This window comes from Psychrobacter sp. JCM 18902 (assembly GCF_904846615.1).
Lineage (GTDB): Bacteria > Pseudomonadota > Gammaproteobacteria > Pseudomonadales > Moraxellaceae > Psychrobacter.
Genome location: NZ_CAJHBK010000001.1, coordinates 2,249,186 through 2,306,856 on the forward strand (window position 1 = coordinate 2,249,186; position 57,671 = coordinate 2,306,856).

Sequence of the window (57,671 nt, forward strand, 5' to 3'; positions counted from 1 at the left end):
GTCAGGTTTTTGCCAAAAATGCTCAATACCCGAGCGATAATCATTTTGAAATAATCTTGGGCAATAACCACGCTGCCAAGTACCAGCTCGCCCTCAGTATTGGCAACAAGTTTTGGCACATAAAAGCGCTCACTTGAGACCATAATATGGCTTAATTCTTGCTCTGCAATGCTTAACTGCGCGAGATGTTGGCGCTCATGACGCGACCCAAAGAACCAACCAGCAGCGAATAATAAAATAAACGGTGCGTAATTGATAAGCATTTGGGTAAGGGAGTTATTCATGGCACGTCTCTTGTCATAAACTTATCAGAAAAAAGCATCGATGCTTTAAGATTTGGTTAGCTAACCAAAAGGGTTGAAACGTGGCAAGTCATCGGTCGCTGTCGGTGCAGAATTTTGTAGATTTGGCTGTTGACCAGACTGATGATAAGAGTCGCTCGGTGGGGTTTGATAGACTTTCTGCGGCATCGGTATGGCTTTGACAGCGGTGCCATAGACAAACAATTCAGAAGCTCCCTGCGCGATGCTAGAGGTCGAAAAACGCAACCCCACCACCGCATCTGCACCCAAAGCTTCTGCTTTGACAATCATCCGATCGATCGCCTCTTGGCGTGACTCTTCTAACAGCTCAGTATAAGCCGTTAACTCACCACCGACGATATTCTTAAGTCCAGCAAACAAGTCTTTGCCGACATGTTTTGAGCGTACGGTACTGCCGTACACCACATCTAAACGCTCGGTGATCTGATAGTTGGGCAAATGCTCAAGATTGGAGAGTTGCACAGTCATAATACGACCTTATCGGTGACGTTATATAGACAGCGTCAACTTGGATATAGACCAAACCACGCTGCCCGTATATTGATAAAAAAGGCTAATCGTTGGTATGGAACAATAAAAATAACTCGGTCAAATTGCCTTCGATGCTATTGGCCATTTGTGCCAGCTTGTCTTCATCTTTACGCATCTCTGCAAGCTCTGGATCTTCATCATCGATACCGCTTAGCAAAATCATTGGTAAAGTCAAGACAGCCACATCTTCAGCCGTTTCTTCATCTTCAAACCAATCGCTGGCTTCGTCGCCATACATCGCATCGACAAAGCCAATGGACCAAGCAACGATATCTGATTCATCTGAAAAATCAACGGCCACTTCTTCATCACCCGCATCTTCACCAAACGGTAGCTCAATAGGCGTCTCGTTTTTTAGCTCAGCGATAATAGAATCGCGCCAGCGCTGAATACCGTCGATGACGTTTTCTGGGATTTCACTAACATGGCCTTCAAACAGTGCATCCAGCCAATTCGGTAATGGACGCCCAATAACTGTCGCTGTCAAAAAACCATGCGCGGCGACACTATCAAGCACAAATGGGCTCTCTTGATTGTCCAAATAGTCTAATAATTCATCGAAGCTTAGTTGGTTACTCATGATGTAATTGTCCTTGAAAGATAGAGTGCAGCTGTCGCCATAAACGATCGGTTAAGTGCAGAATAGTGGATAATTTGAAGGTAAAAATGGTTTCGGTAAAGCACCCAAACCATCTTTATAAAATAAGAATCATTGCATAGAGCGGGTTGCTAGCAACCATCGAAAAATAACGATCGCGATATCATTAGCATTACACTATCAGCTAATATGCCGTTATTAAAAGGCTTTAGTCGGCTTAAATGACTGAGCACTTTCACATTAGGCTATGACTTAAGTTTAAACACTAAAGATCGTCATCATCCCAATCATCACCATCTTCATCGAAATTGTCTATATCGTCTAGATCATCCTTTAGCTCTTTGGCCAAACGCTTCTCTTCTAGCAGATTATCGATCAGTCGACGCTTCTCAAGACTACTTAAGCGCGTACGCACGCTCGTCTCGGCCTCTTCCACCATCTTTGCATCATCATCGTCGACAAAATCATCATCAAAATCGTCGTCAATATCAGCGTCACTCATGACAAACTCCTATCATTTTTAGCAAGGGTATTAAGAATACATTAATATATATATGCCTTATAAAGTCTCTACTTCACGTTGTCAATGCTTTTTATTATTAATGCCCTATTTTTAGGCTATATAAAGATAACGACAGAGACAATATCTCAGACAATTGTATAGTAATAAGCGAATATAAGCAGCATTAAATAGCCGACTCATCTGCGCTTTCAATCATCAATACCGCATTGCGCACATCTGCTAAGCGTTGAATCATCGAATCGTTGCCACCATCGAACACCGCACATTCACGCTCATAAACCGTGGTTGGGCGCATGATACTCTGCACCTGTACATGGTGGCTGATTTGCTTGAGACCTGCATTAGGTAACAAAATCAGCATTTGCTCTTTTTTGCCGACGCTGTGTAATAATTGCGTCATTGCTTGCGCCTGTGCATCATCGCTGACACCTGCTTTAGCAGGTAGCGCAAAGCGGCTTAGCTCAATGTGCTTGTCATGGATGATTTTGTTGAGCATCAAATACAGCTTGCCCAGCATCACACCTGCTAACGCCACTTTGGCATGGCTATTGTCCGCCTTTAACAACACGCTAGCACCCGTGTCATCGAAACGTGGCTCATTCATCGCGCTGACACCCAACAACAATGGCTGCTTAAGTAACTCGGTCACCGCTTGGTTCAATAGCTGCGTACATAATGCCAAGTAAGGTAAACGCTGAGCCGGTGCCAGACGCTCAAGCATATTGAACTCGTCATGGAATACAATCTGCACTCTCACACTGTCAAATGAGCGGGTGGCAGACAACCGAGAGGCGCTACCAGATTTAGAAGCGCGGCTTATATCATCTTGGGCAGCACCATTTGCTGCACCATGCTCTGCTCGCTCTTCAGTCGTACTATCGATAGGCTGACTATCAGAGCCAGTGGTATCAGTCGCAGCTTGATTCTGTTGCGTTCTTAAATACTGGTTTACTTCACTATGTACATCCAATTTGTGTGCATTGGTTGGCTGACTGTCCGTTGCACCCTCTACAGAATGCTCCGATGCTTCTCTATCCGTATCCGTGGTACGGCGTTCAAGCTCCCGATCATAATTGCGCTGATCGATTTGCATATACTGCTCACGATGCAAATCTTGAATATCGCGGCTAAGCGCGTTAATTTGCTCTTTAGTTGGACGAGCAAGATAACCATAAACCAGCCAAAGCAACAAATGCAGCAGCATAGTACCGATGACGAACGGCCATTGCATAGCGATAATCTCGCCTTTGCTAATATCTTTTAATGTCAACGACACACTGCCAATCACCGAATCGCCATTGGTGGCAATCTGACGAATGGTATCACCTTGCTGCATGGGCGCATTGCCAACAGGCACCAAGATGTCGTCGTTATTGTCTTTAATCAATATGCGCGTCACGTCTTGCTCGCTGGTATAGCGATTGGCAATGACACTTAAGCTGACACGGTCTTTATTTTCTAAAGACAACCTTGCTTCATCAATCAGCTGGGCGACCATCTGCTCGCCTTTTAACGCACGACTTTTGCTCAGCTGTTGATCGGTGCTGATGACCAATAACAACGTCTGCAAACAAAAACTAACCAGAAGAATAATGGCAAATAACCCTTGCCGCGGCGCTAAATACGTCATGATATGGTAAACTTTTTTGGATAAGAGAAATTAAAAAAACAAGGCTATCCCTCATTTTTTGGCGAATTTAAAAAAACTATAATAGTACGCATCTTAATAAGTATGTATTGAATTTAAGTACCATAACCCGACACGTCTGTTGTTGCCTAAAATAGCATTTACAACAAGATTTGGTTACTTAAAAACTGCTGTCTCAAATACTAATACTCAGGATAATCTACGGCACATTTGGTAAGCGGCGACTGAGAGCATTATTGTGAATATCATCATGAATACAGACCGCTTATCTTATCTACTATATCACCATAATAAGTCTTATAGCGTTAGTAGATTTATAAATTTATCATAATAATCACATTCAATTTCAAATGATTTTTCAACGATTGCTGCCATCTTTAATCGACGGTGATACTTTGCGCGTCATCTATAGGCGCTGCCGAGTAAAGCTGCTATTATTCCCAATCTTATATGAGCATACAAGGGACCATTGAGCCATGCCACACAATACATCTTACTCGTTACCAAAAGACAGCAAAGCATGGCAACAAGCCGTTGACTCTATTGCGTCACTGTTACCAGATAACACGAACTTACAAGATTTTGATGCGCTACAGTCCCTGCCAGTTTTTGCTCTTATTGTTGTGCTACCGACCAAAGTATCGACGCTTGATATTCACCAGTATGTGCAATCATGGGTCGATGAACAGCCAAGCTGGCATTTGGTCACCGTCGCTGAAGATACTGATGCCAGTTTTGTCAATATTACCGTTTCTGATACAGAGCCAACGGCAGCAAACGCACAGCGCTTGCCTTTTACTCAAGCACAAGTATTCCGCTATTTGTTGGTTCCAGTCACTGATACGCTCATGCATCCTGGCAAAAAGACCGCAGCAGCTCACATCATTGATGATCAGCTGACCACGCGCTTGCGTCATGACTTGACCGAAGCTTATAACGATAGTCATCAAGCGAGCAGTGCTGAACGCTTGGATATTGTCGATTGCCACATTTTATCAGTCGGTCATATGCTACGTACCCACAAGCTTGCCTGCTTTGATATGGATTCCACCTTAATCGAGCAAGAAGTCATCGTTGAGTTGGCAAAAACAGCGGGTATCGGCGAAGAAGTCGAAGCCATTACGGAAGCGGCAATGCGCGGTGAGATGGATTTTAATGAATCTTTTGCCCAGCGTGTAGCCTTATTGAAAGGTATCTCGACCGATGTGCTGGATGATATCTGCAGCCGCTTAACGCTATCAATGGGCGCTCGCACTACCATCAGTGCACTAAAGGCTTTGGGCTACCATACCGTACTGGTATCAGGCGGCTTTACCTACTTTGCGCGCTATATCGCTGAGCAATTAGGCATTGACGAGGTTCACGCCAACGCGCTAGATATCGACGAAGGGGAAGTCACTGGTCACGTACAGCTGCCCATCGTCAATGGTGCCAAAAAAGCAGCGATCGTTGAGCATACTGCGGAGCGCTTAGGCATCGAGATGTCACAAGTGGTCTGTATCGGTGACGGTGCCAATGATTTACCGATGATGGCCATTGCAGACCTAGGCGTCGCCTATCATGCTAAGCCCATTGTCCAAGCACGTGCTGATGCCGCCATCAATGTCACAGGGCTTGAAGGCATACTTTATGCCCTTGGTTATCCAGCACTTGCGCCTGCTGAGTAACGACTACACTCGCAACACCATACCATGGAGCTAGGTTAGTGTTTTTAACATTAATCTGGCTTTTATGTCTTATTACATTGCGACATTGCTACATTGCGACAGTCAATTTTCACATCACTGTCCTAGCATACTTAGCGGCATCGCATTAACTTTCACTGTGTTTTTAAATAAAAAAGGATTGTCCATGACGGCATCACCATCACCGCGGCAAAATGAGCCGTCAGCGCCACAACCACTGGATAAGAGCAGCACTGCTGCATCCTCCGATAGTCCAAAGCAACTATTTGGGGTTTATATCAGAGGAATGGCCATGGGGGCAGCGGATATCGTACCGGGTGTCTCTGGCGGTACCATTGCGCTGATTGCCGGTATTTATGAGCGCTTGATTAACGCCCTGAGTAGCATCGGCCCCAATCTCTGGCAGATATTTCGACAGGAAGGCGGAATCAAAGGTTTGGTTTCGGTGTGGCGACAAGTTGATGCAACTTTTTTGTTATTTTTGTTATTGGGAATCGCCACCAGTTTTACTACTTTAGCAGGTATTATCAAGCATCTATTGGATAATCAACCGTTATTTATTTGGTCGTTCTTTTTTGGACTGGTTGTCGCAACGGTATTTATATTATTGAGTGAGATTCAGCGTTGGAATATAGGGCGAGCAGCACTCTTCGTGACTGGTCTTGTTGCCGCTGTGGTCATTAGCAGCTTACCATTACTCACGACCACACCAAGCTTGCCTTATTTGTTTTTTGCAGGAGCAGTCGCTATTTGTGCCATGATCCTGCCCGGTATATCGGGGTCTTTTATTTTATTACTATTAGGTGCTTATGACGCAGTATTAGAAGCCGTACATAGCCTTAACTTCACGATAATTTTCACGGTCATTGCGGGTATGGCGACGGGATTGTTATTATTTACTCGCGCACTTAAATGGCTATTGTCTCGCTACTATCAAGCAACTTTGGCCTTGCTCACAGGTTTTATCGCAGGCTCGCTTGTGAAAGTATGGCCATGGAAAGTAGATGCGTTAGGCGCGCTTAATAGTGACGCGATCAACAACGTGATGCCATGGCAATATCCTACCGGTCCACATTGGCTAATCACTGTAGGACTGATGCTGCTAGGCGCGATTTTAGTCTCACTATTGTCTTGGTGGGGCACTCGTAGCAATCGCGCTTAACCCTACCTTAAACCTGCATCAGTCTCTTTTTAAAACCCGAAAACCCTCCTATACACTCTTAATAATAAGCGCCCATCCTTGCGGCGCTTGTGCTTAAACCTTGCCATACAAAACCATCAAAATGTGCTAAAAAACCAAACGTCAACGGTTGTCGCAAAGTCGCCTGTCCCCTCTTTAGCTTTGTTCCCCAAACTTTCATAATGACCCTATTGGAATTCACCTTATGAATAGCGAGATGAATGATGTTACTGACTATATTTTCGGTTATTGGTATAGAAACGTGGAGCACGGCGGCACTGTTTGGTTATAGCTTGCTGGCAGGCTTGATTTTAGCGCTTGCCTTATCCTCACAGCGCTGGCTGCTCTGGTATCTATTTGGTGGTATGGCATATTGGCTAGCGGTTGAGACGATTCAAAGCATTGTGGCGGGTCGTCCCATGCTATCAGAGCTGTCAGAATGGCACAGCTATATCATCGCCATGGGCATCAGTTGGTTGCCTTTAGCGTGCTGGGTGCTGTATCGGGCACTACGTTACGAGGATGTCAGTCAATCCGTTCAGCAGCAGCGTCAATTGGAAGCGGCACGTTATATCGAGCACACGCCTGTTTATGATGACGACTACCAACCGCGCTTCCACTGATAGAGTCGCGCTTATATCAACGAGCGACGCTGTTAGGTTGACTCATTTTCTGTTTGCAGTACTTTTACTTACCTCTTATATAGCCTGTATTACATTATCTTTATCCGACTGTATCTCGTACAAAAATTACGATTAACCTGCCGTCAAATTCGCTCAATCCAGCATAGGTAGTGCGAGCATTCATTTTCGTTGCTATTCTCTTTTCTACTGTCATTTTTATAAATATTAACAACTTATTTTAATCAAGATGACGTCATTGAATGTTACAAGATACTTAACGCTCTCTACGTAACTCCTAAAGAATAGCAACCTCTCTATCGTTTATAATCTAGTTATATATTTGTCGCAAAAATTGTTATAAAGTACGCATTATTTTGCGTCTCATTCTTTAGGAGTTCGATTATGTTTACTGTTCCTGTATTAGATATTAAATCTGATCCGTTAGATGTGCTATTGGCTGTGATTGGCTATCGTTTGTCCATGCTTGCTGATAGTGATAACGAAGATGTGAAAGCACTATTTGCTGATCGCAATGTGACGATTGAGCTTGCCAGCACTGAAGCGGATATCGCCCGTTATTTTGTCTTTGATAATGGTAGCTTCAGCCAATACAGTGGTCATGCTAAAAAAGCAGACCTCACCATCAATTTCAAGGATTCGATGACAGGTGTTAAGCTTTTGACCAAAGGCAATCTTCCTGCCTTTATGACTGCTGTACAAGAAGGCAACCTCAGCATCGAAGGCGATTACAGCCTAATGATGTGGTTCAATAAACTTGCTAAGCATATCGTGCCAGCTATTCCAGAAGAATGTAAACCTTATATCCAAAAAGCCAAGCCTTATGCTTATAAAGCACAAAAACTTGCCAACCATTGGATTGGGGTTGCTAAGCACAAACTTGGCAAATAATGACGTAAATAGAGCGACGTAAATAAAGAAAACAGATCACAATTATTTAGCGCTCAGTTACTTTACTCTTTCGCAGTGCTCTGATTTTCTAAAAAGGTTGCGGTATACTATATCGCAGCCTTTTTTATTACCTAAAATTTTATGGCTTTACACACAACTCTTTTAACCCCTATTCTCTTCAAAATGATTGTTTCAAAAACTATTATAAAAGGAATTATATGATGGCAGGATTACTTAACATCTCAGAGCCTAATGCCAGTAGCCCCACTGACACGTTCAATAATAAAAATAACAGCCACAGCGGCTTGAACAATGACTTTTTAAACAACTTAACAATGGATGCCACCACAGCCAACCAAAAAACCACTCATAAACATAACCGCGAAGAAATCGCCGAACTGTTTGATTTGCCATTGATGGATTTGTTGTTGCAAGCGCAAACGATACATCGGGCGCACTTCACTGCCAATGAAGTACAAATCAGTACTTTGTTGTCGATCAAAACAGGTAACTGCCCCGAAGATTGTGGCTACTGCTCGCAATCAGGTCACCACCGCGACACGACTAAATTACAAGCAGAGAAACGCATAGAAGTCGATAAAGTCATTGCTGCGGCCAAACGTGCCAAAGCCAGTGGCTCGTCACGCTTTTGTATGGGTGCAGCATGGAAACATCCAAGCGCCAAAGACATGCCCTATGTGGTTGAGCTGATCAAAGAAGTCAAGGCCTTGGGACTTGAAACCTGTATGACCCTTGGTATGCTAGATACCAATCAAGCGACGCAACTGGCGGATGCTGGATTGGATTATTACAATCATAATCTAGATACCTCACGTCGTTATTATGAGCAAGTCGTCAGCACGCGTAGCTATGACGAGCGCTTAGATACGATAGACAACGTGCGTAACTCAGGCATCAATGTCTGTAGTGGCAATATCGTCGGTATGGGTGAAAGCCGTGACGACCGTATCGATTGGGTACATGAGCTGCTAAAAATGCCCAAAGCGCCAGAGTCAATCCCCGTCAACTTGCTTGTCCCCATTAAAGGCACACCAATTGGTGATAAAGTATTGGCAGAAGGTCAACTGTCAGTGATTGAATGGATTCGTACCATTGCCGTAGCACGTATTTGCTGCCCGACCAGCTATGTGCGTTTGTCTGCTGGTCGCGAAAGCCTATCCGACTCTGAGCAAGCCTTGGCCTTTATGGCAGGTGCCAACTCATTCTTTTATGGCGATAAACTGCTGACTACTGGCAATGCAAGCCAATCAGGCGATGACAGACTCATGCGTGAGCTTGGTCTAACAAAGCAATTTGCTGCGCCAAGAGCGCCCAAAGTATTGCCTGTGATGGATGCGATGAGCGGTCATCAATCGCAAGTGGTGATGGCAGAGTAGCGTTTTTTATCGCTACCATTATTGGATAATCTGCGCTAAGCTTGCCGACATTATTGATGATAAAATATTAAATCGTAAGAGAGAATGTGATGGCAGATTATTTCAATTGGATTAAAGCGGCGCATATTATATCGATGGTCTGCTGGTTTGCTGCGATATTTTATTTGCCACGCTTGTTTGTCTATCATGCGATGAGTAACGACAGCATCAGTCACGAACGCTTTGCTATTATGGAGCGCAAGCTCTATCGCGGTATTATGACACCATCGATGATAGCCACATGGGTCTTTGGTCTATGGATGTTGGGGCTAGGCTGGGAGGTGTATAAAACCCAAGGCTGGTTACACGTCAAGCTCTTATTAGTGGTGCTACTCTCTGGCTATCACGGTGCTTGTGGATTTTATCGTAAAAAGCTAATGGATAATCCGCATTATAAGACGCATAAATTTTGGCGCTGGTTTAACGAAGTACCAGTGTTTGCATTGGTCATTATCGTCATCTTAGTAGTAGTAAAGCCCTTCTAAAATCCAGTAAATATGCCCATCACTAATTTTTAAATCTGAATACCTCTAAACTAAAAGCGTCCGTTACTTTAATAAGTAACGGACGCTTTTTTAGGAAATCATAAATATGAAAGCTTAAACACTAGGGCGCATGATTTGATAGACATTACTCAAATCATAAACACGGTAACGCGCAGGTTCGCGGCGGTTTTCGCCCGCATAGCTGAGGATCAGTGCTTGCTTTGCGCGCTCATCAACCCAGCCGACGAACAGTCCACTATGCTCGACGCCATTATAGCCATGATTGATATAATAGAGCCAATCCCCAACTTCAATCTCGCCACTATTGGCATAAGGACCTTGACCATAAGTACCTTTATGAATGGTATCGCGTGTCACTCCGGCGCGTTTAAACACGGCATTGAGATAGTCCCAGCAGCCACCTTGAATGATCGCGCGCTCGTTCAGCGCCATCTTGCGTGCGGTGCTAACCACTTCACGGGCGGCCAGACTGCTCTGCATCTCCGCACTGCTTAGTAACGGTAAATACTCGCTATCGACATTATCATAATTACCCGATAAAAATGCAGGGAGTACCGCAGGCGCTTGACGTGCTACTTCAGGATAACGATAGGATGTCTGAGTCGCTGGTGGAGTACTGGCAGAATTTGAGCGATAAGTTCCTGCACGTTGAATGGTAGAACGCGTGCTGACTTTCGCAGAGGGCACCGCTGAGTATGATGGTGTATAGCGAGCACTAAAATCAGATTGCATAGATTTTTGGGCGATCAGCGCACTCATACTATCAGCATGGGCCTGACCCACTAGGCCAACGGTAAACAATAAAAGACTGCACGACGCGGTAACCGACGACGACATAGACAATGACACAGGCAAACGCGACATGACCAACTCCTTGTCAATAAAATATAAATGACAACATAAACCATAATAATAGGATGTTCTAATCTTACTTATAAACCATTTAGACATGGCGCTGCAAGCATTATTCGGCTCAAATAGTCGATAAAAGGTATAGAAACACAGACTAATGGTTAGATAAGAGGAGCACGTAGAAAAACGATAGAGAGCTGGCGCTAAATAAAAAGGAAATAGAATAAGCAGTGTTTAGATTAAATACTGCGTAGATAGAGTGCTGAGCAGATAAAATATTATCTGAGATAGAAGATTGCTGAAATAAAATACTGCTCAGAGAAAGTCACTTAGGTTTTTATAACCCAATCCAGTAGATAGTTGGCTAAGAAATAAGCTAATCGTTACTCATTTTGATATTCACATGGCGCTTGCCCAATGCTTGACCTTGCAAAATAGCTTTGGCAGCGGTTGCCTCTTGGATACTATCAAAGCCGCTAATATGGTATTTGCGTATATCATCACAATCAACAATCTGTAATTGCTCACCAATAAGCATGATTTTATCACCGTCGGTCAACTGAATATGCTGACGCTTACCTTGATTGTCATGCACCAGCTCACCCGCACGCAGCCACAAGATGCCGCTACTGATAACGCCAGCCATGGCTTTTTTCTGTTGTTGGCATTTTCGATTAAATATAAAGCTACCAATAATCAGTAGCGCCAATGCTCCTATAGCTAAGCGCTCAGGCAGCAGACTCATTGCCAAAGCAACCGCCACTGCCCCAACCAATAATGTTGAGCCAAACCAAAACATGCCATCATCAGTCGTTTTTGGCTGATCTTGTAGCGTGATTTTGGCACCATCGTCGGTCAGCTTGAGCATGCATGACTACCTGTTACAGAGTAATAAGAAAGTAAAATTTTAATGAAAATACGATGAGCAAGTAGTCATCAATAGGACTACCAACCCAAGGCTGTTTTTTGCATGGCAATCAGCTCAGCGATGCCTTTTTCGGCAAGAATCAGCATATCATCGGCTTGAGCGCGGGTAAATGGCTTTTCTTCCGCCGTTCCTTGTAGCTCAATAAATTCGCCTTTTTGAGTCATAACCACATTCAAATCGGTATCACAGCTGGCATCTTCTTCGTAGTTTAGATCTAGATACGCTTTGCCGTCTTTCATACCAACAGAAACCGCAGCGACCAAACCAATCAATGGATCTGCCTTGAGTTTTTTGCTTTTTTGGATACTCTCTAGTGCATCGATAAGCGCAATAGCAGCCCCTGTCACACTAGCAGTACGAGTACCGCCATCGGCTTGCAAAACATCACAATCAAGATAAATGGTGTTCTCACCCAGCTTACTCAGGTCAATCATCGCTCGTAAGCTACGACCAATCAAACGCTGGATTTCTTGGGTACGGCCTGATTGTTTACCACGTGCCGCTTCACGTTGGTTACGAGTATTGGTCGCGCGTGGCAACATACCATATTCAGCAGTGATCCAGCCTTTGCCTTTACCTTTGAGCCAACGCGGAACGCCAGATTCAACACTAGCGGTACACAATACTTTGGTATCACCAAAGCTGACTAACACTGACCCTTCGGCATGCTTAGTATAATGGCGCTCAAAGCTGATCGAGCGAAGTTGGTCAAGCTCACGATTGTCAATACGCATAAAAATCCCTAGTACAATGTTTTAAAGGCGGTGTCATAAAATGAGGTGTCTGTCATTATGTGGCTAACCATCATTTATCAAGCAAACTATTAACAAGCTAAAATAAATAATGATTGGATGCCATAGCAGACGTAAATATGGAGATATCCTAACGTGGCAGCGGCGCAATAGCAAGATTCGTTCGAGCTATTGCGCCGCTACTTTAGCCAGTCATTGGCTTAACAAAGAAATAGCACCAACTTTATTCTAACCCTTCCATCTTACGCAATTCTTTACGCAGGATTTTACCCACGTTTGATTTTGGTAATTCATCGACGAACTGTATGTGACGCGGACGCTTGTAGCCAGTCAGTTGCTTTTTGCCAAAATCAAGCAACTCTTGCTCAGTCACATCGCCTTTTTTGACCACAAACAACTTTGGTTCTTCACCGCGGTCATCGTTTGGAATACCGATAGCGCCGCATTCTACCACAGCTGGATGCTCGCTCATGGCTTCTTCAATTTCGTTCGGATAAACGTTAAAACCAGAGACCAAAATCATGTCTTTTTTGCGGTCAACGATTTTGATAAAGCCTTTTTCGTCCATGATACCGATATCGCCAGTTTTCAGAAAGCCATTGGCAGTAAACGTTTCAGCTGTTTCTTCTGGACGATTTTGATAACCTATCATTACCTGCGGACCTTTGACACAAATCTCGCCGCGATCACCCAATGCGACTTCATTTTCATCATCATCGATCAGTATTATATCGGTGCTAGAGGCAGGGATACCAATTTTACCCGTGAACTCAGCAATGGTCATCGGGTTAAAAGCAGCCACTGGTGAGGTTTCTGACAAACCATAACCTTCAACGATAGGCAGACCAGTGATTTTATGCCACTCTTTTGCCACGCTTGGCAAGACAGACATACCGCCACCGATAGACGCTTTTAGGTTAGAGAAATCTAAGTCTGCAAAGCCGTCTTTGTGTACTAGACCGTTGAACAAAGTATTCACTGCAGGGATAAAGGCGGGTTTGTATTTGGCCATCTCTTTAATCAAACCATCCAAATCACGAGGGTTTGGGATAAGCAAGCCTGCATAACCTCGGTACATGCCATACATGCCGCAGACCATAAATGAGAATACATGATATAGCGGTAGTGCCGTCAGGATGACATCATTGGCATCAACATCATCATCAAATGCACTGTCCATCAATGCACTAATCTGTAGCATATTGGCAACTAAGTTACCGTGGGACAGCATTGCACCTTTGGCAACCCCTGTCGTACCGCCCGTATATTGCAATAATGCCACGTCACTTAAATTCAAATCAGGGCGCTTATATTTGCTGGCTGATACTGCACTTAAAGCGTGCTTAAAACTCACGCTGTTTGGCAGGCTATAAGCCGGAATCATTTTTTTGACATGGCGCGCAACGAGATTAACGACGGCTCCTTTCACTGTTCCTAGCATATCACCAATCTTACAAACGATGACATGCTCAACCTGACCTTTGTCTTCTGCCTCTTGATAGGTGTTCGCAAAGTTCTCTACGATAAACAGGGCTTTGGTGCCACTATCATGCAGCTGATGCGATAACTCTCGGCTGGTATATAAAGGGTTGACGTTGACCAACACCATACCTGCACGGATGATCCCCAAAGCAACCACTGGATATTGCAGGAGGTTGGGCATCATCACCCCAACTTTATCACCTGTTACCAAGCCTAATGATTGTAAGTAACTGGCAATTTGGCGACTGTATAAATCCAATTCCTTAAAGCTAATCGATGCACCCATACAAATATAGGCCGTTTTTTTCCCATAACGGCTAAAGTTACGCTCAAACACATCAAGTAAAGAGGTATTGTCATCAGGCATATCGATAGTCGCATCAATGCCATAACGCTCATAAGTTTTCAACCATGGGCTGTCACTATCTATCGTCGGCATAGTAGGAAATACGCTGTCTTTATTCATTGCAGCGTTATCGTTTGTGGTCTCTTTATTGATACTGTCGGTCATAATTTTCCCTAAATGTTACCGTTAAAAACGTAGAATAATCTAATGAAAACACCATTATTTTTTGTGATTGATCAATGACAGCAGAAGCTTGTGAATAAAAAACGTGGTAACAAAAAAGGTTTGTCATTCACAAGCTTTGTCAATCAAAGCGCAACGTTAAGTCCTTAATAAATAGCACAATAACTCGGCATTGACGAATTAAAAACCCCTTTATCCCTGATAGTTTTATCAGAGATATAGCGCAAAACTAACGTCATGTCGTCGATAAATAGACAAATATGTCGGTAAGCACTATAGCAGTTTTGCTAAAAATTCTCTATCTCTACCTGACTGGGTCATAGCGACAAAAAAAGCAATAAATACAAAAAATGATAAGGCTGCATACCAGCAACCTTACCATTTTTGGATCACGACACCCAGTATCACAACCACCACTATCACGACGACTTAGCATCCTGATAGTTTCTTTCAGATTTAGTTCGTAGCGTTAGTTTGTAGCGTTAATTTTTATCATTAGTATCGTGGTGACTTATCATGATGACTTTACGAGTGCCTAACAAACAGTAGCAGACACTCATAAAAATACTCTGCCGCTGAAAGCTAGCTGATTAACCGTGGTTCTTTTCTTCCAGCACGCGCAAATCTTTGTGCAAAATCTTACCGACATTTGACTTTGGCAACTCATCGATGAACTCAACATAACGAGGACGCTTATAACCAGTTAAATTCTCTTTGCTATAAGCAAGCACTTCTTCTTTAGTCAAACTGTCATCACTACGCACGACATAAATCTTTGGCACTTCGCCGCTCTTTTCATCTTCGATACCGATGACACCGCACTCCAAAATCTTTGGATGACCTGACATCACATCTTCGACTTCGTTTGGATAGACGTTAAAGCCAGATACCAAAATCATATTCTTTTTACGATCAACGATTTTAAAGTAGCCTTCTTCATCCATCACGCCGATATCACCGGTACGGAAATAACCGTCAGACGTCATGACTTCAGCGGTAGCATCATCACGTTTCCAGTAGCCTTTCATCACTTGTGGGCCACGAACACAAATCTCGCCGCGCTCACCCAGTGCGACCTCATTGCCTTCTTCATCCAAGATAGCCATGTCTGTTGCTGGCATCGGTAGGCCAATATTGCCTGAGAATTCGCCCGTACCTTCTGGGTTTGCTGACGCCACAGGTGAAGTCTCTGACAGACCATAGCCTTGTACGATCACATTACCAGTAATTTTTTGCCATTTGTCAGCGGTGTCTTTTAATACTGCCATGCCACCGCCCATCGACATCTCAAGTTTGCTATGATCTAAGGCTTTAAATGGATCGCTATTTGCTAAAGCATTAAACAGCGTATTGACCGCTGGGAAAAACGCTGGTGGATAATCTTTATAAGCTTTGATTAAGCTTGCGCCGTCACGTGGGTTTGGTACCAGTAACCCAATACAACCACGATATAAACCAAACATGCCGCAAACGGTAAACGAGAAGATATGATATAGCGGCAAGGCGGTCATGATAACTGGCTGCTCATCCATACCTTCAAACTTATCAAAAGCATCGCCAAGATAGGTATCACATTGAATCAGGTTGGCGACTAAATTACCATGCGTGAGCATTGCGCCTTTAGCGACACCGGTCGTACCACCGGTATATTGCAAAACGGCAATATCATCAAGGCAGATGTTATCTGGACGTTTGTAATTTTTGGCTGAGAAGCGATTCAGTGCTGTTTTGAAGCTGGTGCTGGTTTTAAGATTATAGTCAGGTACAAGCTTCTTCACGTGACGCACGACCATATTGACGATAAAGCCTTTTAATGGACTCATCAAATCACCCATCGACGTCACGACGACATGGTCAACCAAGTCTTTACCAATGTCTTCATAGGTTTTGGCGAAGTTTTCTAAAATAAATAATGCTTTGGTATCAGAGTCTGTTAGTTGATGCTCAAGCTCTTTTGAGGTGTAAAGCGGGTTAACGTTAACCAAGGTCATGCCAGCACGCAGCACACCCAATACGGCAACTGGTAGCTGCAAAATATTTGGCATCATGACGCCGACTTTATCGCCTTTTTTTAACCCAAGTGATTGCAAGTAGGCAGCAATTTGTTTGCTATAACGATCTAAATCTTCGTAGGAGAGTTTTGCATCCATACATACAAACGCTGTCTTGCCAGCGTGCTTCGTAAAATTCTGCTCAAATATATCGATTAAAGAAGTATTAGCGGCTGGCATCTCAATGTCGTATTGAATACCAAGCTTTTCGTAAGTTTTGACCCATACTTTATCGTTACGACGAATTAGGTTACTGTGATTTTCCATAATCTTTTCTCTCCTAGTAATAGTACGCTACCGTCAACCCATGCGAATCACAGTGTGATAAAAATATAAAAACTCAGAGCGCAGGCTTGTCATCGTAATGGCAGGCTTGACTGTGAGGCAATCATATGGTGATGAGCAAACAATATAGCGGTAAATAGCCCTCTGTTCATTAACATACACACTTTATACAGACTACTCAATATAAAAGATTGCTACTTGAGTTCGCAAACTGTCTTGACGGTCAATAATATCTTAGTTATCAAAACCTTAATAGCGATAAGCGATAATTTTTCAGCGATTTATTAGCGAACATTTATTCATTAATACTCTTTATAGTGTTTTATCGTTAACTATTTTTTACCTTTACTATCAAGGGCAGTAGCAAGCTCTGTTAAGGTCACAAAGTTACGTCGTGTACCCTTTTTATCATTATCCAGCACGTCACGACCTGTCGTCTATTCTGACTTATGCCTTTTTAATTTTGCCAATATCCTTTACGATAGCGCTATCCTATTTGTACGCTTGCACCGATTATTTATACCTATTAAAACTGATAAGTGAACCCTATTTTATGTCCGATGTTATTGATCATACGATTGACCCTATTATTCCCACTGAACCGATGGATACTCGCTCAGTCGCAGAGTTCACTGAGCAGGCCTATCTCAACTATGCGATGTACGTCATCATGGATCGGGCGCTGCCAAATATCGCTGACGGTTTAAAGCCTGTCCAGCGCCGCATTGTTTACGCCATGAGTGAGCTGGGGCTAAAATCGACTGCTAAGGCCAAAAAGTCTGCACGTACCGTCGGTGACGTCTTGGGTAAATACCATCCGCATGGCGATAGTGCTTGTTATGAGGCGATGGTGCTGATGGCGCAGCCGTTCAGCTATCGCTATCCGCTCATTACAGGTCAAGGTAACTGGGGTAGTCCTGATGATCCAAAATCCTTTGCCGCCATGCGTTATACCGAAGCCAAAATGTCTGCTTATGCCAATACCTTGCTTGCAGAACTCGGACAAGGCACGGTTGATTGGCAAGATAACTTCGATGGCACCATGCAAGAGCCAACCACCCTCCCTGCCCGCCTGCCCAATATTTTATTGAATGGTACGACAGGTATCGCGGTTGGCATGGCAACCGACATTCCACCGCATAATCTTAATGAGGTGGTGCGTGCAGCGATTCGCTTGCTTAAAAATCCTGAGCTGTCGGTGAAGCAATTAACGCAATCAATACCAGCACCTGATCTGCCAACGCCTGCTGAAATCATCACCAGCAAAAAAGATTTGCAAGCGATGTATGAGACTGGACGCGGTAGCTATAAAATGCGCGCGACTTTCCATATTGACCCTAAAGAAAAGAATCTTGTCATCATCGATGCGCTGCCTTACCAAGTCTCAGGTAATAAAATCCAAGAGCAGATCGCCAAGCTAATGACGGACAAAAAACTGCCTTGGATTACCGATATCCATGATGAGTCAGACCATGAAAATGCCTGCCGTATCGTACTTGAGCTAAAATCAACACGGGTCGATGTCGCTCGCGTCATGAGCCATCTGTTTGCCAGTACGGATCTAGAAAGCAATTATCGCGTCAATATGAATATGATTGGCCTAAATGGTAAACCACAGGTCAAAAACCTAAAAGAAATCCTTGATGAATGGCTCATCTGTCGCCGTTCAGTGGTCACCCGTCGCTTGCAATATCGCCTCGATAAAATCGACAAGCGCTTACATATCCTCGCAGGTTTGCTGATTGCTTATCTTAATATTGATGAAGTCATTCGCATCATTCGCGAAGAGGACGATCCAAAATTATCGTTAATGCAAGATTATGACCTCACTGAAATTCAAGCCAATGCTATTTTGGATATTCGTTTGCGTCAGCTAGCAAAGTTAGAGGAAATTGAGCTACGCCGCGAGCAAGATGAACTGGCTGCCGAACGCGCCATCATTCAAGAGTATCTGGACAATCCAGACAGTCTGACCAATCTAATGATTGAAGAACTCACAGCTGATATGAAAGAACATGGCAATGAGCGCGTGTCACCCTTGGCAGAGCGCGAAGAAGCACAAGCATTAAAAGAATCTGACCTCGTACCGAGCGAACCGATCACTGCCATCCTATCAAAGGCAGGTTGGATTCGTGCTGCCAAAGGTCATGATGTTGACGCTGCTGGCATGAGCTATCGCTCAGGTGACAGCTATCAAGCGCACGTCCGTGGTAAATCCAATGAGAAAATCTACGTGCTCGATAGCACTGGACGCAGCTATAGTATTGATGCGCATAGCCTTGCTTCGGCTCGTGGTCAAGGCGATCCTCTGACCAGTGTGTTAAAGCCACCAGCAGGTGCTAGCTTTGAGCAGCTATTAACCGGTGCTGACAATCAACGCATTATTCTCGCTAGCTCCGCAGGTTATGGCTTTATCAACACCATCGGCAATCTTGATAGCAATCAAAAAGCGGGTAAAAATATCATTAACCTAGCGGCTGATATTCGATTGCTCCCTGTTGCGCGTATCGATGCGCCAGTAGAAACGACTGCCAATGCTGACGGTGAAAATACCCATGCAAATGTAGCGCCTGACCATATTGCTGTCGTGACCAATGCTGGATATTTGCTGATATTTGCCCTCGATGATTTACCTGAACAGGCACGCGGTAAAGGTAATAAGCTGATTAAATTGAAAGAAAATGAGGAAGTGCTTGTCATCACGCCACTCAGTCAGCAAGACAGCCTAATTATTACCGCTGGCAAACGCCACGTGACACTCAAGCCAAATGATTTGGCTAACTATACGGGTGTGCGCGGCAATCGTGGTGGTCAGTTGCCAAGAGGCTTTCAGAATGTGACGAGTGTTGAGGTTGGGTGATTGGTTTGGCTATTTGAGCTTGATTAAGCTCAAATAGCCTAGTTGACGTATGGTGCGCCCCGTGCACCATTTTTAGAGATTATTATTATGTTAGTGTGTTGGGCGCACCATATAGCTAACCTATCGATGCTTATATTTTCTAAAATATATTATTGTAGATTAGTTAAGTTTTGCCATAATCAGTATATTTAAAATCGAATTGGAATTAATTAAGTTCCAAGTAACTAAAATAAATTTATTTAACTTTTTGGGAGTATATTGTGAGTGAGCAACATGTTTATATTTATGTTAAAGAACGAGACCATGTAATAAGCGACGAACAAAAAGAAAAAGCGTTTTCGCTTTTTGACGGAAATATTATTGAGTGTGAACATGAACCCTATTTTGATGCAGTTGAAAATTTAGAACTAACCCATTCAGACATTATTATTACTAGCCCATTTATGATGACCGCTGGAGATTTTGTAGCAACTAATAGATTTTGGCAATTAGATGACAATGACAACGAAGAATTTGAAAGCGATATTAATGAAACCATATCTATTCGCCCAGAAATATTACAAGAATTAGAAAACATACTAGGTACTAAGATTGCTGTTGTTTGGGAGCATCGAGATTAGCAACTCTAGGCTGGGCTTTTACCATGTAGGGCTGATTAGATAATACCGACCAAGTTGTTCTTATCAGTTAAATGTTACGAGCATCAACCAAGACTTTACCTCATTACTAAGTTAGCACATCTTATCTATATATGAAACATAACCTACTCTCATCAAAAAGCCGCCTATACAAAATGTATAGACGGCTTTTTTACGCTAGTTATAATAGAGAACTTATCTAAGGCTTATTGGATTCAGCATCTTTAAAAACTGCTGTCAAAAAACTTTTAATCTGAGCACTTGTCATTAGATAGGGATTATAGTCAGAACCTGCTGAGAAGCTTTTGAGAGCATACTCTTCATCTTCAGCGCTTGATGTTAGATGTTTCACTAAAAACCCATTCCATTGACGCGACTCTATTTCCTCTATATTAACAATATTGGGAAAAATAGTTGAATGCTCGTCAAGTATTTTTTCTAAGGCAATATTGATAGCGGGCCTTGTCCCTTGAAAACTTTGAACGAAATAACCTTCACTAATGACTAAAGCTGAAGCTATATTGTTTTCTTCAAAATACCTTCGCCAATACTCAAGTGCACGAGTCAGCTCGATTCCCGAATCTAGGTCGACATTTTTGGCGATATATATCATGTTGATAAGAATATGCTCGCCATTTATTTTTTTGCTTTCTGGAGTATGGCTTGTCGCTATAGTCATGAGAAACCTTATTTATAAAAACCTGATCTAATTTAAGATAAAGTATAATCAATAAAATTTTTTTTCTTAGTGGTTTTTTGTCATCTAGCATCATTGTATTTCTAGAAATAACCATTGGAATTTTAATGGGATAAGACGCCTATACTTCTCGGAGTACAATTGTACTATAAAACTTGGCACAATGACTGCGATATCATTAGTCTAATAATTAACAAGTCTAATCTATATCTTCCTATAGCACGGTCTCAACCCTAACATACGACTGACCCACGCTTACTGATGGCTCAGACGTTGCAAACATCACTTACTCTTACTAAAAATCCGTCTATACACGCGGTATAGACGGATTTTTTACGCTCATTAAAACGACCAAAGCATCAATACCGACCCATCTCAACCGTTGTCTCAGCAAGCACACTATCGCCTTGCCAAGCCTGCACATCTACCGTATACAGATGGTTTTTACCACCTGAACAAGGTGGTTTATATGCCCCTCCCGCTTCCCCTGCACGGCTACGATATTCCGCGACCATCTCAATCCCAACTGGCACTTCATAAGTATGCCCAAACACACGTGGAATCTCAGCACTCGTAGCACCTTCTGGTAGGTTAAACTCTATAATGCCATGTCCACCATGTTGCATACGTTTATTGCTCACATCGTTATAAACGAAAACCAAGCTCTCCGCGCCCATCGGAATGTTTGAGACCGTCATGCTCGGCGTGGCTGGATTTTTGCCATCATAGTTTAGACACTGCTGCCCTTCAGGTATTTTTTTGCCATTCCAAGCAGCATCGTTAAACTTAACATCCATTGCAAAGGCATTGGCAGATACTGCCAATGTTGCCAATGCCGTCAAAGCGGTGACTGATTTTAAGGTAAAAATTTTCATACTAGCTCCTTTAGATAGCGGATACACTGATAAAAACCGTTCATCATTTTGTTAACTGATGTTGATCGTTAATCTTAACCTTATAATAAATAGCCACTCTTAAGTTAATTATATCGTTTAGGGTTTTTGTTAACCCTTCGAATAAGCGCAAATCAATCGCACCGCCAGTAAAGCGAATATCGCAGCAGTAGCCAAATTTGCATCATCGCAGGTTACTTTATAGGTATTTATCTCTTTGGGTGTGTTGTAGTAGTATCTAAATCATTGGTATTGAAACGACTAAAAAACAATAGGATCATCATGTTTATCGAAGATAAAATCGCCAAAGAAAGTATGACTATCAAGACTCCGACACCCAAGATCATCTTTTTTGACATCGATGATACCTTGAGCCGTAATGGCATCATTGCCCAACACAACAAAGCAACACTTGAGCAGCTTGCAGATACTGATATTAAGCTGGTGATTTCAACGGGACGCTCCAAAGCCATATTGCCAGCAGATATTTTGGCCTTGCTCGAAGCTGATGTCTTAGATGCGATTATTTGTATGAATGGACAGTATAGTTTTGATAAAAAGGGTCGGATTAGCCACTATCCGTTGTCCGCTGAGCAAACGGATACAATCGTGCGTCTGTGCCAACAGAGCGAGTTGATTCATAAGTTTGACTCTGCCACCCATATCGCTTGGTCAGGTGAAAATGAGCGCTTGCGCGAGTTTAATGCCATCACGCCAAACTCTATCGTTGACCCTGAATATCATAAAGGGAATACCGTCTATCAATGCTCAGTATTTTTTAACAATCAACAAGAGAAAATGCAGGACGTCGATTTTGCCCAGTACGAGTTAAAGCTCGTCCATTGGCATCATATCGGCGCAGATATCTTACCGATAGAGGCATCCAAGGCGCGAGGCATTAAAGACGTCTGTCAATATTATGGGGTAGATGCCAATGAGTGTATGGCGTTCGGTGATGGAATGAATGATTTAGAGATGTTTGACTTGGTCGGCTATGCGGTGGCGATGGGTGATGCCAAGCAAGAATTGATTGCGCGTGCAGACTTTGTTACGGGTACGATTGAGGAGCGCGGTATTCAGTCGGTGCTTGAGCAATTTCAGATTGCGTCTTAATAATCAGACTTTGCAAATTGCTATTTATCTAGGACGTGTCCTCACTTTTAAAATAAGGACACGTCCTAGCAAAATCTAACCACGCTTCGTCATTAAACTATAAACCCAACTACCGATTTTATAAAATCCGACCACGATCAAAATAAGCACCACCGCTGCCAGCACATAGGCCAACCAAACAGGCACATTACTCAACCAGCCAATCGTAAATGCCAAACCCATGTACGTCTCAACCGGCCAATTAACGATAGGTGTCGGCGAGCCAGCGTTAAACATGGTCATAAAGGCAATTATGCCAAGCACAGCAGTAATCAGTCCAGCGCGTTTACGATTATTCATCTTTTGCCTCTTTTAATTCAAACCATTTAATTAAAACTCGATTGTTTTTATTTTATCGGTACTCTTTGCATCTTATAAAAACCACGTTATAAATTCATGGCTTAAGGGTAAAGCAGCTCTCATCATAGCATGATTATTTACGCTTATTATCTTACTCAAATTCAGCAGTAAATCTCATATTTGTGCTTTTATAGATTCTTCAGCCATTCATCAGCGCCACTTTTAGCAATATTATGAAGAACGAACTTCTTCCTTGCCCTTTAAATTCTTAACAATCATAGCCATAATAGTTTCACAACTGGCTCGATAACTTATATTCAGCACTTAGTATTTAGCCCTTAGCTTCCATTATCTATCATTTAACTTTTTACTCATTTGCATCATTCTTATTTAGGAGAGATATTTTGACTCATTTATCATCGCCCCACAACATTGCTCGTAGCGCTCGTATACTACCAAAAGCACTATTAGCCGTGGCTGTTGGGCTAGCACTTGCTAGCTGTAGTAAGTCAGACAATACTGCGGCTGATGGTACAGCAGCGAGTGCTGAAACGCTCAATCTGTATAACTGGTCAGAGTATATGCCGCAAGAGATTCTCGATGGTTTTACTGAAGAGACAGGCATTCGGGTCAATTACACCACTTTCGACTCTAATGAAGCCATGTATGCCAAGCTTAAATTGCTCGATGACTCTAGCCAATATGACTTAGCCATCCCATCGACCTATTATGTCGAAAAAATGGCCAAAGAAGGCTTGCTGCAAGAGCTCGATAAATCCAAATTGAGCAATTTTAAGAATCTTGATACGTCTTTTACCAATACCAAGGTTGATCCAGAGAACAAATATTCGATTCCTTATATGTGGGGCAGCACCGGTCTTGCCATTAATGGTGACAAGGTCGATCCTGCAACCGTAAATAGCTGGAACGATTTATGGCGTCCTGAGTATAAAGGGCAAGTGATGCTGATGAACGATATGCGCGAAGTGTTTGGCATGGCGCTATTGACCCTTGGACATTCAGGTAATAGTAAAAATCCTGACGAAATCAAAGCCGCTTATGAGAAGCTCACGACCTTGATGCCAAATGTGAAGACCTTTAACTCGGATGCCTCGCGTATGCCTTATATGGAAGGCGAAACCACGGTTGGTATGAGTTGGAATGGCGAGGCAATTATCGCCAATAACGAAGGCTTGACCAGCTTGGTTTATAAATATCCAACTGAAGGCGCTATCTTGTGGATGGATAATTTTGTGATTCCGAAAAACGCCAAACAAGTCGATGCAGCCCACAAGTTTATTGACTACTTGCTGCGTCCTGAGAACTCTAAAATCGTCAGCGAAGAGATTGGTTATGCGTCGCCTAATATGGCTGCGCGTGAGATGATGCCAGAAGAGGTGAGAAACAATCCAACCATTTATCCGAGCAAAGACGTGCTGGCAAAAGCGGAATTCCAAGAAGATGTGGGCGATGAAGCATTGCAAGTCTATCAGCAGTATTGGGATAAGCTAAAAACTGGTCGTTAATCACTGTTTGTTGATAGCTGTTTTTTATAGCCATTTTTAATAGCTTTTTTAACAACTGTTACCGCAAAAAAAACGCTGACTTAATAAAGTCAGCGTTTTTTATTTATTCTTTCTTGGCTGTTATTTAACTTTTATAGTCGTTTCAATATAATTTGGATACAAGGAAGGCGAGCGAAAGTACTACCAATAGTAGACTAAGCGAGCCTGACACTGTATCTAATTTATATAGGATTGACTATATTTATAAGTGCAAATCAGTTTCACTACCTTTGTGCTCGATACGGCGCTGCTCGCGACGTTGATAGCGCAGACCAGAGGCGGCAAACCATTTTGGCTTAGTCGTTTGCAATAAATCACTGAGCCGCTGCAATTGAACTTGCAAAGTTTGGGTCAGCCAAAAATAGCCTTGCCACTCAAAGCCTAAGTTTTCTACACTTGGATATTCTGATACCGCGATGCGTGTAATGGGTTGGAATACTTCATCATTTGGACTACGTAATACCGCCGCCATATGCTGCATCGCTTGCGTCAATTCGTGCTGATAATGAATAAGCAAAATATGGTTTTCATCATCAATCTCAATATTAGCCAAACGCGGTGCCGCACTTAACAGTAAATCAATCGTACCAATAATATTACGATGGGTACGCTGAATAGTCTCTAGCGTTTCTTTTTCAATGCCCGACTCACTTGCTGTCGCTGCAATATGCGGACGCACGGCAAGCAAACGCTTATTAATCTTTTGTAATGCTTTCACCAAGGACTTATTGACCGGTGTATCTGGTATAGAACTGTTCGATGGATAAATAATACTGGCCGAACTGGTCGCCTTACTATATTTAAACGGCTTGGGCACTAAGACATCCGCATCAATATGATTGCCAACCCCTGCATACAAATTGCTGCAGGTTTCAAGATTACTGGCCAACAAAAACCGCCACATCAACGTCGATTTAAGCGGTAAAATTAACGTCGCGGCCACCGCTACTCCTGCACCAAGCAAAATATTGAACGCGCGATATAAGCCATCTTGGGCAATATTGCTGTGGTCAGGACTCGACACAATCATCAGCATGGTAATACCTGTCAGCAGACCGATATAGCCCAATTGCTTGACCGCCACATAACCGATGATGCCACTGATAATGCCAATCAGTGCATAATATAGCCACAACCAGCCACCGATATCTTTAATCAGCCATAAGAAGCTAAGCCCGACCACCACCCCAAGCAAAGTACCCAATATCCGCTCTTTAGCCTTGGTATAAATCGCCCCTTGATATTGCAACAAACCCAAAATCACAAACACGGTAATGGTCGTCCACTCACCATGCGGCAAGTGCGTAAACTCATTTAACAAGAGCGCAATAAGTACAGCCAGACCCAAACGTATGGCATGCAAAACATCTGCATGCTGATAACGGGCATAAGGCTCTACAAACGGGGCGGTAAATCGTTGCCAAAAAGTCGGTTTCACGCAGGGTATCTCTTATAAGTGAAGGAAGAAAAAATCGGTTAAATTCTAGCTACTGGCTTAACCACTGATAAAGCGCTGATAAAGTCATGATCAAAAAATAGCGCCTTTTACCTATTAAAAGATAAAAGACGCTGAAGGTCAAAGCATGCTAGCACATAACGACAAAAAAACACTCTAACAGCATCGCATTTGGCTATTGGTAATGCTGAAAGGTGCTGACAAATACTTGCCAGCATCTCCTATATTTACAAGTGTAAATCGGACTCGCCCCCCTGCTCTTTCATTCTACGCTGCTCACGCCTTTGATAGCGCAGACCAGAAGCAGCATACCACTGCGGTTTGGTCGTTTGCAGCAGATCACTTAACTGTTGCAGTTGTGCTTGTAACGTTTGCGTCAACCAAAAATATCCTTGCCACTCAAACGTTGCATACTGTACGCTAGGATATTCTGATAGCGCAATACGCGTAATAGGTCGAAAAGTCTGATCGCTTGGACTGCGTAGCACTGCCGCGATATGCTGCATTGCTTGGGTGAGCTCGTGTTGATAGTGAATCAGTAGCGTATGATTATCATCGTCGATATCGATATTCGCCAAACGCGGCGCCGCACTAAGCAATAAATCAATGGTACCGATGATATTGCGATGGGTACGCTGAATCGTTTCTATCGTCTCTTTATGAATGCCGGATTCGCTTGCTGTTGCAGCGATATGTGGACGTACTGCGAGTAGTCGCTTGTTTATTTGCTGCAGCGATTTTATCAACGCTTTATTAACAGGCATATCTGCAATAGCGCTACTTTGAGGATAAGACAGGCTAGCTGAGCTTGTCGCCCTAGTATAGACAAGCGACTTGGGAGCCACTATTTCAGCATCAATATGATGTCCGACACCAGCATAAAGCGTACTACAGGCTTCTAAATTATTTGCCAATAAAAATCGCCACATCAACGTCGACTTTAGAGGTAAGACCACTGTCACCATGACCGCAATACCTGTACCGATTAAGATATTGAGTGCGCGATAGACACCATCTTGCGCCATATTAACTTGATTCAAGTTAGAGACGATCATCAGCATAGTAATGCCAGTGAGTAACCCAGTATACCCTAGTCGCCTGACCGAAAAATAACCAATAATCCCACTAATTATACCAATAAGCAGGTATTCTATCCCTAACCAAGCACCCGTCCCTTTATTGAACCATAAGATCGCAAATGCCACGACGATACCCAAAACCGTGCCCAATACTCGCTCTTTGGCTTTGGTATAAATAGCGCCTTGATACTGTAGCAATCCCAAAATGATAAAGACGGTGATCGTCGTCCATTCCCCATGTGGAAAACGGCTTATTTGATTGGCTAACAGCGCAAACACGATGGCTGCACCGATACGTATGGCGTGCAAGATATCAGCGTGCTGATAGCGCGCATAAGGTTCAATGAATGGTGCAGTAAATCGTTGCCAAATTTTTGGTTTCACGCACAGGTACTCTTATTAATTGAAGAATATATAGTCAATGAAAAGTAATATCGAACCATCATGTACTGCTGATATCAAAAAAAAACGTCTCTTACCTGTTAAAAGGCAAAAGACGTTTGAGATCGAAATAGAGTGTTCAATAATCGGATGTAAACCAAAACCATTATACCTCTAAGAAGTCCAAAATACCTTCAGCGGCTTCACGACCTTCCCAAATCGCAGTCACGACCAAATCAGAACCACGTACCATATCACCACCAGCAAATATCTTGGGGTTTTTGGTTTGGAATTTAAAGGTTTGCTTTTCCGCTGCCAGCACGCGACCAGAGCTGTCCATTGCCACTTGCTGAGACTCAAACCAGTCAGCAGGGCTAGGACGGAAGCCAAAAGCCATAATTACAGCATCACATGGGATAATTTCTTCTGAATTAGGAATCGGCTCAGGACGCTGACGACCACGATTGTCTGGCGCACCCAAGTGAGTCGTGACGACTTTCACGCCATTCACTTTACCATTCAAGCCAATGATTTCTGTCGGTTGACGATTGAATAGAAACTCAACGCCTTCCTCTCGAGCATTGACCACTTCGCGGCGCGAACCTGGCATGTTCTCTTCGTCACGGCGATAGGCACAGACTACTTGCTCAGCGCCTTGGCGAATACTGGTACGGTTACAATCCATCGCAGTATCGCCACCACCTAGTACTACCACTCTTTTGCCTTTAAAGTCGATATATTCTTCAGGATTTTTTTCCCAATCGTTGCAGCGATTGACGTTGGCAATCAGGTAATCTAGCGCATCATGAACACCGACAAGCTCTTCACCAGCAAAGCCGCCACGCATATAAGTGTAAGTACCCATGCCCATAAATACCGCATCGTACTCGCTTAACAGTTCATCAATACTAATGTCAGTACCGATTTCTGTCTCAAGACGAAACTCCATGCCCATACCTTCAAAAATAACACGGCGGTTACGCATGACGTCCTTTTCCATCTTAAACTCTGGAATACCAAAGGTTAATAAACCACCAATTTCAGGACGTTTATCAAACACAACTGGTTTTACGCCATTTCTTACCAAGATATCTGCACAGCCTAACCCTGCGGGACCTGCACCGATGATCGCGACTTTTTTATCTGTCCAAACCACATCAGACATATCCGGACGCCAGCCAAGTGCAAAGGCGGTATCGTTGATGTACTTTTCGACATTACCAATGGTTACAGCGCCAAAGCCATCATTTAAGGTACAAGCGCCTTCACATAAGCGATCTTGTGGACAGACGCGGCCGCAGACCTCAGGCAACGTATTGGTGCGGTGACACAATTCAGCCGCTTGAAATATCTGCCCTTCGGTGGCCAATTTGAGCCAGTTAGGAATGTAGTTATGTACAGGGCACTTCCATTCACAATAAGGGTTACCACACTCCAGACAGCGGTGCGACTGCTGCGCAACGGCTTCACTCTCAAACGGTTTATAAATTTCAACAAATTCCGTTGAGCGCGTGGCGATGTCTTTTTTGGTCGGCTCTAACCGTGGTACATCTAAAAACTGAAAACTATTTTCTAAGCGTTTTGCCATGGTATTGTCTCTTTAATATGAGGCTTTTTATATCAAGCTTTTTTAAAGTGGGCGGTGACAGTCAACGATGTCTCATTTATCGCAAAATTAAGAGATTTATATCGTGACCGTCACTTACCTGCTGAAAACCTTTGAGTTAAAAGGCTTTTAAAAGCGGAACATTGGATAATCCAAGCAAAGCTACTGTGGGTCAGCCATGGTGGTCTTGAGAAGGCTCGCAATGTTTGCCGCTTTAGGCTTCACCAAATAAAACTTACGAACATAGTGTTCAAAGTCAGCCAATATCGTCTGACCCCACGCGCTGCCTGTTTTATTAACATGCGCTTCAATCACTTGCTGCAAATGGATACGATGCTCTTCGGTTTGCTCACTTGAGATACGATTCAGATCGATCAACTCATGGTTACAACGGTCAAAGAAATCGCCTTCCATATCGAGCACATAAGCGAAGCCACCTGTCATACCTGCCCCAAAGTTGAGACCCGTACGCCCAAGAATAGTGACAATACCGCCTGTCATATATTCACAGCAATGATCGCCTGTGCCTTCGATGACTGCATGCGCGCCAGAGTTACGAACACCAAAGCGCTCGCCAGCGGTACCAGCTGCATATAGTTTGCCACCCGTTGCGCCATATAAGCAGGTATTACCAATGATGGCGGTCTCTTGCGCCGTAAAACTTGAGTCTTTTGGTGGATAAATAACAATCTCACCGCCAGCCATGCCTTTGCCGACATAATCATTGGCATCGCCTTCTAGCTCAATATTTAGACCACCTGCATTCCAGACGCCTAAACTCTGCCCAGCAGTGCCAGTCAGATGCAGTTTAATTGGCATATCACTCATGCCAAGGTTGCCCCATACTTGCGCAATCTCACCAGAGATACGCGCGCCGATAGAGCGATCACAGTTACCGACATAATAGCTATAATCGCCGCCATTACCTTGACGAATATTGAGCAGCATATCACTAATCATCTGTTCAGCGAGTAAGCCTTTATCAAATGGCTCATTACGCTCAACCTGACAGGTTTGGGCTTTACCACTACTGGCCGGATGGCTAAATAACAATGGCGTTAAATCCAAATGACGCTGCTTATCCGTGTTGCCTTCTAATACTTCAAGCAAGTCAGTCCGTCCAACCAGCTCTTCCATACTACGCACACCAAGGGCGGCAAGCCATTCACGCGTTTCAGTTGCTACAAATTTAAAGAAGTTAATGAGCATCTCTGCTTCACCAATGAAATGCTCGTCACGTAGTTTGGCTTTTTGCGTCGCAACTCCAGTCGGGCAATTATTCAGATGGCAAATACGTAAGTATTTACAACCAACGGCAATCATCGGCGTGGTACCAAAGCCAAAGCTTTCTGCCCCAAGGATAGCGGCTTTTACCACATCAAGTCCTGTCTTTAGACCACCATCAGTTTGAATACGAACTTTATGACGCAAGCCATTTACTCGTAGTGATTGGTGGGTCTCAGCCAGTCCTAGCTCCCATGGTGAGCCTGCATGATGGATAGACGATAGCGGAGAGGCTGCGGTGCCGCCATCATAGCCTGAAATCGTAATCAAATCGGCATAAGCTTTTGCCACGCCAGTCGCGATAGTACCAACGCCTGGACGTGAGACTAACTTGACCGATACTAGCGCATCTGGATTGACTTGCTTTAAATCAAAAATCAGCTGCGCTAAATCTTCGATAGAATAAATATCATGATGCGGCGGCGGTGAAATCAACGTCACACCCGGTACAGAATAACGTAAGCGTGCAATCAAAGCATTGACCTTGCCACCCGGCAGCTGACCACCCTCACCCGGCTTGGCACCCTGTGCAACCTTGATTTGCATCACTTCTGCTGAACGCAAATACGCTGGGGTGACGCCAAAACGACCCGAGGCAATTTGTTTGATCTTTGAGTTGCGCAACGTGCCATAACGTACTGGATCTTCGCCGCCCTCACCAGAGTTTGAACGTCCACCGATGGTATTCATCGCCATGGCAATCGCTTCATGGGCTTCGGGTGACAATGCCCCTAACGACATGCCCGCCGAGTCAAAGCGCGTCAGAATGGATGAGATATCCTCCACGTCATTAACGTCGATAGAGTTATCTGTTTTTAATTGCAATAAATCACGCAAGGTCGCAACCGGACGGCTATTGACCAAATCAGCATAATTACGATAATTGTCGTAATCACCCGTGCGTACAGCTGTATGCAGGCTGTTAATCACATCTGGATTAAAGGCATGATATTCTTTATTGAAGACAAACTTCAGTAAGCCACCTTGATCGAGTGGCGCGCGACGCTTGAAAGCATTCGCCGCTAGCTGTGCTTGATCGGCAGCTAAGTCAGCAAAGGTCGCACCTTTAATACGACTCTGTACGCCTTTGAAACACAGGCTCACCACCTCTTCAGAGAGACCCACTGCTTCAAATAACTGCGCGCCGCGATAAGAGACAATGGTCGAGATGCCCATTTTTGATAAGATTTTTAGCAAGCCTTTATCCAAGCCTTTACGGAAATTAACCCGCGCTTGAATCGGATCACCAAGCAGCTCACCAGTCGCTACTAAGTCATCAATAACATCATAAGCCAAATAAGGATAAACGCAGGTCGCACCAAAACCAATCAAGACTGCCACTTGATGCGAGTCGCGCGCCAAACCAGTCTCAATGATTAAATTAGCATCAGTACGAATACCTTGACCAATCAAATAATGATGCACCGCACCAGTCACCATGATGGCATTGGCTGGTACTTTATCGGCATCGATGTCTTTATCAGACAACACAATCAAAGTGTGACCAGCTCGGATGCTGTTAGCTACTTGCTCGCAGATAGCCATGATGGCTTCTGATAACTCAAGGGTGCGATCATAGTTTAAATCAATACGCGCCATTTTAAAGGCTGGATCACCCAAGGTCTCAAGCTGCTGCATCTTGCTGGCTGACAGTACAGGCGACGATAAGATAATACGGTGTGCATCTCGCGCTGATGGCGCAAACACGTTAGTTTCAGCACCGAGGCAGGTCTGCAATGACATCACGATAGATTCACGCAATGGATCAATCGGTGGATTGGTCACCTGTGCGAACTGCTGGCGGAAGAAATCACCGACATGGCGGATTTGCTGCGACAGCACTGCCATGGGCGTATCATCACCCATTGAACCGACAGGCTCTTGACCATTTTCGGCATTGGGGCGAATAATTTCAGTACGCTCTTCATTGGTGATGTGATACATTTTTTGCAGTGTTTTTAGCTCATTACCACGGCATGTTTGCGCTGCTAACTCTTCCTCTAAACGCTCATCATCACGGATACGGGTTGCTTCTTCACGCAGCCATTTACGGTACGGATGGGCTTTTTTCAGTAACGTCGCAATCGCTTTAGTATCTAAAATTTGACCCGTTAAAGTATCAATAACGAGCATTTGACCAGGGCCAACGCGTCCTTTTGCCAATACATCTTTTGGCGAGTAATCCCACACACCAACTTCAGAGGCAACGGTGATATAGCCGTTCTTGGTCGTCACCCAGCGCGATGGGCGCAGACCGTTACGATCAAGCATACAGACCGCATAGCGTCCATCTTGAATCACCAAACCTGCTGGACCATCCCACGCTTCCATGTGCTGCGAATAAAACTCATAGAACGCGCGCAAATCCATATCCATGCTATCGACATTCTGCCAAGCAGGTGGCACGAGAATCGACATCGCATGGAATAGATTCATACCACCTGACATGAGGACTTCAAGCATATTATCTAAGCTTGATGAGTCAGAGCCCGTACTGTTCACCAGTGGCGTCAATTCATTCAAATTGGGCAGTTTGTCTGATTTTAGTTTTGGCGTCCGTGCCTCAGACCAGTTGCGATTGCCTGTGATGGTATTCAACTCGCCATTGTGGGCAAGATAACGAAACGGCTGCGCCAAAGGCCAACGCGGCAAGGTATTGGTGGAGAAACGTTGATGAAATACCACGATATGCGATGCCAAACGCGCATCTTGTAGATCCAAGAAAAATGCTGGCAAGTCTGATGGCATCACCAAACCTTTATAGATAATCGTCTGACAGCTCAATGAGCACACATAAAACAGCTCATCATCAGCCAAGCGCTGCTCTGCTTTTTTGCGTGCGACAAACAGTTTACGGTTAAAGTCATCCGCTGCCAAATCATCGGGTGCGTTGACAAACACTTGCTTAAAATCAGGTAAAGTCTCACGGCCAATGTCACCGACGATGCTCAAATCAAGCGGCACATCACGCCAGCCAGCAACCTCTAATCCTTGGGCGACAATCTCATCGCTAAGCACTTGCTGGCTATCACAAGCTTTTGTCTCATCTAAATTGACAAAGATCATACCAACGGCAAAGTTGTCAGTAATCGCGAACCCTTGCTCAGCAGCAATACCTCTAAAAAACTCAATAGGCGTCGCCAGTAGTAGACCACAACCATCACCCGTTCTACCATCAGCAGCAACACCGCCGCGATGGGTCATACAGCTTAGACTATGAATAGCAGTTTTTACCAAATCATGGCTGGCTTGTCCCTCAATATGAGCGATCAAACCAAAACCACAGTTATCAGAAAAGTCATCTGGCGTGGCCAGGTGGGTTTGCGAGGAAATCATTGACATGGCTAGTCCTTTTAGGTGAACGGGCAATTTATGCATCCAATGCAGATCATAAACTGAAGACCGTAAGCAGAACGGGCTAATAATTAATATTCGTATATCCGAATTAATAAATGGTGTGACGCTCATAGACATCATACTTTGAGACTAAGGTGAAAGCTCTGGCACTCCCAGTCATTGAATGATGTTTCAATAGATCATTAACATATTAAAAGATAGTAAACGGTCGCCCTTGGCAATGACATACAGCCCTGTATACCCGTTACCTAATCATCAATAACACAATGTCGCTATCTTGAGTGTCACTTGTTATCACACCATGCCTAGCAATCCAGACTGATTGACTACGCATGTAATAACCGTGCATTTGATTAATTTTGAATATCTGACGCTCTGTAATCAAGCGCTTCATTCACTCTAAAGAGAGCGATAATAAGAGAGGTTGCGTCACTTGCGATAGCTTAATTATAGATAGCAAGTGACAACGCTTGAGACAAAAAAATTTAGTAACGCATCTTTTAAATGATAGAAGTTTACCAATTCATTGTTAAAAAACAATTTTTACGATAACTATACAGAACGTCGCCCACAGTTATATTAGTTAATGACGGACAAAAAATCTAGTCTTTTCTATCGATTCATCCACCATATTTTGTAAGAGAACTTATTACTATTGGTTATAGGATGATTAAATGTTCTATGCAAATTTTGATACATAGTATGTGTGACAAGGCTTAGTTGAGATGCTTAATTAAGATCAACTTCTTTTGAAAACGTATTTTTAGCACTAATTATATGTTTTACGATGCTCCACAAAAAAACCCACTAACCAGCTTGTCAGTGGGTTTTTTTAATCATAGTGGTAACGAGGTTATCATAACTATCAACGATATGGTCACAAGACAAACATACTCTAATTACTTTTGTCTTCTATCAGTGTTTTTATGCTGTCGTTATTGCTCTTAGGAGGATTGGTATTCTTGCTAGTAGTGTTTGCGCCAGAATTTGTGCTACTGGTACTACTTGGCGGCTTCGGTGTTGCGACTACTGGGGGTTTTTTAGTGGTATTTTCAGTGCCTGATGTCGCTGGTTTTTTATTCTCTGATTCAGACTTAGTTCCACTACCCTCATTTTTAGGCGTGGTGATAGAGGATACTTCCTCTTCATTGCCAACAATACGCTCTTCAGTGACCGATAAAGTATCGGAGGTATCTGCTGACTGACGGATACTTTCATTGTCGCTGTTACTGGCAGTTTCTTTACTGCTACGACCAGCATTGTCCCCATTATCCGTTTCTGGCAGTGGCTGGCGCACTGGCACTTCGCGCTTAGTCGGTTTTAAATCAACAGAACGTGTGCGTCTGGTGCTCAAATCTTTAACTGGATCAGGTCGCTCATAATTATCAATGATACCGACATAACGGTTGATCTCTTCTGGCAACACACGCACATTGGCTGGCAACTTAAAGTCTATCAGTTTTGCCGCGCCAACCGCTTCTTGTGGACTACTCATGAGCCCATAAGTTAACATATAGCGAACTTGATTTTCATCGTCAAGATAACGGAAATAAGCAAATTTATTACGGTCTGCGCGGCCTTCTAGATAACTGACAATCACATCGTTTTCGGCGACATTCATCACCTGCACTGTCCACTTACCTTTATTCGCCAACAGATAACGTTTGTCTTTAAACTCAGCAGGATAATTGCGCAAATCACGTACCGTCGTATCAAAACTAATGGGCTGCACGTCGGTATCAAGCTCGTGTAACGACTCTATTTTTAAGGGCTGCTCAAGCTCAGCACTCAATGGTTGCGGTGCTGATATGGGGGCATTTTCAATTTTGGCACCCATCGCTGGCGTTTGACTAAACATCCAAATCAGAGCCGTAACCACACCCAGCAGCAAGGTCATTATCAGCCAAATCAACGCTTGACGGCGATATGACTGGCTAGCGGTACGCGGCGTCGATCTTGAAGCTGCCATGGGAGTATCCTTGGTGAAAATAAAGTTGACCGCATTCAAGAGATGCGCAGTAAGTAGAATGGCGGCGAGCCAGTCTGCTTTAAACCGTTGCGTTCAGTGAGCATTCACGAGCACTAAAGCTTTAAGACATTATACGCGGTGTTGTGACAATACCTCGTGCAAAAGATCTTCATCGAAATCATTGGTCAATACGGCCTGACCTAGTGATTTTAACAAAATCAGGCGGATTTGTCCGTGTTTCACTTTTTTATCATGTCCCATCAAGCTTAGCGCCGTTTGTGTATCAATGCGTGGCGGGGTGATAGGCAAATTTGCTAAGGTTAAAATACGCTTAATACGAGCAACGTCTTCGACCGTTAACCAACCCATTCTCTGTGATAACTCTGCGGCTTGTACCATGCCAGCAGCGACTGCCTCACCGTGTAGCCAATTACCATAGCCCTCATGGGTTTCAATGACATGACCAAAAGTATGACCAAAATTTAACAATGCTCGCACGCCTGACTCTCTTTCATCTTGCGCGACGATATCGGCTTTATACTGACAGCAGCGTTTTACGGCATCACCAAGTACCGCTAAATCCAAATCCATCATCGCTGGCAGATTGACTTCCAGCCAATCTAAGAACGTGACATCCATAATGAGTGCATATTTAATAACCTCAGCCAACCCGGCTGACAACTCGCGCGCTGGCAAAGTCTTGAGCGTACTCATGTCTGCAAGGACCATTTGCGGCTGCCAAAAAGCGCCAATCATGTTTTTGCCTTGAGGATGATTGATGCCCGTCTTACCACCAACGCTCGAATCCACTTGTGACAGTAGCGTGGTTGGAATCTGGATAAAGTTTACACCACGCATAAAGCTTGCAGCAGCAAAGCCCGTCATATCACCAATAACGCCACCACCTAAAGCAATAAGCGTAACGTCACGATTAAAATGCGCTACCATCAATACATCGTAAATTTGATCAATACTGCTCTGATGCTTATATTGCTCACCATCTGGCAATACGCAAACACGCACAGTGAACTGCTCTGTTAACTCTTTCTCTAAAGCGCTTAGGTACAAAGGCGCAACAGTGTCATTAGTGACAATCAATATTTGGCGACCACGAATATAAGGTGTGATCAGCTTTGCCATACTGTTGTGCTCTATCGCTGTTTTCTCAGTAATGACGATTGGATAGTCATGGCTTTGCGTATGAACCGTTAAACCGTCATGAAACAGTGGCGTTGCCATTAAACACTCCCTAAGCATTTTGAATGAGGTAAAAGTAGCTGAGCTTAACTAGGGCGCGTCCTGATTTTTATCGCCATTTTTAAATGAGGACACGCCTTGATAAAGTTTATCATTATGGTTAATTTTCTTTATCTTTTGGTGCTATAACAGTCGAGTCAGTAAATGATTCTAGTTGCTGTAAGAGCTGATTGACCATATGACGGGGATAAGTATGACCGGTTGGCATAATAATATGAGCGACTTGGCGATATAAGGGATCACGCGTGCTATATAAATCTTGCAAGATTTTTCTAGGATTTGGCTGCTGTAACAGTGGTCGTGATTTGTCTTTAGCCGTGCGAGCCATTTGCACATCAACTGGCGCATTCAAATAAACCACGATGCCGCGCTGATGCAAAAACGCTCTGTTTTCAGCACACATCACAGCGCCACCACCGGTCGCTAAAACGATTTGGTCTTTTTGAGTCAACTCATCGATGGCGCGCGTTTCACGCTCACGGAAGCCCGCCTCGCCTTCTTTGGCGAATATCCAAGCAATGTCAGCCCCTGTCTGCGATTCAATGTACCAATCACTGTCTACAAAGGTGCGCCCCAACTGCTTAGCCAGCAATTTACCGATGGTTGTCTTCCCTGCTCCCATCGGCCCTACTAAAAACACCGACGGCAATTCCTCCACCATAATACTTACTCAGCTAAATTAGCTATGATACAACGTCATTGATATTCTGGCTAGTAATGAGCGTTGATTATTGTTAGTAAAATTCAATCAATATGAAAATTTTCCCATAAAAAAAGCAAGCGTTGATGCTTGCTTCTTTTGAGCGAAAACCAATCAATAAATGATTAATCTATGCGGCTAATACCATCATTGATTAATTTTGGCGTGATAAATATCAGCAGCTCTTCTTTAGAGTTGTTGCGCACATCCTTACGGAAGGCACGACCAATATAAGGCAGATCACCTAAGAACGGTACTTTATCGACACCATTGCTTTTGCTGTTCTTAAAGACGCCACCTAACACAATGGTCTGACCGTCTTCAACCATGACATTGGTTGAAACAGAATCTTCGGCAATAGCAACTTGCCCATCTAGCGATCTTACTGGTGTGCCGTTAGTGATTAACAATTGCAAACCGATTTTGCCATCTGGGGTGATATTTGGTGTGGCCTCTAGACTCAATGCTGCTTCTTTAAAGCTAGTAGTGGTTGCTCCACTGGCAGACGCTTCTTGATAAGGAATCTGCGTCCCTGAAGAGACTTTCGCCGTTTGCTTGTCTGCTGTCAGAATCTTCGGCGTAGAAATCACTTCACCACGGTTATCCGCTTGCATGGCTGACAGCTCAAGATCTAACATAAAATCAGATATACCGAGCAAACCAAAGGCAATACTACCCGCGGGGTTGGCAACCCCTAAATCGACGTTTAAGTTATCAGGGCGGCTAATATCGTATGAAGGATAAGAAACCGTTTGACCATTTACCGTCGTCGTTTCTACATCAAAGTCTTTTAAATCCCATAACGTTTGATTACTACCACCGACCAATAAATTACGGTTGTTGGCAGCACCATTTGACAAGATACCCCAACGAACCCCAATCTCTTTACTAAAGCTATCAGTGGCACTCACAATACGCGCTTCAATCATGACCTGACGGACTGGAATATCAATTTTACCAATCAACTTATGGATATTTTCGATACTGTCAGCCACATCTTTAATAATTAAAGTATTGGTACGTTCATCTACCGTTACCGTTCCACGATTAGACAATAAGGTATTGTTATCAGCAGCATTTGCATTGCTGCCACCTGATGAGCCACTGCCTTGAGAAATAAGTGTCAAAACATCTGGCGCTTTTGCATAGCTAAGACGAATATATTCTGTGCGTAATGGCGCAAAAGACTCAACCGCTTGCTGCGCTTCAAGCTCACGTGCTTCTTGCTCAGCAAGCTCGGTGGAAGGCGCAACCAAAATGACATTGCCATTTTCACGCTTACCAAGATTTTTACTCTTTAGAATAATATCTAGCGCTTGATCCCATGGGACATTAATCAGGCGTAAGGTGATATTGCCCGCGACTGAATCACTAGCCACAATATTCATTTCTGTGAACTGCGCTAGGATATCTAAGACACTGCGAATTTCAACGTCTTGAAACTCCATAGATAGCGCTTCACCGCTATAGACTTTTTCTTCAAGTGTTGGCTCACGTAGTAGCTCAGGTTTTCTGATATTAATATTCAGCTGATTGCCTGATTGATAAGCCTGATACTCATAATCTTCTTTGACATTAATAGTGATTACACCATTCTGACCTTGGTTTTTAGTATCAATACTATCAACCAGACCACTATTAATATTCAAACGACGCAATAAATTTCTTGGCACGGTGCTACCCGTTAAGCGTACCACTAACTTGTTGCCTTGACGTTGTACATCAACGGGAATGGCTTCATTGGTAAGTGCGATGCTAACGTTGCCACCACCATCATTTCCTGCGGCAAAATTGACGGCACTCAAACCATCATAGCTATATTGCTTACTCACTTGCGATGCAGCAAGTTGTGGGCTTAATAATGGGTTAACTCTGACCACCATGGTATCAGCAGGCACTTGGTTTTTAACCACCGTTTTACTGGCTATATTGACTGCCGGTGCACTACTGGTTTCTAAAATCGGTGTAACGACTGCTGTCGTCGTGATCGCATTATTGTCATTGAGTACGTCTTGGATAGGATCATTGGTCATTACTGGACGGTTAGGATCAGTAATGGTCAATAGTAAATCGTTATCCTCAATCGATGTCGTATAGTTACCTGCCTGTTTTAGCTCAACAATCAGGCGCGTGGTACTGTCACTATTTAAAGTCGTGACCTTATCAATCATACCAATATTGTATTCATTAAAGCGACTAGCAAGTCCATTTTGCACTTGTTCAAAATCTAATACCAAACGGCTAGGGTTATCAAGCTGATAGGCAGCAGGTAACACTGGTAAACCTTCAAATCCCAAACGCATTTGCGTCACTGCTGGTGCAGTTTGTACCACAGAAACTTCGTTAATGCGCTGTGCGGCATGGGCACTATTACTCACTGCTACCATGCTGATTGCCAATGCTGAAATGGCAAAAGCAGAAGATACGCGGTTGCTCATCATCGTTACCTTGTTATTGCGTACTGTCATTATTTATTCCTCAAAAAATCTGCCGACTTAGCTTATGGGTGAAACCAACGACTGGGGTTTTTCAACAAACCCAGCGCGGCTGTCTGGCACAATTTCAATCAAGTTAATCTGGGTCGGCGTGATTTCAACAATACGGCCGTCATTTAGTCCAAGATAATCACCTACTTTAACACTCGCGACTGAACCATCAGGGCGTTGTACCAACGCATATCGCTGACCTTCAGGTGAAATTACGACACCACGAAAAATCAGTTGCGATAGCTCATATTGCTCAAGAGGTTCTTTCACTCTGGTAATGTCAGGACGCACACCATCGATGGAAGTGGTAGGACCTTGGACATTGACTAAACTCGGTGGTAAGAATGGACTGCGCTGTGCGCTGGCACTATAAACAAAGTCTTCTACTAGCTCAGCTTTGGGCGGTGGTTCAATAGGTTGAGCTGGCTGATTACGGATATCGTTCATTGATTGCTCTGCCATACCAATGCGATCCGCACACCCTGTCATGGACAATACAGCCATGCTTAAAACCAATAGCGTAGGCAGTTTTTGAATATTCATTAGTTGCCTCCTGCATTATCAGTGGTTGCAGCGTCAGTGACAGCAACCGTTTCATCACCCTCAGGGTCAGCTTCTTTTGAACGATAGGTTTTGGTTTGTAATACCAAATTAAGCTCCGGTAAAACATCCAATGTCGGCTGCGGATTGCTGACCTCAAAATCATGCATAGTAATGATTCGTGGTAAGGCGGCAAGACCACTAATAAAGCTACCAAACTGATGATATTCGCCCAAAGCAGCAATGCGGATAGGTTGCTCAATAAAAAATTCGTTTTCAATCTCAGGCTCTACTGAAATGTCTTGAAAACGTATATTGCTGCCGACACCCGTCATGTTAATGCCCTCTACCAGCTCTGATACACGAGTATCTTTTGGTAGCTGATCGAGTAAGGTATTGAACTCAGCTTCCATTTGGACAACTTGCTCTTGGTAAGCTTTTAAATGACGCGCGCGTGATTCTTTTTCACGATAGCTATCAAGTAACGTTTGTTGCTGACTCTCAGCAGCATTGATCTCATCGATCTTACTACTAATCGGTAAAGCCCACGCCAACGCTGCGATGAGCGTAATGATAAGCCCTATTACCGTTACCTTTACAGGTAATGGCCAGCTGCCGTAGTTTTCAGAGTCCAACGATTCAAAACTGCGGCGAAACTCCTGTAAATCAAACTGTTGCTTTGGTTTCAAGGCTGTTTTTTTGGTTTTAATCAGGCTTTTTTTACGGTTAAGCTTCATAACTCACCTCCAGGTACAGTGGTACCGTCAGCACCTTCTACAGGAACGGCTGTTTCCGACTGTACTTTGGTCGTGATCACAAACTGTACATAACTGTCTTCAGGATAAATAGGACGCGGCTGTTCGCCAGCGGTGACCGTATTATTAAGCACTGGTGCAGATTCATAAGCACTGATATTTTGTTGGATATTACTAACGGCTGAATCACCCATCCATTTACTATCATCAAGATTACGAATCAAACTTGATACAATATTTGGATTATCAGCTCGACCTGTCAACGTCAAAACATCGCCTTCACGTTTGAGGTTATTCAAATAGAGTGCCGGCGGAATGGCTTTAGCAAGATCATCCCATAAACGAACAGGCACAGGACGTCGACCCTGCAAGTCTTGAATGACTTGCATACGTGAAATAATATCCTCACGGCGCTGCTCCAGACTATCAATTTCAGTCAAAGCCGTATCTAAAAGCGCATTTTCTTTTTCAATCAATGCGTTCGCATCAAGTTGTTCATCAAGCTCGTTGTTAAAGTAGCTCCATGAAGCAAATGCAGCCAATAAAGTGAGTAAAGTCACTGCCACTACTAACGTGAGAAATTCTTTATTGCGACGCTCGCGCTCTTCTTGGCGCCAAGGTAATAGGTTAATACGAGCCATTAGTCGAAGCTCCTTAACGCAAGACCGCATGCAGCCATTAAACTTGGTGCATCAATGGCCAGTTGCTCATTATCGATATTTGGTGCAATAGTCATATTGATAAAAGGGTTGGCAATACTGACAGTCACCCCAAGTTTTTGCTGTGCCATGCCAGCAAGACCAGCAATAGAGCTACTACCACCAGCAAGAACCACATGATCGATACTACTGTATTGGCTGGAAGAAAAATAAAATTGCAATGAGCGAGTAATTTGTTGAATAGCATTTTCGATAAAAGGCGTCAACACATCAAGGTAGTAGTCATCTGGTAAGGTACGCTCACGCTTACTGATAGCCGCTTCTTCAGCAGATAGTCCATAACGATTTTGTATCGCTTCTGTCAACTGAACACCACCAAATAGTTGTTCACGGCTATAGATAAACTCACCGTTTTTAGCAATATATAAAGTCGTTTGATTGTGACCAATATCTATCAGAGCCACTAACTCAGGAGCATTTGGTAAGTTATCTACCATGAGTCCAAAAGCACGCTCTATCGCATGGGATTCAATATCCATGACCTTCGTTTGAAGACCACCAAAGGTTAAGGCATCAACTCTTTGGTCAACATTCTCCGAGCGTGATGCGGCAAGCAAGACTTGCACCATGTCATCACTTGCTAAAGAAGGCCCTAAAACTTCAAAGTCTAGGTTGACGTCTTCTAATGGATAAGGTATGTATTGATCAGCATCTAAACGTATCTGCGCTTCACGCTCAACGTCGCTTAGCGCAGCATCCATATCAATAATTTTAGTGATTACTGCTGACCCTGACACGGCAGTTGCAGCACTACTACCAGCGACATGACAACGTTTAGCTAAGTTAGCAATAATATGACCAACCGCTTCAGTATCTACAAGAAGTTTATCGACGACTATACCTTCTGGCAGTCTTTCAATACCATAAGATTTTAGATGAAACATGCCCTGTTGGCGCTGTATGTCAACCAACTTTACTGAAGTGGCACAGATATCCACACCAATTAAATTCTGACTTTTGGAAGTAAATAGCCTCACAAACTCTATACCTTATATTAAGTGTACAATCTGATAGTTATTTGTAATAATTCAGTACAATACTTTACTTAACAGATAGATTCAAGCATTTAAACAGGTTATTAAGGTCAACTTACACATTTATTATGACCTGCTGATTTTGTTCAAGGTATAATGTTTTATCTGTTGCAAATTTTAATTGATAAGTCTTCTTATGACCAAAAAAAATGCTACCGCCCGTCTCATTCACTTTTTGGTGGGGCTTGTTATTGCCTGCTTGGCATTGGCAGTTATCTTAGCACTTGCTGTGCCCATTGGTTTTTATGGGATGGCGATGTATTTATCGCCTACCCTGCCTAGCATTCAAGAGATTAAAACAGCAAATTTAGAGATGCCATTACAGATATATAGTAGTGATGACAAACTCATTGGCCAATATGGTAACCGTTTATCCTTACCCGTTACTTTTGAAGATATTCCTGAAAATTTGACTCATGCTTTTTTAGCAGCAGAAGATGCGTCCTTTTTTCAGCACAGCGGTATTAGTATTAAAGGTCTTGGTCGCGCAGTGACAGAAGTAGTGACTGACGACGACAGCCAAACGGGCGGCTCTACCATTACCATGCAGGTTGCCAAAAACTACTTCTTAAGTCCAGAGCGCACCTTAAATCGCAAATTGGTCGAGCTATTTTTAGCACGTAAAATAGAAGATGAACTCAGTAAAAATGATATCTTGACGCTTTATGTCAACAAAATCTATCTAGGCGAAGGCGCTTATGGTATCCGCGCCGCGGCCAAAAAATACTATAGTAAATCACTAGAAAACCTCACTATTGCTGAAACAGCAATGCTGGCAGGTCTACCAAAAGCCCCTTCTAAATACAATCCTGTTGCCAATCCCAGTCGCGCGCTGACTCGCCGCAACTGGATTATTGGACGCATGCACGAGTTAGGCTATATCAGCAAAGCACAACGCGACGAAGCGATTAGCTCACCAGTAGGCATTAACCTCTATAAAGAGAAGCTCGACGTCAATATGCCGTATTTGGCAGAAATGACACGCTCTACCTTAGTTGATCGCTATGGTGAGCAAGTGATGCATAGTGGATGGCGGGTACGCCTTACGGTTGATAGCAAAGCACAGACAGATGCGGAAGCGGCGGTACTGACAGGTTTGGTGGCTTACGAACATCGTCATGGTTGGCGCGGGGCTGAAGCAAATGATGAACCGCTAGAAAATTTCCGCCGCTATAGCAATATGACTCCTGCCAAAGTCACCAAGGTTAATGCTCGCAGTTTTGAGGCGACAATGCCTTCTGGTGAGAATGTGACCGTTGGTTGGTCTGGGATGAGCTGGGCACGCAAGTATATTTCTGCCAATCGTATCGGTTACTTTCCTGACAACGCCCGCCAAATTGTCAATAAAAATGATATCATTCGTTTGATACCGACCGCGAATGGTAATTGGCAGCTGGGACAAATTCCCAAACTACAAGGAAGTCTGGTCTCCTTGAATCCAGAAACTGGCGCTGTTAATGCATTGGTCGGTGGCTTTGACTTTAATCACAGTAAATTCAATCGTGCTCTACAAGGCTGGCGTCAACCAGGCTCAACCATTAAACCGCTTGTCTATACCGCTGCTCTAGAAAAAGGCTATCGCCCAGATAGCATTGTTTCGGATCGACCGATTCAAGTGGGTGACTGGAAACCGAAAAATTCTGATCAACGTTTTTTAGGCGAAATCACTTTACGCCGTGGACTGTATTTATCTCGTAACTTAGTCTCTATTCGTCTCTTACAAGCCATTGGTATATCTGATACGCGCGACCTATTAGATGAATTCGGACTTGATAAAGAAAAGCTACCGACGACTTTGTCGTTAGCGTTAGGTGCAGGGCAAGCAACACCATTACAAATGGCAACAGCCTATGCTACATTCGCGAATGGTGGTCACCGTGTACAGCCGTATTTTATCGAACAAATTTATAATTATAATAATAACCTCCTCTTTCAGGCAAACCCACGCCAAGCGTGTGCCACCTGCTTCAATGAAAAACTTGAAGACCTCAATAGAAATCTCATCGAAGATTATAAGAAGTCAATTGAAAATGAAGACAGTGCTATCGATGATGAAGTGACGGTTAAAGAACAAAATTTAGAGAACAATGATGATATTGAACAAAGCGGTAAAACGCTAAATCTAAAGGTTTATGATGCTAGTCCACAGGCCGATCGCTTAAAAGCGCCAGCGGTTCAATATGCACTGGCTAAGCAAGCACCTCGAATCTTACAACCCAGAGTCGCTTTTGAGATGGCAGATATCTTACGTGACGTCGTACAGCGTGGTACGGCAGTACGAGCCAAGGCTTTAGGTCGTGATGATATTGGTGGCAAGACCGGTACCACCAATGAAGCAAAAGACGCTTGGTTTGCAGGTTTTCATCCTACCAATGCAACTGTCGTGTGGATGGGTTTTGATCAACCATCAACCATGGGTCGTCGCGAATATGGTGGTGTGGCAGCCCTACCCGTTTGGATGGATTTTATGAAAGCCCAACTCAAAGACACGCCTCATCAATGGGTATCTATCAATAACCGCGCCAAATCGAAAAAGCAAACGCAAAGAATTATAGAAATGACTGATGATGGTATTCTGGCCGATGATGAAGATACGGATAGCAGCGAATCAGAAAAACCAGTTAAGACGCAGACTCAACAGCGTAAATCACCACCAGCTGAGCCTGTTGAAGCACAAAGTAGCTCTCAAGCAGCCAAACCTAGTAACAGTCGTAGTAATGATAGCGTGCCGCAAAACCCTTTATCGGTAACACCCGTTGAGCGCATGCCACCGATACCAGAGTAGACAACCATTAATAATATAAACTTATGACGCAAAAAAAGGCTTATTTGGCACTCGCTAAATAAGCCTTTTTCATACTTAATACTTTGATCAATACCACTCTATTAAAGGACAGTCATCAGTCAACTAGGACACGTCTTCATTTTAAAAATGGTGATAAAAGTGAGATAAATTTTTAATAACTATTTTTAGAACTCAACCATACCAGCACGTAGTTGCTCAATCAGCTCTAAGAACTGCTGACGCCATTCTCGTATTGTCGTCTCATCTGGCAGCCATTGATTTGACAAGGTCACAACGTTAACAATAAGATCAGGTGAGGCAGTATTGCTTGGTGTTTGATCTACAATAGTATCTGGTGGCACGGCGTATAGACAACGCTGATACGCACGCTCTATATTGGCCAAAAAACCCTGCTGCTGTAACTGCTGTAACCGCTGAATCTCAGGCGATACTTGGGTACGCTCGCTCAATGCTTGTTCAATATCTGACAATGTTGGTGCGCTCATGTTTAAACTATAAAAATAACCTAGCTCTTGGGTAAATGCGAGAAAGGCACCGTATAGATGAAAAATAGCAGTTTCACAATGGGCTTGGTATAGCTGCTTATCATCGGTACTTCCCGCCGCTTGGCAAGATAGACGACAGAAATACAGTTTTTGATTGGTTCGATCTGCTTGATATTTGGCAACACGGGTTTTACCTGCCATTTGCGACTTATCCTTATATGAAGTGTAAATTAGGGCATATTTTCCAGTGTACTATTTTTTTAGATAACAGTACCATGCATTTCTCACTTTATTGCACACACAAAAAAGCCAGCAATTTAGGCTGGCTTTTTATCACATTAACAATAAATCAAAGACGCTTAATACTATTAATTATCCTGATTAAGCTCTTGTGCAAAGGCTTCATCAAAGCTTGCAAAGTCTTTACTATCCGTGCTCGCTGACATATCAAATGCTGCATTGTCAAACCCTGCTTTAAGATCTTTATCTAGCAGTTTTTGCTCCGCTTTCTCTTTGCGTGCTTTATGATAAGCAAGACCAGTACCAGCAGGAATCAAGCGACCAACGACCACGTTTTCTTTCAGACCACGTAGCTCATCCACTTTACCAGTCACGGCAGCCGCAGTTAGTACACGGGTCGTCTCCTGGAACGATGCTGCTGAAATAAAGCTTTCTGTAGCCAGACTTGCTTTGGTGATACCTAGTAATTGACGCTCGAACTGTACTGGGAATTTATCTTCCGCTTCCAGCTTCGCATTCAATGCTTTGATATCAGAGTACTCTGCTTGATCGCCTTTAAAGTGGTTTGAATCGCCGCCATCGGTAATTTCAACTTTGCGCAACATCTGACGAATAATCACTTCGATGTGCTTATCGTTGATTTTTACACCCTGCAAGCGATAAACGTCCTGTACTTCGTTAACGATGTAATCAGCAAGTGCAGTCTGACCTTTCAAACGTAAGATATCATGCGGGTTCTGTGGACCATCAGCGATCACTTCACCACGTGCTACCGTTTCGTTTTCAAAGACGTTGATTTGACGCCATTTCGGGATTAGCTCTTCATGAATCTCACCATCTTCATTGGTGATAATGAAGCGGTTTTTACCTTTGGTCTCTTTACCAAAGCTAACCACACCTGTCATTTCTGCCATGATGGCGTGATCTTTCGGACGACGTGCTTCGAACAAGTCAGCAACACGTGGTAGACCACCGGTAATATCTTTAGTACCTGAAGAGGCTTGTGGTACACGACCCAAAATCGAACCGGCTGCTACTTTTTCACCATCGCTGACGCGAATGATGGTTTCAGCTGGTAAGAAGTAAACCACTTCTTTACCTTCATCAGTGTTCAAGATAATCGCAGGACGTAAGTCTTTTGCTGAACTTGAACGGTCACGAGTAGCAAGAATCTCAAATGAGCTCATACCCGTCGCATCATCAACTTTTACGGTAGCAGTTAAGCCATCAGTAATCTCACTGAAGCGTGCAGTACCAGCAAATTCTGTGATAATAGGATGCGTGTGCGGATCCCATTTAGCGATGGTTTGACCAGCATCAACCTGATCTTCGTGTTTCACAAGCACGCTAGAACCATAAGGCACTTTATAGCGCTCACGCTCACGACCAAGCTCATCGGTCAAGGCGATTTCAGCTGAACGCGATACGATGACTAAGTGACCATCGGTATGTTGAACCGTTTTCATGTTTTCGAAATGCGCTTGACCAGCACTACGAACTGAGATGCTGTTATCCACTGATGCTGAGCTTGCTGCCCCGCCCACGTGGAATGTACGCATCGTTAACTGAGTACCTGGTTCACCGATAGACTGTGCCGCCATAACACCGACTGATTCGCCGATATTCACTTTATGACCACGAGCCAAATCACGACCATAACACTGTGAACAAACACCATGCTCAACATTACAAGTAATAACTGAGCGTACCCAGATATCATCAATCGCATTGTTATCAAGCACGTTTACCCAATGCTCATCGATCAAAGTACCTGCTGGAATCAATACCTTATCAGCATCATCGTTATAAGTCACATCACGAGCCGTCACACGACCTAGTACTAGCTCGCCTAACTTCTCAATGATTTCACCACCTTGAATATGTGGTTTCATGAGCAAGCCTTGCTCAGTACCACAGTCATCACTGGTAATAACCAAATCTTGTGCCACATCAACCAAACGACGCGTCAAGTAACCTGAGTTAGCCGTTTTCAGTGCCGTATCCGCAAGACCTTTACGGGCACCATGCGTTGAAATAAAGTACTGAAGTACGGTCAAGCCTTCACGGAAGTTTGCTTTAATTGGCGTTTCGATAATTGAACCATCTGGCTTAGCCATCAAACCACGCATACCAGCCAACTGACGAATCTGAGCCGCACTACCACGAGCACCAGAATCTGACATGATAAAGATAGAGTTGAATGACTTCTGCTCTTCTTCTTTACCTTTGGCGTTCATGATTTTATCAGTGGCTAAGTTGTCCATCATCGCTTTAGCGACTTTGTCATTGGTACGTGACCAGATATCAACCACTTTGTTATAGCGCTCACCAGCGGTCACAAAACCTTGCTCGAATTGATCTTCGATTTCGCGAACTTCGCCTTCTGCCACTTCAATGATTTGCTTTTTCAGTGGTGGAATGACCATGTCATCAATACCGATAGACACGCCTGACAACGTCGCTTGGGCAAAACCAAGATACATCAATTGGTCAGCAAACATGACACTTTCTTTAACGCCAACTTTACGGTAGCAAGAGTTAATCAAACGAGAAATATTTTTCTTCGTCATCTCTTGGTTACATTCATCAAAAGACATACCTTTAGGCATGATGTTCCAGATCAATAAACGACCTGCAACCGTTTCTTTTAAGCTGATTTCTTTAGTCTCATTGCCATCTTCATCAATATGCGTCTCGGTGACACGCACTTTGATCTTAGCGTTTACATGCAAATCGTTTGAACCAATCGCACGCAATGCTTCATTAACGGTGGCAAAAATCATGCCCTCGCCTTTGGCATTGATAGACGAGCGACTGATGTAATATAAACCCAGTACAACATCCTGTGACGGTACGATGATTGGATCACCGTTCGCAGGCGACAAGATGTTATTGGTAGACATCATTAGCGCACGTGATTCAAGCTGTGCTTCTAGTGTCAATGGCACGTGAACGGCCATTTGGTCACCATCAAAATCGGCGTTAAACGCGGTACAAACGAGCGGATGCAATTGGATTGCTTTACCTTCGATTAGTACTGGCTCAAATGCTTGCAAGCCCAAACGGTGAAGCGTTGGTGCACGGTTAAGAAGTACTGGATGCTCACGGATAACCATGGCCAGCATATCCCACACTTGCGGCTCTTCACGCTCTACCATCTTTTTGGCAGCTTTAATTGTCGTGGCTAAACCATGAGACAATAATTTGTTATAAGTAAATGGCTTGAATAATTCAAGTGCCATTTTCTTTGGTAAACCACACTGATGTAGACGTAGCGTTGGACCAACAACGATCACCGAACGACCAGAGTAGTCAACACGCTTACCAAGTAAGTTTTGACGGAAACGACCTTGCTTACCTTTGATCATATCAGCCAAAGATTTCAATGGACGCTTGTTACTACCAGTGATCGCACGACCGCGACGACCGTTATCAAGCAAGGCATCCACTGATTCTTGCAACATACGCTTTTCGTTACGTACGATGATATCAGGTGCGCTCAGCTCAAGCAGACGCTTTAGACGGTTATTACGGTTAATGACGCGGCGATACAAATCGTTTAGATCTGAAGTCGCAAAACGACCACCTTCTAGTGGTACTAGCGGACGCAAATCTGGTGGTAGTACTGGCAAGATGTTCATCACCATCCACTCAGGCTTGTTATTAGAGTCACGGAAGGCTTCTAATAATTTAAGACGCTTAGACATCTTTTTAAGCTTGGTTTCAGAACCAGTTTGCGGAATCGCTTCGCGCAAATCATCGATTTCAAGATCTAAATCGATATCTTTCAATAGGTCTTGAACCGCTTCAGCACCCATTTTAGCGGTGAATTCATCGCCAAACTCTTCAAGCGCTTTATAATAATCTTCATCATCAAGCAGTTGATACTTCTCTAGAGAAGTCAAACCTGGCTCAGTAACAATATAGCTTTCAAAATATAGGACGCGTTCGATATCACGAAGCGTCATGTCTAGCAATAGACCGATACGGCTTGGTAATGATTTTAAGAACCAAATGTGTGCCACTGGGCTGGCTAAGTCAATATGACCCATACGATCACGACGTACTTTCGCAGTCGTTACTTCTACGCCACATTTTTCACAGATAACGCCTTGGAATTTACGGCGCTTATATTTACCACATAAACATTCAAAGTCTTTTACTGGACCAAAGATTTTGGCACAAAATAGACCATCACGTTCAGGCTTAAACGTACGATAGTTAATAGTTTCAGGCTTTTTTACTTCACCATGCGACCATGACTTGATGACGTCAGGTGAGGCTAAAGTAATTTGAATGCTATCAAACTCTTGATTACCGTTGCCGGTAGGGCTTTGCATGATATCGAGTAAATCTTTCAAGTTGCTTCTCCGTTATCTTTATAATCATCTGATAGCGTATTATTGACGCAAATAAGATGAATGAAGGCAATGAATAGGGTTGAGACAAATCACTAAAAGCAGCAGCGATGCGCATACTGCTTTTAGGTTGACCACTAAGGATAATAATCAACTGAGACCATGTTAACAATAGTCTCAATCAGCCGTGCTTAATGGGTTTGTTTTAACTCAATATTAATACCCAATGATTTGATTTCTTTGGTCAGTACGTTAAACGATTCAGGCATACCTGGATCCATATACTGCTCACCATCAACGATGTTTTTGTACATACGCGTACGGCCTTCAACGTCATCCGACTTCACAGTCAGCATCTCTTGTAGCGTATAAGTCGCGCCGTAAGCTTCTAGTGCCCAGACTTCCATCTCACCGAAGCGCTGACCACCAAACTGAGCTTTACCACCGAGTGGCTGCTGCGTCACTAATGAGTAAGAACCTGTTGAACGCGCATGCATTTTGTCATCAACCAAATGGTTAAGTTTGAGCATATACATATAACCAACGGTTACTTTACGGTCAAACTTCTGACCAGTACGACCATCATACAACGTCTGCTGACCATCACGGTCCATACCAGCAAGCTCTAGCAGGTCTTTAACTTGGCTTTCTCTTGCGCCGTCAAATACTGCTGTGCCCATTGGTACACCAGCGCGCAAGTTATCTGCTAGCGCCATGATGTCATCATCACTCAAGCTATCAAGATCAACTTGCTCACCGCCGACTTGGTTATAGATTTTGTCTAAGAAGTCACGTAAATCTTTGATCGCTGCTTGCGATTTGAGCATACCATCGATCTTCTCGCCCAAACCTTTCGCTGCCATACCCAAATGCGTTTCTAGAACCTGACCGATGTTCATACGCGATGGTACACCAAGTGGGTTCAAGACGATGTCAACGGTATTACCATTTTCATCATAAGGCATGTCTTCAACTGGCATAATGCGCGATACCACACCTTTGTTACCATGACGACCAGCCATTTTATCACCAGGCTGAATACGACGCTTAACCGCTAGATATACCTTAACGATTTTTTGTACGCCATGTTGTAAGTCATCACCAGCGGTTAATTTGCGTTTTTTCTCAGCAAACTTAACATCGATGTCTTTTTGCTTATCAACCAAATACTCAGCGATTTGCGTGAGACGCTCAGAAATTTCTTCTTCAACAGGCTGAATATCAAGCAAAGTCTCAAGGCTCATATCTTTCATATCGGCCAATGCCATCACTGTACCGGCTTTTAGACCAGAACCACCGCTGACTTTTTGACCATCAAGCAAGTTACCGATACGACCACGAGCCGCTTCTTCAAAGATACGTAGCTCTTCTTTTAAATCTTTACGATAGCTATCAAGCTGTGATTTTTCAATTGCTCTTGCACGTGCGTCTTTTTCAACGCCGTCACGAGTAAAGACTTGAACATCAATAACCGTGCCTTTGCTTGATGTTGGTACACGTAGCGACGTGTCTTTAACATCAGCCGCTTTTTCACCAAAGATAGCCCGGAGCAATTTCTCTTCTGGCGTCAGTTGTGTTTCACCTTTTGGCGTCACTTTACCAACTAAGATATCACCAGCGTCAACTTCAGCACCGATATAAACGATACCTGCTTCATCGAGGCTTGATAGAGCAGCTTCACCAACGTTTGGAATATCCGCAGTAATCTCTTCGGTTCCAAGCTTGGTATCACGTGCCACACAAGTCAATTCTTGGATATGAATAGTAGTAAAACGATCTTCTTTAACTACTTTTTCAGACAGCAAGATTGAATCTTCGAAGTTGTAACCATTCCACGGCATAAATGCGATGCGAATGTTCTGACCCAATGCAAGCTCACCAAGATCCGTTGACGGACCATCGGCCAAGATATCACCTACAGCAATAGCATCACCTTGGTTGACGATAATACGTTGGTTGATACAAGTATTTTGGTTAGAACGCGTGTATTTAACGAGGTTGTAGATATCAATACCAGCTTCACCAGCAATCATCTCATCTTCATTGACACGAACCACAACACGTGAGGCATCAACGTCTTCGATCACACCGCCACGCTTAGCAATAACACAAACGCCAGAGTCACGCGCAACGTGACGCTCCATACCGGTACCGACTAACGGCTTATCAGCACGTAGCGTAGGAACTGCCTGACGCTGCATGTTCGAGCCCATCAAGGCACGGTTAGCATCATCATGCTCTAGGAAAGGAATTAGGCCTGCTGCAACTGATACCACCTGACTTGGCGACACATCCATATGCGTCACTTTTTCTGGCGGCATACGCACGAATTCACCATAGCTACGCACACTGACCATCTCATCAGATAACGCGCCTTCTGCGGTTACTGGCGAATCAGCCTGTGCAATGACTGTACCGACTTCTTCAATTGCTGATAGATACTCAATGACATCAGTTACTTTACCATCAACCACACGGCGATAAGGCGTTTCTAAGAAGCCAAAGCTGTTGGTCTTTGCAAAGGTCGCTAATGAGTTAATAAGACCAATGTTTGGACCTTCAGGAGTCTCAATCGGACATACGCGACCATAATGGGTATCATGTACGTCACGTACTTCAAAGCCTGCACGTTCACGGGTCAGACCACCAGGTCCTAGTGCTGATACACGGCGTTTATGGGTAACTTCAGACAATGGGTTGTTCTGATCCATAAACTGCGATAACTGGCTTGAACCAAAGAATTCTTTGACCGCAGCAGCAACAGGTTTTGAGTTAATCAAATCTTGCGGTGACAAGTTATCAGATTCCGCTGAGCTTAAACGCTCTTTGACTGCACGCTCAACACGCACTAGACCAACACGGAATTGGTTTTCTGCCATCTCGCCGACCGAACGAATACGGCGGTTACCTAAATGGTCGATATCATCGACTTCGCCGCGACCATTACGAATCTCAATCAATTCTTTTAGGACATTAACGATATCGGCATTGGTCAATACACTACGAGCGCGTTGGATGTCTGGATCATCAGTATTATCAAACTCTAACCCTAAACGACGGTTAAATTTCATACGACCGACATTTGATAAGTCATAACGATCCGCGTTGAAGAACATGCTGTCAAATAGTTTTTCAGCGGTCTCAACCGTTGGTGGCTCACCTGGACGCATGACTTTATAAATTTCAATCAAGGCTTCTTCGCGGCTTGAGGTGCTATCTGCACGTAGCGTATCGGCAATATAACTGCCTTGATCGATATCATTGGTGAATAGAATGCTGAATTCTTTGATAGACTCGCTGGCTTCAAATGCACTTAATTTAACCAATAATTCATGGTCAATTAGGGTATTCGCTTTAGCGATAACTTCGTCATTCACCACGATATCTTCAGCTAAAATACGCTCATAAAGATATTCATCAGGTATCGCAATCTTCGTCATACCTGCTTCTTCAAGCTGACGAATACGGCGTGCATTAATACGCTTGCCCTGCTCTACGATGACATCACCTTCTGGTGATACGATATCGAACTGAGCCATCTCACCGCGCAAGCGATCAGCAACCAAATCAATCTCGAACTGCTCTTCACCTTTATAAACGGCTACTTTATCAAAGAACAAATCTAAGATTTCAGACGTTGTTAGACCAAGCGCACGTAAAATAATTGAAGCCAATAGCTTACGACGACGGTCAATACGAGCAAAAACTAAGTCTTTGGCATCAAATTCAAAATCTAACCATGAACCACGGTAAGGAATGATACGCGCGTTATAAAGCACTTTACCACTTGAATGCGACTTACCTTTATCATGGTCAAAGAACACACCAGGTGAACGATGTAGCTGAGAGACGATAACACGCTCAGTACCATTGATAATAAAAGTACCGTTAGCCGTCATCAACGGCATCTCGCCCATGTAAACGCTTTGCTCACGGATATCTTTGATAGCCGCTTTGCTGTCTTTATCTTTGCTGTCTTTGTCTTTGATGATCAAACGGATTTTGACACGCATAGGCGCGGCAAATGTTGAACCACGTAAGATACACTCACGCTCATCAAATTCAGGCGTACCTAAATAATATTCAACGAATTGTAGCTCTGCGTTACCAGAGTGACTCTCAATTGGGAAAATAGAGGAATACGCAGCTTGCAAACCAGTATTCTCACGAGCTTTTGGCTTTTTGTGCTCTTGCAAAAATTGCTCATAAGAATCTACTTGAATAGACAGTAAATAGGGAATGTCCATCACAGTGGGCAATTCAGCAAAACTTTTGCGAATACGCTTTTTTTCAGTATAAGAATATGCCATCGAGAGTCCTTACAGTAAACGTGGAAACAAATTAAAAGCGTGGCCAGCGTGCATAAATACGATGCAAACTTGGCGACGTAAACGATAATATAAAACAGGTAATCGTGTTCAGTTGATATCTTTTGTCAATTACTACTTCTGCTATCAGTGCTTACTTAGCACCCTTACTTGCATTTTATGATCGGTATCTAAGTCAGTCTATATGACCACTCAGACAACCAAATTCAATATCACATCATCTAAAACATATTGCTTTTAAGCAAAACTTACTCATAGAGGTAAGAAAAAATGACTCGTTCAAGGGTATTTCTAAGTTATCTGCTATCAAAACTGATTGTATTTAGTCATTTTTCTTTCAAAAAACCGGCTCTTTCAAAACCAACAATTCTATCAAAACTAATATCGTCGCTGATATGTACCGTCTATAAGCCTAACTACTGACAGTAATACTCTGCGAAACGGACAACCTAAACTTAATAGCTTTTCAGAATTAATAATAATCGGGGTAACTATAACTTTTAGAATCAGTATAAACTATAGTGTTAATGGGAAAGCATGCAGACACAAAAAAATGCCAAACATCTATGGACGTTTAGCTTAAATTAACTGATTTCAAAAACTGGCATGTGTGCTTGCATGTATATCGTCTGTCCTTTTGATGGGTATCCACCGTGATGTTGCATACGACTGTTGGCAGACACAAAAGGTCAAGCTACGAATTATAGTAAAAAAAAGCTGGCAATGCAAGGCATTACCAGCTTTTTTTGTACAACACTAAGATAAGCGAAGCTTATTTTAGTTCAACAGTTGCACCAGCTTCTTCAAGTTTCTTTTTCAACTCTTCAGCTTCAGCTTTGTTAACGCCTTCTTTGATTGGAGCTGGAGCGCTTTCAACCAAATCTTTCGCTTCTTTCAAGCCAAGACCAGTAGCTTCACGTACGGCTTTAATTACGCCAACTTTCTTCTCGCCAAAGCTGGCAAGAACTACGTCAAACTCGTCTTTTTCTTCAGCAGCAGCAGCAGCAGGGCCAGCAGCAGCAGGTGCAGCAGCAACAGCAGCTGTTACGCCGAATTTTTCTTCCATAGCGCTGATTAATTCAACGATATCCATTACTGACATTTCAGCGATTGCGTTTAACACGTCATCTTTAGATAGTGCCATGAGAACTCTCCGTTATCTGATAAAAATTAATTGATTTTAAAATCGCTTGGATTGCTTGCCAAATTTTCAAATAGTGTTGGCAATAAAGTGCAATCGGCGATGTCAAAGTTACGTTAAAACAAGCAATTATGCCGCTTCTTTTGCGTCTTTGATTGCTGCTACCGTGCGAACAAGCTTACTAGGAACAGCGTTCATAGTTTGAACAAGCTTGGTAACTGGTGCATTCATAGTAGCCATCAAGATAGAGATTGCTTCGTCGCGAGTTGGTAGCTTCGATACGCGCTCTAGCTCTTCTGGACCATAAACAACACCACCAACTGATACCAATTTGGTCTCTAAAGCTTTGTGATCTTTACTGAACTCGAAAACAACTCGAGCAGCAGATCCCAAATCTTCCATAGAGAAAGCCAAAAGTAATGGACCAGTCATACGGTCTGACATGCTCTCAAACTTAGTGCCTTCAAACGCACGTTTTGCTAGGGTGTTTTTTACCACTTTCAAAACGACGCCTTTTTCACGGGCTTGTTCGCGCAGCTTAGTAAGCTTTGCAACACCAATACCATGATATTCGGCAGCTACTGCTGAGTAAGCATTAGCAGCAACTTCAGACACTTCAGCCACAACTTGTTGTTTTTGCTCTAGCGTTAATGCCATAAGTTGACTCCTTTAATCTTATCAATCAGCTGAATATTTAATCATTTAAACCTAAGCTTTTAAGCATTGGCATTCAATAATTAAACG

At 43.5% G+C, this 57,671-nt stretch carries 41 protein-coding genes (1 of these 41 cut by a window edge); 11 read left to right on the forward strand and 30 right to left on the reverse strand.

What is annotated here, in order from left to right; translation table 11 throughout:
* The 5 genes from JMY05_RS09270 to JMY05_RS09290 form a co-directional block, all read right to left on the reverse strand.
* Positions 1-284: the 5' portion of a YbjQ family protein gene (locus JMY05_RS09270; RefSeq protein ID WP_045443970.1), read on the reverse strand. The gene continues 187 nt to the left of window position 1, outside the view; 284 of the gene's 471 nt are visible here — the first part of the coding sequence; it begins with the start codon at positions 282-284; the stop codon falls past the left edge of the window.
* 60 nt (positions 285-344) lie between these two features.
* On the reverse strand, positions 345-791 hold the full coding sequence (locus JMY05_RS09275) for a YbjQ family protein (protein ID WP_201614895.1): 447 nt from the start codon (positions 789-791) through the stop codon (positions 345-347).
* Between the two features lie 85 nt (positions 792-876).
* The gene (locus tag JMY05_RS09280) at positions 877-1,434 is read right to left on the reverse strand and encodes a YecA family protein (protein WP_055124803.1); all 558 of its coding nucleotides are present in this window, start codon (positions 1,432-1,434) and stop codon (positions 877-879) included.
* Positions 1,435-1,717: 283 nt separating this feature from the next.
* Positions 1,718-1,954: a PA3496 family putative envelope integrity protein gene (locus JMY05_RS09285; protein WP_045443968.1), complete on the reverse strand. Its 237-nt coding sequence runs from the start codon at positions 1,952-1,954 to the stop codon at positions 1,718-1,720.
* A 184-nt stretch (positions 1,955-2,138) separates the two neighbouring features.
* Positions 2,139-3,605, reverse strand: coding sequence for a hypothetical protein (locus JMY05_RS09290; protein ID WP_201614897.1), 1,467 nt, complete (start codon positions 3,603-3,605; stop codon positions 2,139-2,141).
* A gap of 494 nt (positions 3,606-4,099) precedes the next feature.
* Between JMY05_RS09290 and serB the strand changes: the two genes are divergently transcribed.
* The 6 genes from serB (at position 4,100) to hemJ (ending at position 9,941) form a co-directional block, all read left to right on the forward strand.
* Positions 4,100-5,290 (forward strand): phosphoserine phosphatase SerB, encoded by a 1,191-nt coding sequence (serB, locus tag JMY05_RS09295; RefSeq protein ID WP_201614899.1) that lies wholly within the window; start codon positions 4,100-4,102, stop codon positions 5,288-5,290.
* Positions 5,291-5,474: 184 nt separating this feature from the next.
* On the forward strand, positions 5,475-6,470 hold the full coding sequence (locus JMY05_RS09300; protein ID WP_045443965.1) for a DUF368 domain-containing protein: 996 nt from the start codon (positions 5,475-5,477) through the stop codon (positions 6,468-6,470).
* Positions 6,471-6,709: 239 nt separating this feature from the next.
* Positions 6,710-7,111: an AciT family ciprofloxacin tolerance protein gene (gene aciT, locus JMY05_RS09305; RefSeq protein WP_227678153.1), complete on the forward strand. Its 402-nt coding sequence runs from the start codon at positions 6,710-6,712 to the stop codon at positions 7,109-7,111.
* Between the two features lie 402 nt (positions 7,112-7,513).
* On the forward strand, positions 7,514-8,020 hold the full coding sequence (locus JMY05_RS09310; RefSeq protein WP_045443962.1) for an SCP2 sterol-binding domain-containing protein: 507 nt from the start codon (positions 7,514-7,516) through the stop codon (positions 8,018-8,020).
* A 335-nt stretch (positions 8,021-8,355) separates the two neighbouring features.
* Positions 8,356-9,417 carry a biotin synthase BioB gene (gene bioB, locus JMY05_RS09315; RefSeq protein WP_228139090.1) on the forward strand — a complete coding sequence of 354 codons (1,062 nt, stop codon included), beginning with the start codon at positions 8,356-8,358 and terminating at the stop codon, positions 9,415-9,417.
* 89 nt (positions 9,418-9,506) lie between these two features.
* Positions 9,507-9,941 carry a protoporphyrinogen oxidase HemJ gene (gene hemJ, locus JMY05_RS09320; protein WP_045443959.1) on the forward strand — a complete coding sequence of 145 codons (435 nt, stop codon included), beginning with the start codon at positions 9,507-9,509 and terminating at the stop codon, positions 9,939-9,941.
* Positions 9,942-10,055: 114 nt separating this feature from the next.
* Here the strand turns inward: hemJ and JMY05_RS09325 are convergent, their stop codons facing one another.
* The 5 genes from JMY05_RS09325 to JMY05_RS09345 form a co-directional block, all read right to left on the reverse strand.
* Positions 10,056-10,826 carry a hypothetical protein gene (locus tag JMY05_RS09325; protein WP_045443957.1) on the reverse strand — a complete coding sequence of 257 codons (771 nt, stop codon included), beginning with the start codon at positions 10,824-10,826 and terminating at the stop codon, positions 10,056-10,058.
* Positions 10,827-11,190: 364 nt separating this feature from the next.
* The gene (locus tag JMY05_RS09330) at positions 11,191-11,682 is read right to left on the reverse strand and encodes a hypothetical protein (protein WP_045443955.1); all 492 of its coding nucleotides are present in this window, start codon (positions 11,680-11,682) and stop codon (positions 11,191-11,193) included.
* Between the two features lie 77 nt (positions 11,683-11,759).
* Entirely contained in the window at positions 11,760-12,476 is a 717-nt protein-coding gene (gene rph / locus JMY05_RS09335; protein WP_045443953.1) for a ribonuclease PH, read from the reverse strand.
* 241 nt (positions 12,477-12,717) lie between these two features.
* On the reverse strand, positions 12,718-14,442 hold the full coding sequence (locus JMY05_RS09340) for an AMP-binding protein (RefSeq protein WP_413786586.1): 1,725 nt from the start codon (positions 14,440-14,442) through the stop codon (positions 12,718-12,720).
* A 653-nt stretch (positions 14,443-15,095) separates the two neighbouring features.
* Positions 15,096-16,823 (reverse strand): AMP-binding protein, encoded by a 1,728-nt coding sequence (locus tag JMY05_RS09345; protein ID WP_045443951.1) that lies wholly within the window; start codon positions 16,821-16,823, stop codon positions 15,096-15,098.
* Between the two features lie 571 nt (positions 16,824-17,394).
* Here JMY05_RS09345 and parC point away from each other — a divergent pair.
* Positions 17,395-19,701 (forward strand): DNA topoisomerase IV subunit A, encoded by a 2,307-nt coding sequence (gene parC / locus JMY05_RS09350; protein WP_201614903.1) that lies wholly within the window; start codon positions 17,395-17,397, stop codon positions 19,699-19,701.
* Positions 19,702-19,961: 260 nt separating this feature from the next.
* Positions 19,962-20,321, forward strand: a complete 360-nt coding sequence (locus tag JMY05_RS09355) for a hypothetical protein (RefSeq protein ID WP_045443948.1) — start codon at positions 19,962-19,964, stop codon at positions 20,319-20,321.
* A 217-nt stretch (positions 20,322-20,538) separates the two neighbouring features.
* Here JMY05_RS09355 and JMY05_RS09360 read toward each other — a convergent pair whose 3' ends face one another.
* Both JMY05_RS09360 and JMY05_RS09365 read right to left on the reverse strand, forming a co-directional pair.
* Positions 20,539-21,018, reverse strand: a complete 480-nt coding sequence (locus JMY05_RS09360) for a BLUF domain-containing protein (RefSeq protein ID WP_045443945.1) — start codon at positions 21,016-21,018, stop codon at positions 20,539-20,541.
* Between the two features lie 377 nt (positions 21,019-21,395).
* Positions 21,396-21,911, reverse strand: coding sequence for a hypothetical protein (locus tag JMY05_RS09365; RefSeq protein WP_045443942.1), 516 nt, complete (start codon positions 21,909-21,911; stop codon positions 21,396-21,398).
* A gap of 300 nt (positions 21,912-22,211) precedes the next feature.
* On the opposite strand from JMY05_RS09365, the gene JMY05_RS09370 reads away from it, so the two are divergent.
* Positions 22,212-23,042, forward strand: a complete 831-nt coding sequence (locus tag JMY05_RS09370) for an HAD family hydrolase (RefSeq protein WP_227678155.1) — start codon at positions 22,212-22,214, stop codon at positions 23,040-23,042.
* 75 nt (positions 23,043-23,117) lie between these two features.
* Here JMY05_RS09370 and JMY05_RS09375 read toward each other — a convergent pair whose 3' ends face one another.
* A complete protein-coding gene (locus tag JMY05_RS09375) occupies positions 23,118-23,381 on the reverse strand; it encodes a hypothetical protein (RefSeq protein WP_201614905.1) in 264 nt (87 codons plus the stop codon).
* Positions 23,382-23,785: 404 nt separating this feature from the next.
* Here JMY05_RS09375 and JMY05_RS09380 point away from each other — a divergent pair, with 404 nt between their 5' ends.
* Positions 23,786-24,907, forward strand: a complete 1,122-nt coding sequence (locus JMY05_RS09380) for an ABC transporter substrate-binding protein (RefSeq protein WP_045443939.1) — start codon at positions 23,786-23,788, stop codon at positions 24,905-24,907.
* A gap of 241 nt (positions 24,908-25,148) precedes the next feature.
* On the opposite strand, the gene JMY05_RS09385 is transcribed toward JMY05_RS09380, so the two are convergent.
* From JMY05_RS09385 to JMY05_RS09440, 12 genes are all read right to left on the reverse strand, one after another.
* Positions 25,149-26,384, reverse strand: coding sequence for an FUSC family protein (locus JMY05_RS09385; RefSeq protein WP_045443937.1), 1,236 nt, complete (start codon positions 26,382-26,384; stop codon positions 25,149-25,151).
* A gap of 245 nt (positions 26,385-26,629) precedes the next feature.
* Positions 26,630-27,865: an FUSC family protein gene (locus JMY05_RS09390; RefSeq protein ID WP_045443935.1), complete on the reverse strand. Its 1,236-nt coding sequence runs from the start codon at positions 27,863-27,865 to the stop codon at positions 26,630-26,632.
* A gap of 163 nt (positions 27,866-28,028) precedes the next feature.
* Positions 28,029-29,450 carry a glutamate synthase subunit beta gene (locus JMY05_RS09395; protein WP_060491863.1) on the reverse strand — a complete coding sequence of 474 codons (1,422 nt, stop codon included), beginning with the start codon at positions 29,448-29,450 and terminating at the stop codon, positions 28,029-28,031.
* A 180-nt stretch (positions 29,451-29,630) separates the two neighbouring features.
* Complete coding sequence (gene gltB, locus JMY05_RS09400) at positions 29,631-34,094, reverse strand: glutamate synthase large subunit (RefSeq protein ID WP_201560977.1); 4,464 nt, start codon at positions 34,092-34,094, stop codon at positions 29,631-29,633.
* Between the two features lie 910 nt (positions 34,095-35,004).
* Entirely contained in the window at positions 35,005-36,078 is a 1,074-nt protein-coding gene (locus tag JMY05_RS09405) for a hypothetical protein (RefSeq protein ID WP_201614907.1), read from the reverse strand.
* Between the two features lie 129 nt (positions 36,079-36,207).
* On the reverse strand, positions 36,208-37,317 hold the full coding sequence (aroB, locus tag JMY05_RS09410; RefSeq protein WP_045443933.1) for a 3-dehydroquinate synthase: 1,110 nt from the start codon (positions 37,315-37,317) through the stop codon (positions 36,208-36,210).
* A 118-nt stretch (positions 37,318-37,435) separates the two neighbouring features.
* Positions 37,436-37,996, reverse strand: a complete 561-nt coding sequence (gene aroK, locus JMY05_RS09415; RefSeq protein WP_045443930.1) for a shikimate kinase AroK — start codon at positions 37,994-37,996, stop codon at positions 37,436-37,438.
* Positions 37,997-38,160: 164 nt separating this feature from the next.
* The gene (pilQ, locus tag JMY05_RS09420; protein WP_201614908.1) at positions 38,161-40,503 is read right to left on the reverse strand and encodes a type IV pilus secretin PilQ; all 2,343 of its coding nucleotides are present in this window, start codon (positions 40,501-40,503) and stop codon (positions 38,161-38,163) included.
* Positions 40,504-40,530: 27 nt separating this feature from the next.
* Positions 40,531-41,064 (reverse strand): pilus assembly protein PilP, encoded by a 534-nt coding sequence (locus tag JMY05_RS09425; protein WP_045443920.1) that lies wholly within the window; start codon positions 41,062-41,064, stop codon positions 40,531-40,533.
* A complete protein-coding gene (locus JMY05_RS09430; RefSeq protein ID WP_045453405.1) occupies positions 41,064-41,798 on the reverse strand; it encodes a type 4a pilus biogenesis protein PilO in 735 nt (244 codons plus the stop codon). The genes JMY05_RS09425 and JMY05_RS09430 overlap by 1 nt, the downstream gene beginning before the upstream one ends.
* Positions 41,795-42,457, reverse strand: a complete 663-nt coding sequence (locus JMY05_RS09435; protein WP_045443917.1) for a PilN domain-containing protein — start codon at positions 42,455-42,457, stop codon at positions 41,795-41,797. The genes JMY05_RS09430 and JMY05_RS09435 overlap by 4 nt, the downstream gene beginning before the upstream one ends.
* Positions 42,457-43,512 carry a pilus assembly protein PilM gene (locus tag JMY05_RS09440; RefSeq protein WP_045443914.1) on the reverse strand — a complete coding sequence of 352 codons (1,056 nt, stop codon included), beginning with the start codon at positions 43,510-43,512 and terminating at the stop codon, positions 42,457-42,459. Before JMY05_RS09440 ends, JMY05_RS09435 begins: the two co-directional genes overlap by 1 nt.
* Before the next feature lie 193 nt (positions 43,513-43,705).
* Here JMY05_RS09440 and JMY05_RS09445 point away from each other — a divergent pair, with 193 nt between their 5' ends.
* Positions 43,706-46,354 carry a penicillin-binding protein 1A gene (locus JMY05_RS09445; protein WP_201614910.1) on the forward strand — a complete coding sequence of 883 codons (2,649 nt, stop codon included), beginning with the start codon at positions 43,706-43,708 and terminating at the stop codon, positions 46,352-46,354.
* Positions 46,355-46,539: 185 nt separating this feature from the next.
* Here the strand turns inward: JMY05_RS09445 and JMY05_RS09450 are convergent, their stop codons facing one another.
* The 5 genes from JMY05_RS09450 to rplJ form a co-directional block, all read right to left on the reverse strand.
* The gene (locus tag JMY05_RS09450) at positions 46,540-47,061 is read right to left on the reverse strand and encodes a DUF6586 family protein (RefSeq protein ID WP_045443911.1); all 522 of its coding nucleotides are present in this window, start codon (positions 47,059-47,061) and stop codon (positions 46,540-46,542) included.
* A 167-nt stretch (positions 47,062-47,228) separates the two neighbouring features.
* Complete coding sequence (gene rpoC / locus JMY05_RS09455) at positions 47,229-51,461, reverse strand: DNA-directed RNA polymerase subunit beta' (RefSeq protein ID WP_201614912.1); 4,233 nt, start codon at positions 51,459-51,461, stop codon at positions 47,229-47,231.
* A gap of 188 nt (positions 51,462-51,649) precedes the next feature.
* Positions 51,650-55,768, reverse strand: a complete 4,119-nt coding sequence (rpoB, locus tag JMY05_RS09460; protein ID WP_087814768.1) for a DNA-directed RNA polymerase subunit beta — start codon at positions 55,766-55,768, stop codon at positions 51,650-51,652.
* A gap of 790 nt (positions 55,769-56,558) precedes the next feature.
* Positions 56,559-56,930 (reverse strand): 50S ribosomal protein L7/L12, encoded by a 372-nt coding sequence (gene rplL / locus JMY05_RS09465; protein ID WP_011514491.1) that lies wholly within the window; start codon positions 56,928-56,930, stop codon positions 56,559-56,561.
* 126 nt (positions 56,931-57,056) lie between these two features.
* Positions 57,057-57,584: a 50S ribosomal protein L10 gene (rplJ, locus tag JMY05_RS09470; RefSeq protein ID WP_045443904.1), complete on the reverse strand. Its 528-nt coding sequence runs from the start codon at positions 57,582-57,584 to the stop codon at positions 57,057-57,059.
* Positions 57,585-57,671: the final 87 nt, after the last annotated feature.

Bases quoted from the DNA above. Each gene is read 5' to 3' on its own strand.
- JMY05_RS09275 (WP_201614895.1), bottom strand. From the start codon at position 791: ATGACTGTGCAACTCTCCAATCTTGAGCATTTGCCCAACTATCAGATC.
- JMY05_RS09280 (WP_055124803.1), bottom strand. From the start codon at position 1,434: ATGAGTAACCAACTAAGCTTCGATGAATTATTAGACTATTTGGACAAT.
- JMY05_RS09285 (WP_045443968.1), bottom strand. From the start codon at position 1,954: ATGAGTGACGCTGATATTGACGACGATTTTGATGATGATTTTGTCGAC.
- JMY05_RS09290 (WP_201614897.1), bottom strand. From the start codon at position 3,605: ATGACGTATTTAGCGCCGCGGCAAGGGTTATTTGCCATTATTCTTCTG.
- serB (WP_201614899.1), top strand. From the start codon at position 4,100: ATGCCACACAATACATCTTACTCGTTACCAAAAGACAGCAAAGCATGG.
- JMY05_RS09300 (WP_045443965.1), top strand. From the start codon at position 5,475: ATGACGGCATCACCATCACCGCGGCAAAATGAGCCGTCAGCGCCACAA.
- aciT (WP_227678153.1), top strand. From the start codon at position 6,710: ATGATGTTACTGACTATATTTTCGGTTATTGGTATAGAAACGTGGAGC.
- JMY05_RS09310 (WP_045443962.1), top strand. From the start codon at position 7,514: ATGTTTACTGTTCCTGTATTAGATATTAAATCTGATCCGTTAGATGTG.
- bioB (WP_228139090.1), top strand. From the start codon at position 8,356: ATGGATGCCACCACAGCCAACCAAAAAACCACTCATAAACATAACCGC.
- hemJ (WP_045443959.1), top strand. From the start codon at position 9,507: ATGGCAGATTATTTCAATTGGATTAAAGCGGCGCATATTATATCGATG.
- JMY05_RS09325 (WP_045443957.1), bottom strand. From the start codon at position 10,826: ATGTCGCGTTTGCCTGTGTCATTGTCTATGTCGTCGTCGGTTACCGCG.
- JMY05_RS09330 (WP_045443955.1), bottom strand. From the start codon at position 11,682: ATGCTCAAGCTGACCGACGATGGTGCCAAAATCACGCTACAAGATCAG.
- rph (WP_045443953.1), bottom strand. From the start codon at position 12,476: ATGCGTATTGACAATCGTGAGCTTGACCAACTTCGCTCGATCAGCTTT.
- JMY05_RS09340 (WP_413786586.1), bottom strand. From the start codon at position 14,442: ATGAATAAAGACAGCGTATTTCCTACTATGCCGACGATAGATAGTGAC.
- JMY05_RS09345 (WP_045443951.1), bottom strand. From the start codon at position 16,823: ATGGAAAATCACAGTAACCTAATTCGTCGTAACGATAAAGTATGGGTC.
- parC (WP_201614903.1), top strand. From the start codon at position 17,395: ATGTCCGATGTTATTGATCATACGATTGACCCTATTATTCCCACTGAA.
- JMY05_RS09360 (WP_045443945.1), bottom strand. From the start codon at position 21,018: ATGACTATAGCGACAAGCCATACTCCAGAAAGCAAAAAAATAAATGGC.
- JMY05_RS09365 (WP_045443942.1), bottom strand. From the start codon at position 21,911: ATGAAAATTTTTACCTTAAAATCAGTCACCGCTTTGACGGCATTGGCA.
- JMY05_RS09370 (WP_227678155.1), top strand. From the start codon at position 22,212: ATGTTTATCGAAGATAAAATCGCCAAAGAAAGTATGACTATCAAGACT.
- JMY05_RS09375 (WP_201614905.1), bottom strand. From the start codon at position 23,381: ATGAATAATCGTAAACGCGCTGGACTGATTACTGCTGTGCTTGGCATA.
- JMY05_RS09395 (WP_060491863.1), bottom strand. From the start codon at position 29,450: ATGGCAAAACGCTTAGAAAATAGTTTTCAGTTTTTAGATGTACCACGG.
- gltB (WP_201560977.1), bottom strand. From the start codon at position 34,094: ATGTCAATGATTTCCTCGCAAACCCACCTGGCCACGCCAGATGACTTT.
- JMY05_RS09405 (WP_201614907.1), bottom strand. From the start codon at position 36,078: ATGGCAGCTTCAAGATCGACGCCGCGTACCGCTAGCCAGTCATATCGC.
- aroB (WP_045443933.1), bottom strand. From the start codon at position 37,317: ATGGCAACGCCACTGTTTCATGACGGTTTAACGGTTCATACGCAAAGC.
- aroK (WP_045443930.1), bottom strand. From the start codon at position 37,996: ATGGTGGAGGAATTGCCGTCGGTGTTTTTAGTAGGGCCGATGGGAGCA.
- pilQ (WP_201614908.1), bottom strand. From the start codon at position 40,503: ATGACAGTACGCAATAACAAGGTAACGATGATGAGCAACCGCGTATCT.
- JMY05_RS09425 (WP_045443920.1), bottom strand. From the start codon at position 41,064: ATGAATATTCAAAAACTGCCTACGCTATTGGTTTTAAGCATGGCTGTA.
- JMY05_RS09430 (WP_045453405.1), bottom strand. From the start codon at position 41,798: ATGAAGCTTAACCGTAAAAAAAGCCTGATTAAAACCAAAAAAACAGCC.
- JMY05_RS09435 (WP_045443917.1), bottom strand. From the start codon at position 42,457: ATGGCTCGTATTAACCTATTACCTTGGCGCCAAGAAGAGCGCGAGCGT.
- JMY05_RS09445 (WP_201614910.1), top strand. From the start codon at position 43,706: ATGACCAAAAAAAATGCTACCGCCCGTCTCATTCACTTTTTGGTGGGG.
- JMY05_RS09450 (WP_045443911.1), bottom strand. From the start codon at position 47,061: ATGGCAGGTAAAACCCGTGTTGCCAAATATCAAGCAGATCGAACCAAT.
- rpoB (WP_087814768.1), bottom strand. From the start codon at position 55,768: ATGGCATATTCTTATACTGAAAAAAAGCGTATTCGCAAAAGTTTTGCT.
- rplL (WP_011514491.1), bottom strand. From the start codon at position 56,930: ATGGCACTATCTAAAGATGACGTGTTAAACGCAATCGCTGAAATGTCA.
- rplJ (WP_045443904.1), bottom strand. From the start codon at position 57,584: ATGGCATTAACGCTAGAGCAAAAACAACAAGTTGTGGCTGAAGTGTCT.